Source organism: Delftia deserti, from assembly GCF_042653485.1.
Taxonomy (GTDB): domain Bacteria; phylum Pseudomonadota; class Gammaproteobacteria; order Burkholderiales; family Burkholderiaceae_C; genus Comamonas; species Comamonas acidovorans.
In genome coordinates this window covers 5,960,650-6,016,058 of sequence record NZ_JBHSIH010000001.1, presented here as the reverse complement: position 1 = coordinate 6,016,058, position 55,409 = coordinate 5,960,650, and the positions used below count along the sequence as shown (strand labels likewise).

The 55,409-nt window shown below is 66.5% G+C and carries 53 protein-coding genes, 2 tRNA genes and 1 other RNA gene (1 of these 56 running past the window's edge); 28 read left to right on the top strand and 28 right to left on the bottom strand.

What is annotated here, in order from left to right:
* A tRNA-Asn gene (locus ACFPFG_RS28445) sits at nt 1-17 on the top strand (it extends 59 nt beyond the left edge of the window).
* Nucleotides 18-62: 45 nt separating this feature from the next.
* Nucleotides 63-138: transfer RNA gene (locus ACFPFG_RS28440), tRNA-Asn, on the top strand.
* Between the two features lie 44 nt (nt 139-182).
* On the opposite strand, the gene ACFPFG_RS28435 is transcribed toward ACFPFG_RS28440, so the two are convergent.
* Entirely contained in the window at nt 183-509 is a 327-nt protein-coding gene (locus ACFPFG_RS28435; protein WP_374622604.1) for a hypothetical protein, read from the bottom strand.
* 235 nt (nt 510-744) lie between these two features.
* Between ACFPFG_RS28435 and aat the strand changes: the two genes are divergently transcribed.
* From aat to ACFPFG_RS28420, 3 genes are all read left to right on the top strand, one after another.
* On the top strand, nt 745-1,530 hold the full coding sequence (gene aat, locus ACFPFG_RS28430; protein ID WP_183021723.1) for a leucyl/phenylalanyl-tRNA--protein transferase: 786 nt from the start codon (nt 745-747) through the stop codon (nt 1,528-1,530).
* Nucleotides 1,527-2,276, top strand: a complete 750-nt coding sequence (locus ACFPFG_RS28425; protein ID WP_380109272.1) for an arginyltransferase — start codon at nt 1,527-1,529, stop codon at nt 2,274-2,276. Before aat ends, ACFPFG_RS28425 begins: the two co-directional genes overlap by 4 nt.
* Nucleotides 2,277-2,404: 128 nt before the next feature.
* A complete protein-coding gene (locus tag ACFPFG_RS28420) occupies nt 2,405-3,229 on the top strand; it encodes an IclR family transcriptional regulator (RefSeq protein ID WP_013801509.1) in 825 nt (274 codons plus the stop codon).
* Nucleotides 3,230-3,321: 92 nt separating this feature from the next.
* Here the strand turns inward: ACFPFG_RS28420 and ACFPFG_RS28415 are convergent, their stop codons facing one another.
* The 7 genes from ACFPFG_RS28415 to ACFPFG_RS28385 all read right to left on the bottom strand — a co-directional run bounded on the left by ACFPFG_RS28415 (nt 3,322) and on the right by ACFPFG_RS28385 (nt 12,659).
* Entirely contained in the window at nt 3,322-4,419 is a 1,098-nt protein-coding gene (locus ACFPFG_RS28415) for a serine hydrolase (RefSeq protein ID WP_183021725.1), read from the bottom strand.
* 119 nt (nt 4,420-4,538) lie between these two features.
* Entirely contained in the window at nt 4,539-6,077 is a 1,539-nt protein-coding gene (locus tag ACFPFG_RS28410) for a 2-isopropylmalate synthase (RefSeq protein WP_197955712.1), read from the bottom strand.
* Nucleotides 6,078-6,176: 99 nt separating this feature from the next.
* A complete protein-coding gene (leuA, locus tag ACFPFG_RS28405) occupies nt 6,177-7,868 on the bottom strand; it encodes a 2-isopropylmalate synthase (protein WP_197955710.1) in 1,692 nt (563 codons plus the stop codon).
* 226 nt (nt 7,869-8,094) lie between these two features.
* Nucleotides 8,095-8,928 (bottom strand): CDP-diacylglycerol--serine O-phosphatidyltransferase, encoded by an 834-nt coding sequence (gene pssA, locus ACFPFG_RS28400; protein ID WP_012206663.1) that lies wholly within the window; start codon nt 8,926-8,928, stop codon nt 8,095-8,097.
* A 209-nt stretch (nt 8,929-9,137) separates the two neighbouring features.
* Entirely contained in the window at nt 9,138-10,154 is a 1,017-nt protein-coding gene (ilvC, locus tag ACFPFG_RS28395; protein WP_183021728.1) for a ketol-acid reductoisomerase, read from the bottom strand.
* Nucleotides 10,155-10,231: 77 nt separating this feature from the next.
* Nucleotides 10,232-10,723 carry an acetolactate synthase small subunit gene (gene ilvN, locus ACFPFG_RS28390; RefSeq protein ID WP_012206665.1) on the bottom strand — a complete coding sequence of 164 codons (492 nt, stop codon included), beginning with the start codon at nt 10,721-10,723 and terminating at the stop codon, nt 10,232-10,234.
* 154 nt (nt 10,724-10,877) lie between these two features.
* Complete coding sequence (locus ACFPFG_RS28385) at nt 10,878-12,659, bottom strand: acetolactate synthase 3 catalytic subunit (RefSeq protein WP_013801506.1); 1,782 nt, start codon at nt 12,657-12,659, stop codon at nt 10,878-10,880.
* Nucleotides 12,660-12,936: 277 nt separating this feature from the next.
* Between ACFPFG_RS28385 and ACFPFG_RS28380 the strand changes: the two genes are divergently transcribed.
* The 6 genes from ACFPFG_RS28380 to ACFPFG_RS28355 are packed head-to-tail and all read left to right on the top strand — an operon-like array spanning nt 12,937 to nt 16,449.
* Nucleotides 12,937-13,509, top strand: coding sequence for an RNA polymerase sigma factor (locus tag ACFPFG_RS28380; protein ID WP_374622593.1), 573 nt, complete (start codon nt 12,937-12,939; stop codon nt 13,507-13,509).
* Nucleotides 13,506-13,958: a DUF3619 family protein gene (locus ACFPFG_RS28375; RefSeq protein ID WP_380109267.1), complete on the top strand. Its 453-nt coding sequence runs from the start codon at nt 13,506-13,508 to the stop codon at nt 13,956-13,958. Before ACFPFG_RS28380 ends, ACFPFG_RS28375 begins: the two co-directional genes overlap by 4 nt.
* Nucleotides 13,959-13,978: 20 nt before the next feature.
* Entirely contained in the window at nt 13,979-14,830 is an 852-nt protein-coding gene (locus ACFPFG_RS28370) for a DUF3106 domain-containing protein (protein ID WP_380109265.1), read from the top strand.
* Between the two features lie 29 nt (nt 14,831-14,859).
* On the top strand, nt 14,860-15,405 hold the full coding sequence (locus ACFPFG_RS28365; protein ID WP_380109263.1) for an RDD family protein: 546 nt from the start codon (nt 14,860-14,862) through the stop codon (nt 15,403-15,405).
* Nucleotides 15,406-15,445: 40 nt separating this feature from the next.
* The gene (locus ACFPFG_RS28360) at nt 15,446-15,859 is read left to right on the top strand and encodes a diacylglycerol kinase (RefSeq protein WP_183021733.1); all 414 of its coding nucleotides are present in this window, start codon (nt 15,446-15,448) and stop codon (nt 15,857-15,859) included.
* A complete protein-coding gene (locus ACFPFG_RS28355) occupies nt 15,856-16,449 on the top strand; it encodes an LOG family protein (RefSeq protein WP_012206672.1) in 594 nt (197 codons plus the stop codon). The genes ACFPFG_RS28360 and ACFPFG_RS28355 overlap by 4 nt, the downstream gene beginning before the upstream one ends.
* A 101-nt stretch (nt 16,450-16,550) precedes the next feature.
* On the opposite strand, the gene ACFPFG_RS28350 is transcribed toward ACFPFG_RS28355, so the two are convergent.
* Together ACFPFG_RS28350 and ACFPFG_RS28345 are read right to left on the bottom strand one after the other, a co-directional pair.
* On the bottom strand, nt 16,551-16,889 hold the full coding sequence (locus ACFPFG_RS28350) for a P-II family nitrogen regulator (RefSeq protein ID WP_012206673.1): 339 nt from the start codon (nt 16,887-16,889) through the stop codon (nt 16,551-16,553).
* Between the two features lie 71 nt (nt 16,890-16,960).
* Nucleotides 16,961-18,616 (bottom strand): NAD+ synthase, encoded by a 1,656-nt coding sequence (locus tag ACFPFG_RS28345; RefSeq protein WP_374622583.1) that lies wholly within the window; start codon nt 18,614-18,616, stop codon nt 16,961-16,963.
* Nucleotides 18,617-18,702: 86 nt separating this feature from the next.
* Between ACFPFG_RS28345 and ACFPFG_RS28340 the strand changes: the two genes are divergently transcribed.
* Nucleotides 18,703-19,926, top strand: a complete 1,224-nt coding sequence (locus tag ACFPFG_RS28340) for a GNAT family N-acetyltransferase (RefSeq protein ID WP_312376005.1) — start codon at nt 18,703-18,705, stop codon at nt 19,924-19,926.
* A gap of 3 nt (nt 19,927-19,929) precedes the next feature.
* Here ACFPFG_RS28340 and ACFPFG_RS28335 read toward each other — a convergent pair whose 3' ends face one another.
* The 4 genes from ACFPFG_RS28335 to ACFPFG_RS28320 all read right to left on the bottom strand — a co-directional run bounded on the left by ACFPFG_RS28335 (nt 19,930) and on the right by ACFPFG_RS28320 (nt 25,434).
* Nucleotides 19,930-21,759, bottom strand: coding sequence for a methyl-accepting chemotaxis protein (locus tag ACFPFG_RS28335; protein WP_380109259.1), 1,830 nt, complete (start codon nt 21,757-21,759; stop codon nt 19,930-19,932).
* 501 nt (nt 21,760-22,260) lie between these two features.
* Nucleotides 22,261-24,030, bottom strand: a complete 1,770-nt coding sequence (locus ACFPFG_RS28330) for a methyl-accepting chemotaxis protein (protein ID WP_183021737.1) — start codon at nt 24,028-24,030, stop codon at nt 22,261-22,263.
* 180 nt (nt 24,031-24,210) lie between these two features.
* Complete coding sequence (gene ppa / locus ACFPFG_RS28325) at nt 24,211-24,738, bottom strand: inorganic diphosphatase (protein WP_183021738.1); 528 nt, start codon at nt 24,736-24,738, stop codon at nt 24,211-24,213.
* A 153-nt stretch (nt 24,739-24,891) separates the two neighbouring features.
* Nucleotides 24,892-25,434 carry an Mpo1 family 2-hydroxy fatty acid dioxygenase gene (locus tag ACFPFG_RS28320; protein WP_183021739.1) on the bottom strand — a complete coding sequence of 181 codons (543 nt, stop codon included), beginning with the start codon at nt 25,432-25,434 and terminating at the stop codon, nt 24,892-24,894.
* Nucleotides 25,435-25,496: 62 nt separating this feature from the next.
* On the opposite strand from ACFPFG_RS28320, the gene ACFPFG_RS28315 reads away from it, so the two are divergent.
* From ACFPFG_RS28315 to ACFPFG_RS28275, 9 genes are all read left to right on the top strand, one after another.
* Complete coding sequence (locus ACFPFG_RS28315) at nt 25,497-26,333, top strand: Crp/Fnr family transcriptional regulator (protein WP_380109257.1); 837 nt, start codon at nt 25,497-25,499, stop codon at nt 26,331-26,333.
* 86 nt (nt 26,334-26,419) lie between these two features.
* Nucleotides 26,420-27,853, top strand: coding sequence for an aldehyde dehydrogenase family protein (locus ACFPFG_RS28310; RefSeq protein ID WP_096913645.1), 1,434 nt, complete (start codon nt 26,420-26,422; stop codon nt 27,851-27,853).
* A gap of 74 nt (nt 27,854-27,927) precedes the next feature.
* The gene (locus ACFPFG_RS28305) at nt 27,928-28,527 is read left to right on the top strand and encodes a DUF2889 domain-containing protein (protein WP_197955704.1); all 600 of its coding nucleotides are present in this window, start codon (nt 27,928-27,930) and stop codon (nt 28,525-28,527) included.
* A 24-nt stretch (nt 28,528-28,551) separates the two neighbouring features.
* A complete protein-coding gene (locus ACFPFG_RS28300) occupies nt 28,552-29,337 on the top strand; it encodes an SDR family oxidoreductase (protein WP_088164124.1) in 786 nt (261 codons plus the stop codon).
* 65 nt (nt 29,338-29,402) lie between these two features.
* Nucleotides 29,403-30,539 carry a GTP 3',8-cyclase MoaA gene (gene moaA, locus ACFPFG_RS28295; RefSeq protein WP_183021743.1) on the top strand — a complete coding sequence of 379 codons (1,137 nt, stop codon included), beginning with the start codon at nt 29,403-29,405 and terminating at the stop codon, nt 30,537-30,539.
* 85 nt (nt 30,540-30,624) lie between these two features.
* Nucleotides 30,625-31,320 (top strand): molybdenum cofactor guanylyltransferase MobA, encoded by a 696-nt coding sequence (gene mobA, locus ACFPFG_RS28290; protein ID WP_380109253.1) that lies wholly within the window; start codon nt 30,625-30,627, stop codon nt 31,318-31,320.
* Between the two features lie 52 nt (nt 31,321-31,372).
* Nucleotides 31,373-32,716: a molybdopterin molybdotransferase MoeA gene (gene moeA, locus ACFPFG_RS28285; protein ID WP_380109251.1), complete on the top strand. Its 1,344-nt coding sequence runs from the start codon at nt 31,373-31,375 to the stop codon at nt 32,714-32,716.
* A gap of 13 nt (nt 32,717-32,729) precedes the next feature.
* Nucleotides 32,730-33,062, top strand: coding sequence for a thioredoxin family protein (locus ACFPFG_RS28280; RefSeq protein ID WP_380109249.1), 333 nt, complete (start codon nt 32,730-32,732; stop codon nt 33,060-33,062).
* Between the two features lie 46 nt (nt 33,063-33,108).
* Nucleotides 33,109-33,840, top strand: coding sequence for a TetR/AcrR family transcriptional regulator (locus tag ACFPFG_RS28275; RefSeq protein ID WP_232245746.1), 732 nt, complete (start codon nt 33,109-33,111; stop codon nt 33,838-33,840).
* A gap of 53 nt (nt 33,841-33,893) precedes the next feature.
* On the opposite strand, the gene ACFPFG_RS28270 is transcribed toward ACFPFG_RS28275, so the two are convergent.
* The 7 genes from ACFPFG_RS28270 to ACFPFG_RS28240 all read right to left on the bottom strand — a co-directional run bounded on the left by ACFPFG_RS28270 (nt 33,894) and on the right by ACFPFG_RS28240 (nt 41,095).
* Nucleotides 33,894-34,871, bottom strand: a complete 978-nt coding sequence (locus tag ACFPFG_RS28270; RefSeq protein ID WP_380109247.1) for a Bug family tripartite tricarboxylate transporter substrate binding protein — start codon at nt 34,869-34,871, stop codon at nt 33,894-33,896.
* 54 nt (nt 34,872-34,925) lie between these two features.
* Nucleotides 34,926-35,747, bottom strand: a complete 822-nt coding sequence (locus tag ACFPFG_RS28265; RefSeq protein ID WP_279211074.1) for a TauD/TfdA dioxygenase family protein — start codon at nt 35,745-35,747, stop codon at nt 34,926-34,928.
* A 38-nt stretch (nt 35,748-35,785) separates the two neighbouring features.
* The gene (locus tag ACFPFG_RS28260; RefSeq protein ID WP_380109245.1) at nt 35,786-38,035 is read right to left on the bottom strand and encodes a xanthine dehydrogenase family protein molybdopterin-binding subunit; all 2,250 of its coding nucleotides are present in this window, start codon (nt 38,033-38,035) and stop codon (nt 35,786-35,788) included.
* Nucleotides 38,013-38,459 carry a (2Fe-2S)-binding protein gene (locus ACFPFG_RS28255; RefSeq protein ID WP_183021523.1) on the bottom strand — a complete coding sequence of 149 codons (447 nt, stop codon included), beginning with the start codon at nt 38,457-38,459 and terminating at the stop codon, nt 38,013-38,015. The genes ACFPFG_RS28260 and ACFPFG_RS28255 overlap by 23 nt, the downstream gene beginning before the upstream one ends.
* Before the next feature lie 51 nt (nt 38,460-38,510).
* A complete protein-coding gene (locus ACFPFG_RS28250) occupies nt 38,511-39,596 on the bottom strand; it encodes a porin (RefSeq protein WP_197955694.1) in 1,086 nt (361 codons plus the stop codon).
* A 225-nt stretch (nt 39,597-39,821) separates the two neighbouring features.
* Nucleotides 39,822-40,268, bottom strand: a complete 447-nt coding sequence (gene rnhA / locus ACFPFG_RS28245; protein ID WP_013801482.1) for a ribonuclease HI — start codon at nt 40,266-40,268, stop codon at nt 39,822-39,824.
* Nucleotides 40,265-41,095: a class I SAM-dependent methyltransferase gene (locus ACFPFG_RS28240; protein WP_312376048.1), complete on the bottom strand. Its 831-nt coding sequence runs from the start codon at nt 41,093-41,095 to the stop codon at nt 40,265-40,267. The genes rnhA and ACFPFG_RS28240 overlap by 4 nt, the downstream gene beginning before the upstream one ends.
* Between ACFPFG_RS28240 and gloB the strand changes: the two genes are divergently transcribed.
* Nucleotides 41,094-41,867 carry a hydroxyacylglutathione hydrolase gene (gene gloB, locus ACFPFG_RS28235; RefSeq protein WP_380109242.1) on the top strand — a complete coding sequence of 258 codons (774 nt, stop codon included), beginning with the start codon at nt 41,094-41,096 and terminating at the stop codon, nt 41,865-41,867. The two genes, ACFPFG_RS28240 and gloB, sit on opposite strands and share 2 nt — an antisense overlap.
* Entirely contained in the window at nt 41,867-43,402 is a 1,536-nt protein-coding gene (locus ACFPFG_RS28230; RefSeq protein ID WP_197955692.1) for a transglycosylase SLT domain-containing protein, read from the top strand. Before gloB ends, ACFPFG_RS28230 begins: the two co-directional genes overlap by 1 nt.
* Before the next feature lie 94 nt (nt 43,403-43,496).
* On the opposite strand, the gene ACFPFG_RS28225 is transcribed toward ACFPFG_RS28230, so the two are convergent.
* The 5 genes from ACFPFG_RS28225 to dnaX form a co-directional block, all read right to left on the bottom strand.
* On the bottom strand, nt 43,497-44,582 hold the full coding sequence (locus ACFPFG_RS28225; protein WP_183021527.1) for an ABC transporter substrate-binding protein: 1,086 nt from the start codon (nt 44,580-44,582) through the stop codon (nt 43,497-43,499).
* A gap of 83 nt (nt 44,583-44,665) precedes the next feature.
* The gene (locus ACFPFG_RS28220; protein ID WP_012206699.1) at nt 44,666-45,097 is read right to left on the bottom strand and encodes an MAPEG family protein; all 432 of its coding nucleotides are present in this window, start codon (nt 45,095-45,097) and stop codon (nt 44,666-44,668) included.
* A 45-nt stretch (nt 45,098-45,142) separates the two neighbouring features.
* Nucleotides 45,143-45,733, bottom strand: coding sequence for a recombination mediator RecR (gene recR / locus ACFPFG_RS28215; RefSeq protein ID WP_380109239.1), 591 nt, complete (start codon nt 45,731-45,733; stop codon nt 45,143-45,145).
* Nucleotides 45,734-45,878: 145 nt separating this feature from the next.
* A complete protein-coding gene (locus tag ACFPFG_RS28210) occupies nt 45,879-46,211 on the bottom strand; it encodes a YbaB/EbfC family nucleoid-associated protein (protein WP_012206701.1) in 333 nt (110 codons plus the stop codon).
* A 47-nt stretch (nt 46,212-46,258) separates the two neighbouring features.
* Nucleotides 46,259-48,433 carry a DNA polymerase III subunit gamma/tau gene (dnaX, locus tag ACFPFG_RS28205; RefSeq protein ID WP_380109236.1) on the bottom strand — a complete coding sequence of 725 codons (2,175 nt, stop codon included), beginning with the start codon at nt 48,431-48,433 and terminating at the stop codon, nt 46,259-46,261.
* Nucleotides 48,434-48,533: 100 nt separating this feature from the next.
* Between dnaX and ffs the strand changes: the two genes are divergently transcribed.
* Nucleotides 48,534-48,630, top strand: an RNA gene (gene ffs, locus ACFPFG_RS28200) — signal recognition particle sRNA small type.
* A 65-nt stretch (nt 48,631-48,695) separates the two neighbouring features.
* Here the strand turns inward: ffs and ACFPFG_RS28195 are convergent.
* Complete coding sequence (locus ACFPFG_RS28195; protein ID WP_380109234.1) at nt 48,696-50,072, bottom strand: TIGR03862 family flavoprotein; 1,377 nt, start codon at nt 50,070-50,072, stop codon at nt 48,696-48,698.
* Between the two features lie 271 nt (nt 50,073-50,343).
* Between ACFPFG_RS28195 and trxA the strand changes: the two genes are divergently transcribed.
* Both trxA and rho read left to right on the top strand, forming a co-directional pair.
* Entirely contained in the window at nt 50,344-50,676 is a 333-nt protein-coding gene (trxA, locus tag ACFPFG_RS28190) for a thioredoxin TrxA (RefSeq protein ID WP_012206704.1), read from the top strand.
* Nucleotides 50,677-50,942: 266 nt separating this feature from the next.
* Nucleotides 50,943-52,205, top strand: a complete 1,263-nt coding sequence (rho, locus tag ACFPFG_RS28185; RefSeq protein ID WP_012206705.1) for a transcription termination factor Rho — start codon at nt 50,943-50,945, stop codon at nt 52,203-52,205.
* A 73-nt stretch (nt 52,206-52,278) separates the two neighbouring features.
* Here the strand turns inward: rho and ACFPFG_RS28180 are convergent, their stop codons facing one another.
* Nucleotides 52,279-53,688 (bottom strand): CoA transferase, encoded by a 1,410-nt coding sequence (locus ACFPFG_RS28180; RefSeq protein WP_380109232.1) that lies wholly within the window; start codon nt 53,686-53,688, stop codon nt 52,279-52,281.
* 101 nt (nt 53,689-53,789) lie between these two features.
* Between ACFPFG_RS28180 and ACFPFG_RS28175 the strand changes: the two genes are divergently transcribed.
* Both ACFPFG_RS28175 and ACFPFG_RS28170 read left to right on the top strand, forming a co-directional pair.
* Nucleotides 53,790-54,983, top strand: coding sequence for a citrate/2-methylcitrate synthase (locus tag ACFPFG_RS28175; protein ID WP_380109230.1), 1,194 nt, complete (start codon nt 53,790-53,792; stop codon nt 54,981-54,983).
* A gap of 114 nt (nt 54,984-55,097) precedes the next feature.
* Nucleotides 55,098-55,343 carry a type B 50S ribosomal protein L31 gene (locus tag ACFPFG_RS28170; protein ID WP_013801474.1) on the top strand — a complete coding sequence of 82 codons (246 nt, stop codon included), beginning with the start codon at nt 55,098-55,100 and terminating at the stop codon, nt 55,341-55,343.
* Nucleotides 55,344-55,409 lie beyond the last annotated feature (66 nt).

Below are 55,409 nucleotides of genomic sequence, written 5' to 3'. Positions count from 1 at the left end.
CCCAGGTTGAGGAGCCAAATTTCAGTGGCCTTGCAATCGCACAAGACCCAACGCCAACATATTCCTCAATAGCTCAGTTGGTAGAGCGCCGGACTGTTAATCCGTAGGTCCCTGGTTCGAGCCCAGGTTGAGGAGCCAGATGAAAAGCCCGCATGCCGACGCATGCGGGCTTTTTTGTTGGGTCAGGCTGCACGCACCATGCCCACGGTGGGCGTGTTCGGCGGCGACGCAGTGGCGGCGGGCTCCACGGTGACGGGCTTGCTGTGCCTGGCATGGGCGCGGCGCGAGACATGGGCGGCACGGGATTGCTCGACACCCTCTTCCCATGCGCGCAGCTCCTCTTCCAGCCGCGCGGCGCGTTCCGCATACATGTCGGCGGAGGACTTGTAGTACTCCGCGGCAATGGTGTGCTCCAGCATCGCCATGCGGGCTTCCTGCAGGTAGGCCCGGGTGCGACGGATATAGCGCGGCTCGGCAAGGCTTGCGCCAAAGATTTTGCTGAAAAACATCGCTCATCCTCCTTCGATGCCTTCACAGCGAAAGCCAAGCATCCGCAAGAAGACGGAACCAGCATAGCCCAAGCCTGCCATGCGGCACTGTCCCCTGGCGCGACAAGGCCGCGTAGGAGGTTCACCTACCCCGGCCAGGCGATTCCCCCGCATCCACGCCGCCCTCTTCAGCATGGTTTGTGCAAGACTGCGGCTGCAGAGAATACGAAACCATCTCCTCCGTCCGCACCCGATCATGTCCCATCCCCTCCCATGGCTCATCCCCCACCAGGCCTTCCCTCCTGTGGAGACGGCATGGGGACCCAACGACCCCATCCCGGGCCTACTGGCCGCAGGCGGCACTCTGGATGCGGCGCACCTGCGCATCGCCTACAGCCAGGGGATTTTTCCCTGGTTCAGCGAAGGCCAGCCCACACTGTGGTGGTCGCCCGATCCACGCATGGTGCTGCAGACATCGCAGTTCCGGCTGCACCGCAGCCTGCGCAAGACATTGCAGCGCTTTCGCACCACGCCGGGCTGCGAGATCCGCATCGACAGCGCGTTCGAGACCGTGATGCAGCACTGCGCCCAGACGGTGCGCCATGACCAGGATGGCACCTGGATCGTGCAGGAAATTCTTGACGCCTATGCCGACCTGCACCACCAGGGTGCAGCCCACAGCGTGGAGACCTGGGTGGATGGACGCCTGGTGGGCGGCCTGTATTGCGTGGCACTGGGCCGCGCCGTGTTTGGCGAATCCATGTTTGCGCATGCCACCGACGCATCCAAGATCGCGCTGGCAGCCCTGGTTGCGCTGTGCAGACACCAAGGCGCCGCGCAGATCGATTGCCAGCAGGCGACGCAGCATCTGGCCTCGCTGGGCGCACGCGAAATGCCGCGCGCCCGGTTCCTGCAGACCGTGGCCGAGCAAAGCCAGCTGCCGCCCATGCGCTGGCAGTTCGAAAACGTATACTGGGACGCGTTGCTGCCACCGTCCGGTGAGGCCGGCGACACATCACCGGCTGCCGCCAGAACACCATGACGCACCCGAACGATCTTCCGCTGCAGGCCCTGCAGTTCTATGCCACCGCCGCTTACCCTTGCAGCTACCTGGATGGCCGGCTGGCGCGTTCGCAAGTGGCCACGCCCAGCCATCTGATCCAGAACAGCGCCTATTCGGAGCTGGTTTCACTGGGTTTTCGCCGCAGCGGAATGTTCACCTACCGGCCGTATTGCGACGGCTGCCGCGCCTGCGTGCCGATGCGCATCCTGGTCCACGACTTCCGCCCCGACCGCAGCCAGCGCCGCGCCGCCGTGCGCCACGCCGATCTCACGGCATCGATCCAGCGCCTGCACTACTCGAACGAGCACTACCAGTTGTACCTGCGCTACCAGCAAAGCCGCCACAGCGGCGGAGGCATGGACCATGACAGCGTGGACCAGTACACCCAGTTCCTGCTGCAAAGCCGCGTCAACTCGCGCCTTGTGGAGTTTCGCGCGCCCGCGGCCGATGGCGGCATCGGCACGCTGAAGATGGTCTCCATCCTCGATGTACTGGAAGACGGGCTGTCTGCCGTCTACACCTTCTACGAGCCCAACGACCCCGCCAGCTACGGCACCTTCAATGTGCTGTGGCAGATCGACCAGGCCCGGGCCATGAGCCTGCCCTATGTCTACCTGGGCTACTGGATCGCCGACAGCCAGAAGATGAATTACAAGGCGCGCTTCCTGCCCCATGAGGTGCGCGTTGCCGAGCGCTGGCAGCGCGTGGATCAGCTGCCGCGCTGATACAGCGTCACTCCCTCCCTTTTCAGCGACATTTCTTATGCGCATAGCCGCTGTTTGCTGGCGGCACATATGCCGCCATGCCATGGTCGCCGCTAGAATGACCGAATGCCGAAACCCCACTCCGCCTCATGAAAAAAAACGATAACGCGGCCTCCCCCAAGCCCAGCGTCCAGGTTCTGGAACGCATGTTCACGTTGATCGACGTGTTGGCCTCGCGCGAGGAAGCGGTATCGCTCAAGGAGATCAGCGAGCGCACCGGCCTGCACCCCTCCACCACGCACCGCATCCTCAACGATCTGGCCATCGGCCGCTTTGTCGATCGTCCCGAATCGGGCAGCTACCGCCTGGGCATGCGCTTCCTGGAACTGGGAAATCTGGTCAAGGCCCGCCTGAGCGTGCGCGAAGCGGCCCTGATTCCCATGCGCCAGCTGCACAAGCAGATCCAGCAACCGGTCAGCCTCAGCGTGCGCCAGGGCGATGAAATCGTCTATGTGGAACGCGCCTACAGCGAGCGCTCCGGCATGCAGGTGGTGCGCGCCATCGGCGGCCATGCGCCGCTGCACCTGACATCCAACGGCAAGCTGTTCCTGGCGGCGGACGACGCGCAGCAGGTCCGCGCCTACGCCACGCGCACCGGCCTGCCCGGCAAGACGCATTTCAGCATCACGCGGCTGGCCGACATGGAAAACGAACTGGACAAGGTGCGCCACCATGGCGTGGCCCGCGACAACGAAGAGCTGGAGCTGGGCGTGCGCTGCATGGCCGCCGGCATCTACGACGACCAGGGCAAGCTGGTGGCCGGCCTGTCCATCTCCGCCCCCGCCGACCGGCTGGACGAAAGCTGGATGTCCAAGCTCCAGTCCACCGCACAGGAGATCTCGGGCGCCCTGGGCTTCAACGCAACCCGCCCGGCAGCACCGCCACCCAACCCCTACGCGCGCAGCAGCCACTGATCAGGGCGCTGCAATCAGCAAGCGGCAAGACGACCAGCGATCAAAAACAACAAAGGCGCCCAAGGCGCCTTTGTTGTTGAGGGCAAAGAAACTCAGCCCTTGACCTTGTGGATCATGGAATCGCCAGCCACCTGACCCATGGACTCCACCCAGTGGCGCACGCGCTCGGCATCGCCGAGGCGGCTGAACTTTCCGGCCGAATCCAGGAAGACCATGATGATCTTGCGGCCAGCCACCTGCGCCTGCATCACCAGGCAGCGACCCGCCTCGGAGATGTAGCCGGTCTTTTGCAGGCCGATGTCCCAGGTGGGGCTCATCACCAGGCGATTGGTGTTGTTGTACTGCAGCGTGCGACGGCCCACGGCCACTTCGTAGCCGGGCGAGGTGGTGTACTCGCGCACCAGCGGATCGCTGTGCGCCACATTCACAAGCACAGCCAGATCACGGGCGCTGGACTGGTTGCGGCTGGACAGGCCGGTAGGCTCCACGTAGCGGGTATCGGTCATGCCAAGCAGGCGCGCCTTGGCATTCATCTGCTGCACGAAGGCATCCAGGCCACCCGGGAAAGTGCGACCCAGGGCATGGGCAGCACGGTTTTCACTGGACATCAGGGCCAGGTGCAGCATCTCGGCGCGCGTGAGCGTGGTGCCCACGGCCAGGCGAGAGCTGCTGCCCTTTTCGGTATCCACGTCGTCCTGCGTGATGGTGATGGTCTCATCCATCGGCAGATGGGCCTGGGAAATCAACAGGCCCGTCATCAGTTTGGTCAACGAGGCGATGGGCAAGACGGCATGGTCGTTCTTGCTCAGCAGCACCTCATGGGTGTCCTGGTCCAGGACCAGGGCCACGCTGCTCTTGAGATCCAGAGGATCGGCCACCGCATGCAGGCCGGCCATCTGGCCGAAGGACAGGCGCGGCTCGTAGGCAACGGCGCGAATGGGGCTGGCAACGCTGCGTGCAGCGATGCGGCTGGGCTGGCGCGCGCTCTTGGCAACGCGCTTGCCCTGAGGAGCGGCCGTGGCGCGCTCCTTCACCGCCTTCTTCTTGACAGGGGCCACGGCCACCTGTTTCTTGGCAACTTTCTTGGCGGGCGCGGCATGCGCGCCCGGGGCAGCAAGAGCACAACTCAGGGCAAGAAAAGACATGACCTGAGCAAATCGACCGAGGCGGGCACGGCGTAGGGTGGGCATGAGAAATGCTCCAAGCAGCAAGAATTTGTGACTAGACCTTACATTAATCGAAAAAGTCGCACTGTGACAATAACTTGTGCGACTTTTCGATAATTTAAATGAAATTATAAGGCGAGTGCTTACCCCTGCGCAGCCACGATCTCTGCATTGCTGTGTAATTTGTTCAGCGCGCTCAGATAGGCCTTGGCCGAGGCCACGACGATGTCCGGGTCCGCGCCCACGCCGTTGACCACGCGCCCGCTGCGCTGCAGGCGAACGGTCACTTCGCCTTGGCTCTCGGTGGAGCCGCTGATGGCGTTGACCGAGTACAGCAGCATCTCGGCTCCGCTCTTCACCTCGGACTCGATGGCCTTGAACGAGGCATCGACCGGGCCGTTTCCATCCGATTGCGCCTTGATCTCACGGCCGTCGCGGCTGAACACCACCGAAGCGTGTGGACGCTCACCCGTTTCGCTTTGCTGGGCCAGCGAGATGAACTGGAAGGGATCGGCCTGCTGATGGGCATCCTGCTCCGTCACCAGGGCCAGGATGTCCTCGTCGAAGATCTCGCTCTTGCGGTCGGCCAGCTCCTTGAAGGCAGCAAAGGCCGTATTGATCGCGGCTTCGCTGTCGAGCTCCACGCCCAGCTCCTGCAGGCGCTGCTTGAAGGCATTGCGGCCACTGAGCTTGCCCAGCACGATCTTGTTGGCGCTCCATCCCACATCCTCGGCACGCATGATCTCGTAGGTGTCGCGCGCCTTGAGCACGCCATCCTGATGGATGCCCGAGGCGTGGGCGAAGGCGTTGGCGCCCACGACGGCCTTGTTGGGCTGCACGACGAAGCCCGTGGTCTGGCTGACCATGCGGCTGGCGGCCACGATGTGCTGGGCATCGATGTTGACGTCCAGGCCGAAGTAGTCCCTGCGCGTCTTGATGGCCATCACCACCTCTTCGAGCGAGCAGTTGCCGGCGCGCTCACCCAGGCCGTTGATGGTGCACTCGATCTGGCGCGCGCCGCCGAGCTTGACGCCGGCCAGCGAGTTGGCCACGGCCATGCCCAGGTCGTTGTGGCAGTGCACGCTCCAGACCGCCTTGTCGCTGTTGGGCACGCGCTCGCGCAGGTTCTTGATGAAGGCGCCATACAGCTCGGGGATGGCGTAGCCCACGGTATCGGGCACGTTGATGGTGGTCGCGCCTTCGGCAATCACCGTCTCGATGACGCGGCACAGAAAGTCCGGGTCGCTGCGGTAGCCGTCCTCGGGGCTGAACTCGATGTCGGCGATCAGGTTGCGCGCAAAGCGCACCGACTGGCGCGCCTGCTCCAGCACCTGGTCGGGCGTCATGCGCAGCTTTTTCTCCATGTGCAGCGCACTGGTGGCGATGAAGGTGTGGATGCGCGCGCGGTTGGCGTCCTTCAGAGCCTCGGCCGCACGGGCGATGTCGCGGTCATTGGCACGGGCCAGCGAGCAGATGGTGGAGTCCTTGATGGCGCGCGCAATGGCCTGCACCGACTCGAAGTCGCCATTGGAACTGGCCGCAAAACCGGCCTCGATCACATCGACCTTCAGCCGCTCGAGCTGACGCGCGATGCGCAGCTTTTCGTCACGGGTCATGGAGGCACCGGGCGACTGCTCGCCGTCACGCAAGGTGGTGTCGAAAATGATCAATTGTTCGGTCATGGGGAGTCTCGTCTTTCTTGTGGATGCGAAGCTCCTGCCCACGGGCAGGCGATGAAAAAAGCCGGTGCGCTTGTGGCTGCACCGGCTAGGGAACGGAATTTAAGCGGCAACCGCCTCCTGCGCCGCCGCCTTCTTGGCAGAAGGCACGCGCTGCAAGCCGGACATGATGGCCCGGAACGAAGCGGAGACGATATTCGCATCAACCCCGACGCCATAGCACACATGCGACTCGTCAACGCGCAGCTCCACGTAGGCGATGGCCTTGGCGTTGGCGCCCTCGCCGATGGCATGCTCGTTGTAGTCCAGCACGCGCACGGCCCGGCCGCAGTGCTCGCTCAGCGCCTGCACGAAGGCGTCGATCGGGCCCGTGCCCTCGGCCTCGACCGTGCGCTTGCCGCCCTCGACGGCCAGGTCGGCCGACAGGCTGACCACACCATCGTTCTCGCTCAGCCGGTAGTGCGGCGCCTGCATGGATTGCAGGCCGTATTCGCGCTGGAACAGATTCCACAGGTCGGCCGCAGCCAATTCCTTGCCGCTGGCATCCATCTCGCGCTGCACGACCTGGCTGAACTCGATCTGCAGGCGGCGCGGCAACTGGAGGCCATATTCGCTTTCAAGCAAATAGGCGATGCCGCCCTTGCCCGACTGGCTGTTGACGCGGATCACGGCCTCATAGCTGCGGCCCAGGTCCTTGGGATCGATGGGCAGATAGGGCATGTCCCAGACGTCGCCTTCCTTGCGGTCGGCGAAGGCCTTCTTGATCGCATCCTGGTGCGAGCCAGAGAAGGAGGTGTAGACCAGATCGCCCACGTAGGGATGGCGCGGGTGCACGGGCAACTGGTTGCAATGCTCGACCGTGCTGCGGATGCCGTCGATATCGGAGAAATCCAGCCCGGGCGACACGCCCTGGATGTACATGTTCAGCGCCACGTTGACCACGTCGAGGTTGCCCGTGCGCTCGCCGTTGCCGAACAGGCAGCCTTCGAGGCGGTCGGCACCGGCCATCAGCGCGAGCTCGGCCGTGGCCGTGCCCGTGCCGCGATCGTTGTGGGGATGGACGGACAGCACGATGGAATCACGGCGCTGGATGTGGCGGTGCGTCCACTCCACCATGTCGGCAAACAGATTGGGCGTGGAATGCTCCACCGTGGTGGGCAGGTTGATGATGCACTTGCGTTCGGGCGTGGGCTGCCATACCTCGGTGACGGCATCGATGACGCGCTTGGAAAACTCCAGCTCGGTGTCCGAATACATCTCGGGCGAGTACTGGAAGGTCCATTGCGTCTGGGGATAGCCGGCAGCGATCTCGTTGAACATGCGGGCATTGGTGGTGGCCAGCTCGACGATCTCGTCTTCGCTCATGTTCAACACCACGCGGCGCATCACGGGCGCGGTGGCGTTGTAGAGATGGACGATGGCACGGGGCACGCCTTCGAGCGCCTCGAAGGTACGGCGGATGAGGTGCTCGCGTGCCTGGGTCAGCACCTGGATGGTCACGTCATCGGGAATGCGGTTTTCCTCGATGAGCTTGCGCATGAAGTCGAACTCCACCTGCGAAGCGGAGGGGAAGCCGACCTCGATCTCCTTGAAGCCGATCTTCACCAGTTGCTCGAACATGCGCATTTTGCGATCGATGTCCATGGGCTCGATCAACGCCTGGTTGCCATCGCGCAGGTCCACGCTGCACCAGATCGGAGCCTTGGTAATCGTCGCGTCGGGCCAGCTGCGATTTTGCAGACGCACGGGAGCGAAAGCGAACGGACGGTACTTGGTCGAAGGGTTTTGCAACATGGCTGAAGTGCTTTCTATCGTCTAGGTAAAAACAAGACCCACCTGCTCCAGCGACCCCACAAATGCAAAACGGCCCGTCGCTGGTGCAAACGGGCCGTGAAAGTAGGTATGTACGCGCGCGCTACTGTCTCTGCCCGTTGGACATCAGTAGTAGAGCTAGCGACAGGTATTGCATTCGGATGACTTTAGCACAGGTTCACAAAGGCTGTGAAGATGCTGCACCGCATCACTTGTGCAGGCCGCGCTCCTCGGGCTCGTCGGTCGAAGTGCTGATGACGCTGGTGCGCTGGCCCTTGGCCTTGCGCCAGGCGTAGACGCCATAGCCCGAGAAACCGTAGAGCAGGAACACGCCGAACAGCACGATGGGTGGGTGGATGTTGATGATGGCGATGCCCAGGGCGATCAGCACGATGGCGGCAAACGGCACGCTCTTCTTGAAGTGCACGTCCTTGAAGCTGTAGAACGGCACATTGGTGACCATGGTCAGGCCCGCGTACAGCGTCAGGAAGAACATGATCCAGGTGATCTGCGTCCAGCTCAGCCAGGCATCCTGGCCGCGCAGCAGGCCCGCTTCGTCCAGCAGCCAGATGAAGCCCGTGACCAGCGCCGCAGCAGCAGGCGAAGGCAGGCCCTGGAACCAGCGCTTGTCCACCGTGCCGGTATTCACGTTGAAACGCGCCAGCCGCAGTGCGGCGCAGGCGCAATAGACAAAGGCGGCAATCCAGCCCCAGCGGCCAATGCCCTTGAGCGCCCATTCATAGGCGATCAAGGCCGGAGCGGCACCGAAGGACACCATGTCCGACAGCGAGTCCATCTGTTCGCCAAAGGCGCTTTGCGTATTGGTCATGCGTGCCACGCGGCCGTCAAGACTGTCCAGCACCATGGCGCAGAACACGCCTGCGGCAGCCAGTTCAAAGCGGCCATTCATGGCCATCACGATGGCGTAGAAGCCACCGAACAGCGCGGCCAGCGTGAACAGGTTGGGCAGGATGTAGATACCCTTGCGGCGCTTGCGCACCACCACGCCCTCAATCTCGTTGGACTCATTGTGGTTTTGCATCAATCCAGCCTCCAGCACAGCGCCTACGGGCGCGGGCAGCTATTAAAACGATAGTATTCTAAGGGAGCGGACCGCGCCGCCCCGAAAGAGTCAGTGTACCTTCGCGCTGCCCCCTTCCCTGCACGAAAAAGGCCACCCGTCGGGGTGGCCTTGTCCTGCACCTTGCGTAGGCCGCTTGCGCGACCCAGGCAAGATGGAATGCAGCAATCTCAGTTGCGGCTCTGGTCAACCAGCTTGTTCTTGGAGATCCAGGGCATCATGGCGCGCAGCTGGCCACCGACCTTCTCGATGGCGTGGTCGGCGTTCATGCGGCGGCGGGCCGTCATGCTCGGGTAGTTGGTGCGACCTTCCTGGATGAACATCTTGGCGTATTCGCCCGTCTGGATGCGCTTCAGGGCAGCACGCATGGCTTCGCGCGACTTGTCGTTGATGACTTCGGTACCCGTCACGTACTCGCCGTATTCGGCGTTGTTCGAGATCGAGTAGTTCATGTTGGCGATGCCGCCTTCGTACATCAGGTCCACGATGAGCTTGAGCTCATGCAGGCACTCGAAGTAGGCCATTTCGGGAGCGTAGCCGGCTTCTGTCAGGGTCTCGAAGCCCATCTTCACCAGTTCCACCGCGCCGCCGCACAGGACGGCTTGCTCGCCGAACAGGTCGGTCTCGGTTTCTTCCTTGAAGTTGGTCTCGATGATGCCGCCCTTGCCGCCACCGTTGGCCATGGCATAGGACAAGGCCAGGTCACGCGCCTTGCCGGACTTGTCCTGGTACACGGCGATCAGCGAAGGCACGCCGCCGCCCTTGAGGTATTCGGAGCGCACGGTGTGGCCAGGACCCTTGGGGGCGACCATGATCACGTCCAGATCGGCGCGGGGCACGACCTGGTTGTAGTGGATGTTGAAGCCGTGGGCAAAGGCCAGCGTGGCGCCCTGCTTGATGTTGGGGGCCACGTTGTTGGTGTAGACCTCGGGGATGTTCTCATCCGGCAGCAGGATCATGACCAGGTCGGCGGCCTTCACGGCGTCGTCGACTTCCGCGACGGTCAGGCCAGCCTTGGCGACCTTGTCCCAGGAAGCGCCGCCCTTGCGCAGGCCGACCACGACCTTCACGCCGCTTTCGTTCAGGTTTTGAGCATGTGCGTGGCCCTGGCTGCCGTAGCCGATGATGGCAACGGTCTTGCCCTTGATCAGGCTCAGGTCACAGTCCTTGTCGTAGAAAACTTTCATGTTGGCTCCAGGCTTCGTGTGTGTAGGGGTTGAAAGGGGAAGGGGACAGGTTTCAGGTTCAGATGCGTCGCAGCGCATCAAACGCGCAGGATGCGTTCGCCGCGGCCGATGCCGCAGGAGCCGGTGCGCACGGTTTCCAGAATGGCCGTGCGGTCCAGCGCCTGCAGGAAGGCGTCGTTCTTGGATTGGTCGCCGGTCAGCTCGACCGTGTAGCTCTTTTCGGTCACGTCGATGATGCGGCCGCGGAAGATGTCCGCCATGCGCTTCATCTCCTCGCGTTCCTTGCCCACGGCGCGGACCTTGACCATCATGAGCTCGCGCTCGGTATAGGAGCCTTCGGTCAGGTCCACGACCTTGACGACCTCGATCAGGCGATTCAGGTGTTTGGTGATCTGCTCGATCACGTCTTCGGAGCCATTCGTCTGAATGGTCATGCGCGACAGCGATGCGTCTTCCGTGGGGGCCACGGTCAGCGATTCGATGTTGTAGCCGCGGGCCGAGAACAGGCCCACCACGCGCGACAAGGCTCCCGGCTCGTTTTCGAGCAGCACGGCAATGATGTGTTTCATGAAAGAAAGATTCCTCTTTTCGCTGCCCTCCCCCGGCGCCGGTAAACGTCGGGCTTGGCAGGCAATAGATTCGTCAAAGGGGCCGCCTCGAGGACGGCTCACTGGAACGGATGCGGCAGGAATGAACCCGGGCAGATCCCGCAAGGGACCATGCTCAGAGGTCGTCAGCTCCCAGCAGCATCTCGGTGATCCCACGGCCGGCCTGCACCATGGGGAACACATTCTCGGTGGGATCGGTACGGAAGTCCATGAACACCGTGCGGTCCTTGAGCTTGCGTGCCTCGCGCAGGGCGGGCTCCACGTCCTCGGGGCGCTCGATCAGCATGCCCACGTGGCCATAGGCCTCGGCCAGCTTCACGAAGTTGGGCAGCGAGTCCATGTAGCTGCTGCTGTAGCGGCCCGAGTACTCGATCTCCTGCCACTGGCGCACCATGCCCAGGTAGCGGTTGTTCAGCGACACCACCTTGACCGGCGTGTTGTACTGCAGGCAGGTGGCCAGCTCCTGGATGTTCATCTGGATGGAGCCTTCACCCGTGATGCAGAACACCTCGGACTCGGGCTTGGCCAGCTTGATGCCCATGGCGTAGGGCAGGCCCACGCCCATGGTGCCCAGGCCGCCGGAGTTGATCCAGCGGCGCGGCTCGTCGAAGCGGTAGTACTGCGCGGCCCACATCTGGTGCTGGCCCACGTCGGACGTGATGTAGGCATCGGCGTCGCGGGTCATGTTCCACAGCGTCTCCACCACGTACTGCGGCTTGATGACCGAGCCATCGCCACGGCTGTACTGCAGGCAGTCGCGGCTGCGCCAGCCTTCGATGGTCTCCCACCATTGGCCCAGGGCCGCTGCGTCGGGACGGGCACTTGCCTCGCGGATCATGGAGATCAGCTCGGTCAGCACCTCCTTGACGTCGCCCACGATGGGCACGTCCACCTTCACGCGCTTGGAGATGGAAGAGGGATCGATGTCGATGTGGATGATCTTGCGCTCCACCGACATGAAATGCTTGGGGTTGCCGATCACGCGGTCATCGAAGCGTGCACCCACCGCCAGCAGCACGTCGCAGTTCTGCATGGCATTGTTGGCTTCGATGGTGCCGTGCATGCCCAGCATGCCCAGGAACTTGCGGTCGCTGGCCGGATAGGCACCCAGGCCCAGCAGCGTATGCGTGACCGGGTAGCCCAGCATGTCCACCAGCGTGCGCAGCTCGTTGCAGGCATTGCCCAGCAGAACGCCGCCGCCCGTGTAGATATAGGGTCGCTTGGCGGCCAGCAGCAACTGCAGCGCCTTGCGGATCTGGCCGGCATGGCCCTTGCGCACCGGGTTGTAGGAGCGCATCTCCACCTTGTCGGGGTAGCCGGCGTAGAGCGCCTTCTTGAAGGACACGTCCTTGGGAATGTCCACCACCACGGGGCCGGGACGGCCGGTGCGCGCGATGTGGAAGGCCTTCTTCATCGTGTCCGCCAGCTCGCGCACATCCTTCACCAGGAAGTTGTGCTTGACGATGGGGCGGGTGATGCCGACGGTGTCGCATTCCTGGAACGCATCGGTGCCGATGTAGGCCGTCGAGGTCTGGCCGCTGATCACGACCAGGGGAATGGAATCGGTATAGGCGGTGGCAATGCCGGTCACGGCGTTGGTCAGGCCGGGACCCGAGGTCACCAGGGCCACGCCGACTTCACCCGTGGCACGGGCAAAACCGTCTGCCGCATGCACGGCCGCCTGTTCGTGGCGCACCAGCACATGCTGAATGGAATCTTGTTTGTAGAGGGCGTCGTAGATGTACAGAACCGCACCGCCCGGATAGCCCCAAAGCTGCTTGACACCTTCGGCCTGCAGGGACTTGACGAGGATCTCGGAGCCCATCAGCTCCTGGGATGCATGGGACTGCGACGCCGCTGCTGCCGCGCTGGAGTACTCGGCTTTGGAAATTTCCATGATCAACCTTTGTGAATTTCTCTAACGAAAAACCTTGGGTGCCCCTTGCCTGAAGCCCTTGTGAGGCCGGTGCGGGACTTAGGACCAACAGACATGGGCGAGTGAGTAAACGCCGGACCGTGACCCGTTTGCCTTTTTGAATTGCAGCAGACATTATCGCACTGCAACAAGCCTGCGCGCCATCCTGCGAAAAAAATTGACAGTGCGGTGCGATAATCAGGCCCCGCACCCGTTCAGCCCCTCATCAACGAGCCCCTCATCCGGGCCTGCGTTCCTTTTGGCAACCGAGCAAGAACTATCCGACTTCCTCAAAAGCGTAGAAAAGCGAGCCTTCAAGCGCAGCTTTTTCCACGTCCGGGATGAGGAGGCGGCGCTGGACATCGTGCAGGACAGCATGCTCAAGCTGGCGCAGCACTATGGCGACAAGCCCATCACCGAGCTGCCCATGCTGTTCCAGCGCATCCTGTCCAACAGCACGCTGGACTGGTTTCGCAGGCAAAAAACGCAGAACGCCCTCTTCACCCGCATGAGCGACCTGGAGGCATCGGCCGGCGACGATGCGGACTTCGACTGGCTCGAAACCTATGCCGACTCCGCCCAGAACGGTGAAACCGCCCGCAGCGCCGAGGATCTGACCGAGCGGGCCCAGACTTTGCAAAGCATTGAAAAAGAGATACAGGAGCTTCCAGCACGTCAACGCGAAGCTTTCCTGATGCGTTATTGGGAAGAGATGGACGTCGCGGAGACCGCTGCCGCGATGGGGTGTTCCGAAGGAAGTGTAAAAACACATTGTTTCCGCGCCATCCAGACATTGAGCAAGGCACTGAAGGCCAAAGGAATCGAGCTATGAAGACTGCGCCCACTCTCCACAGCGAAATGGCGGCCGACCGCATCGCACGCCGGATCACCGCGCGCCTGGGCGACGGCGAGGCGTTGCTGCCATACGACATCACCGAACGGCTGCGGGCCGCGCGCGAGCGTGCCCTGTCCGTTCGCCGGCGCGAGCTGCGCGCTGCGCCGCTGCAGACCGCCAACGCAATCCAGGCCCAGGGCGGCACGCTGACGCTGGGCTCGGGCGACGAAGGCGGCACCTGGTGGCGCGCCCTGATCTCGGCCGTGCCGGTGCTGGCGTTGATCGTTGGCCTGGTGGTCGTCAACGTGCAGACGGACCAGACAGGTCTGACCGAGGTTGCCGAGGTGGATACCGCCCTGCTGACCGATGATCTGCCGCCCGCCGCCTACGCCGACCCCGGCTTCATCCAGTACCTGAAGACTTCGGCCACCAACACGGAACGCTGATCCCCGCCTTGCCTGCCTGCATGCCCACTGATTCACGCGCCGCGTTCCACCGCTCAGCCGCCGCCATCCTGGCGGCGGTGCTGTTGATGGCGCTGGCCTGGACCGGCTGGCGCGTCGTGCAGCAGGTAAGGCTGGCACCCAGCACCGTCTCGCCGGCCACGATCGCAGCCTCCAAGACCCTGCACGGTGATGCGGCCACGCGCCAGCGCGCCACGGACCTGGCCTCCGGCCCGCGCTGGGCAGAGCTGACACCGGCGCAGAGCAGCGTGCTTGAACCCCTGTCCGAGCGCTGGTCCATGATGGACGCGCTGCAAAAGCGCCGCTGGATGGCGCTGGCCGAGGGCTGGGACAAGCTCAGTGAAAAAGAGCAGGAAAAGCTGCGCGATCGCATGCAGACCTGGTCCAGCCTCAGCGCCCAGCAGCGCAGCCAGGCCCGCCTGAATTTCGCCCTGACCAACCGCCTGGCCACGGACAAGCGCGCCCAGTGGGAGGCCTACCAGGCGCTCAGCGACGAGGAAAAACGCCTGCTGGCCGCGCGCGCCGCGCCCAAGGCCAAGGGCGCCGCCACTGCCATAGAACCTGTTGCGCCCAAGCGGCTGGCGCGGATTCCGGCAGCCTCGGTGGCTCCGGCCACCATTCCGAATCCGCCGAAGATTCCGCCCGCCACCATCTACAACCCGCCGCTTCCCGTGCCCCAGGCCCCATCGCCTGCGGCCGTGGAAACCCATCCCGTGCGCCCGCCGGCGCTGGTGGAGACGGCGCCTGTCGAGGTGCCCTCGGCCACGCCCATGCCTTTGCCGCCCATGGAACTGCATGACAGCCCCGATGCTGCATCCCAGCCATCGCACGGCGAAGCGCCCCCCTCGCATTGACGCACTGACGCACCGATCTCCCCGTCCGCATGACGAACGCCACATCCCCCGCCTCCACCACGGCAGCCGCAACCGCAGCCTCCCCACAGATGGCCCCGCGACTGGCGCGGCGCATGGCCTGCTGGCTCTACGAGGGCATGCTGCTGTTCGGCGTGGTCTTCATTGCAGGCTATCTGTTCGGCACCCTGTCGCAGACGCGCAATGCCATGGACAACCGCCATGGGCTGCAGGCCTTCATGTTCGTGGTGCTGGGCATCTATTTCGTCTGGTTCTGGTCCAAGGGCCAGACGCTGGCCATGAAGACCTGGCACATCCGCCTGGTGGATGCGGCAGGCCAGCCCGTCAGCCAGTTGCGCGCGCTGCGGCGCTATGTGTTCAGCTGGATCTGGCTGCTGCCGCCGCTGGCGGCCTATTCGACCGGCGTGCCTGCACTGACCACGCTGATGCTGCTGGTGCTGTGGGTGGCGCTCTGGGCACTTCTGAGCCGCTTGCATCCGCGCCGCCAGTTCTGGCATGACGCATGGGCTGGCACCCAGTTGATCCACCAGGCACCGGCACCCAGGAAAAAGCGCTGACAGGCCCAGAGGCAGCGTCGCATCTCCTACACTCGCAAGCATGCCCGCCGCATCTCCCGACCCGACCGACAGTGCACCTGTCAATCCCCAGAAAAGCCGCACAGGCCTGACGCGTGTCTGGCACGCGGCGGGCTATTCGCTGTCAGGCCTTCGCGCCGGATGGAATGAAAAAGCCTTCCGCCAGGAAGCGCTGGCTGCCATCGTGCTGATCCCTGCCGCCTTCTGGCTGGCAAGCAGCTGGATCGAGGTCGCACTGCTGGCGGGCACGGTCTTGCTGGTGCTGATCGTGGAGCTGCTCAACAGCGGCATCGAGGCCGTGGTCGATCGCATAGGCCCCGAATGGCACGTTCTGTCCAAGCAGGCCAAGGACATGGGCAGCGCGGCCGTGATGCTGGCGCTGCTGCTGTGCGCCGGCGTCTGGCTGGCCGCCCTCTATCAACGGTTCATTGCATGACAAATCCCACGTTTTCCATTTGTGTGTATTGCGGCTCGCGTCCCGGCGACCAGCCCGGATTCATCGAGGCGGCCCGCGCCACCGGCCGCTGGATCGGCGAGCACGGCGGCCAGCTGGTCTATGGAGGCGGCCGCAGCGGCCTGATGGGCGAGGTGGCCGAGGCCACGCGGCAGGCCGGCGGCCGCGTCGTGGGCGTGATTCCGCAGGCGCTGGTGGACAAGGAATTGGCCAACCATGCCTGCGACGAGCTGCATATCGTCCAGACCATGCACGAGCGCAAGGCCATGATGGCCGAGCGCAGCGATGCCTTCGTCGCCCTGCCCGGCGGCATAGGCACCTTCGAGGAATTGTTCGAGGTCTGGACCTGGCGCCAGCTGCGCTACCACGACAAGCCCATCGGCCTGCTCAATGTGGATGGCTACTACGACAGCATGCTGCAGTTCCTGCAGACCTGCGTGGGCCACGGCTTCATGGGCGAGTGGCAGATGGGATTGATCGAAAGCGGCAGCGACATCCCCACGCTGCTGCAATCCCTGGTGCAGAACGCCGGCACGGGCCTGGAGACGGCCCCCTTGCGCGCCGTGATCTGAACCGAAGCGGAAACGAAAGCGGCCACCCTGCAGAGGATGGCCGCCAGCGTCGAGATATCAGGAATGCAGGGCGCCGAATGCGCCCTGCCCTGCTCCCGGACTCAAATGGCTCCGTCGTCGAGCTCGCCGGTACGAATGCGCACCACGCGCTCCACGGCAGTGACGAAGATCTTGCCGTCACCGATCTTGCCCGTGCGCGCCACGTTGACGATGGCGTCCACGCAGCGGTCCACGTCCTCGGTGCGGACCACGACCTCGATCTTCACCTTGGGCAGGAAGTCCACCACGTACTCAGCGCCGCGGTAAAGCTCGGTATGGCCCTTCTGGCGGCCAAAGCCCTTGACCTCGGTGACGGTCAGGCCGTTGACGCCGCAGTCGGCCAGTGCCTCGCGGACCTCTTCCAGCTTGAACGGCTTGATGATGGCGGTGATCATTTTCATGGGGTGAACTCCTCAGTGCATGCAATACGGGGCAAGACGGCTGGCCGGGAAACCCCGCCGCCTCAGGTGCTTCAAGCGCGAAAGCGGTTGGTGATGGGGTAGCGCCAATCCTTGCCGAAGCTGCGGCGCGTCAGTCGCGGCCCCACGGGCGCCTGCCGGCGTTTGTACTCGTTGATCTGGATCAGGCGCGTCACTCGCTCCACATCGGCGCTGGCGTATCCGTCGGCCACGATGGAGGCGATGCTTTCGTTATTTTCCATGTAACGGCGCACGATGGCATCGAGCACCTCATAAGCGGGCAGGCTGTCCTGGTCTTTCTGGTCCGGGCGCAGTTCGGCGCTGGGCGGGCGCGTGATGATGCGATCCGGGATGGGGTCCAGCCCCGTGCCGAACGGATCGTTGGCATTGCGCCAGCGCGCCAGCGCAAAGACCTCGGTCTTGAGCACGTCCTTGATCACGGCAAAGCCGCCGGCCATGTCGCCATAGAGCGTGCAGTAGCCGGTGGACATCTCGCTCTTGTTGCCCGTGGTCAGGACCACGGAGCCGAATTTGTTGGACAGGCCCATCAGCAAGGTGCCACGGATGCGGGCCTGCAGGTTTTCTTCGGTCGTGTCCTCGGCGCGGCCTGCAAAGGCCGGGGCCAGCGCGGCCTTGAAGGCCTCGAACTGCGGTGCGATGGAGATTTCGTCGTAGCGCACGCCCACGCGCTCGGCCATGTCACGCGCGTCGATCCAGCTGATGTCGGCCGTATAGGGCGAAGGCATCATCACCGTATGCACCTTGTCCGCGCCCAGTGCATCGACTGCAATCGCCAGCACCAGGGCCGAGTCGATACCGCCCGACAGGCCCAGCAGGGCGCCGGGGAAACGGTTCTTGCCCACGTAGTCGCGCACGGCCAGCACCAGGGCGGACCACAGCGCCGGCAGGTGCCCTGGCTGCGCAACCACCTCGCCTGCCAGCACCAGCCCCTGCCCCTGCCCGCCCGTGCGGACCTCCACCCGCGGCAAGGCCTCGGCAAATGCCGGTGCACGCGCGGCAATGGAGCCGTCCGCCTGCACGGCAAAGGAGCTGCCATCAAAGACGATTTCATCCTGGCCACCGACCAGATGTGCGTAGACCAGGGGCAGGCCCATCTCGCACGCACGCGCGGCCAGCGTGGCTTCGCGTTCGGCCTGCTTGCCCTCATGGAAGGGCGAGGCATTGATCACGGCCAGCAATTGCGCACCGGCCTGGGCAGCTGTGCGCGCGGGTTCGGGATGCCAGGCGTCCTCGCAGATCAGCAAGCCCACGCGCACGCCCTGCACTTCGATCACGCAGGGCGATTGGCCGGCCACAAAGTACCGCTGCTCGTCGAACACGCCGTAGTTGGGCAGGCACTGCTTGGCATGGCTGCATTCCACGCGCCCGTCGCGCAGCACGCTGGCCGCATTGCGCAACGCGCCACCGGCGCCCGGGTCGCGCCAGGGATGGCCCAGCACCAGCGCCAGGCCCGGCCACTGCACGGTCTCCCGCGCGAGCTGCTGCACGGCCTGATCGCAGGCATCCAGAAAGGCGGGGCGCAGATACAGGTCTTCGGCTGCATAGCCGCACAGGGCAAGCTCGGGAGTCAGCAGCAAGCGTGCTCCCGTGGCATAAGCTTCACGGGCTGCGGCAATGATTTTCTGGACATTGCCGGGCAGGTCGCCCACGACAAAGTTGAGCTGGGCAGTGCAGATGGAGAGCGTCATGGAATGCAATGGAGCCAACAGGGCCGACAAGGCCACCCCACAGCGAAAGGCGGCAGCGCGCGTCACACCGGCCCGCAAGGAATGGCATGGCTGAAACCGCAATTATCACCCGCGTGCTGGACAGCGTGCAGCAGCTCGATGCCCAGGCCTGGAATGCGCTGCTGGCATCGCAGGCCGCGCCCACGCCCTTCATGCGCCACGAGTACCTGAGCGCTCTGGAATCCAGCGGCAGCGCCGTGCCGCAAACCGGCTGGGCCGGCCGCGTGGTCACGCTCTGGCAGGGCGGCGAGCTGGTTGCCGCCTGCCCGGTCTACGCCAAGGCGCACTCCTATGGCGAGTACGTGTTCGACTTTGCCTGGGCACGTGCCTACGCACAGCACGGGCTGGACTACTACCCCAAGGGCGTGCTGGCCGTGCCTTTCACGCCCGTGCCGGGCAGCCGCCTGCTGGCGCGCACGCCCTTGCTGCGTGCAGCCCTGGTGCGCGCGGTGCGCGAATGGGCCCAGGCGCAGCAGCTGTCCTCGCTGCACCTGCTGTTCAGCGATGCCGAGGATCTGGCAGCCTGCGATGCCGACGGCTGGATGCAGCGCAGCACCGTGCAGTTCCATTGGAGCAACCAGGGCGCCGATGGCGCCGGGCACGGCGATTTCGACCACTTCCTGGCGACGCTGAACCAGGAAAAGCGCAAGAAGATACGCCAGGAAAGGCGCAAGGTGCATGAGGCCGGCGTGCGCTTTCGCGCCCTGCACGGGCCGGACATGGGCGCACAGGACTGGGCCTTTTTCTACCGCTGCCACGAGCGAACCTACCTGGAGCATGGCAACGCCCCGTACCTCGAACCGGCCTTCTTCGAGGCCATGGCGCGCCAGATGCCCGAGGCCTGGCTGATGTTCATCGCCGAGCGCGACGGCCAGCCCATTGCCTGCAGCCTGATCGCGCTGGATGCTGCGGCCGCAAGGCTGTCAGCGGGCCATCCGGACGGGCGCGCCCACGCACCGCAGACCCCGCAGGGAACGGCCTACGGCCGCTACTGGGGCGCACTGGAGCGCGTGGATTGCCTGCATTTCGAGGCCTGCTACTACCAGCCCATCGCCTGGTGCATAGAACGCGGCATTGCGCACTTCGAGGGAGGCGCCCAGGGCGAGCACAAGATGGCGCGGGCACTGCTGCCCGTGGTCACCCCCAGCGCCCACTGGATTGCCCACCCGTCCTTTGCCGATGCCATCTCGCGCTTTCTGGACCGCGAGGGCGAGGGCATGGCCGGCTATCTGCAGGAGCTGCAGGCCCACAGCCCGCTGCGCCAGGGGTAGGGCTCAGAAGGTTTCCCAGTCGTCATCGCCCTGCCCGGGCTGGCCGGGCTGGCGTGGTGCCGGCTTGCCGGCCTGCGTGGGTCCGGCGCGCGGCCGGATGGGGGGTATGGCATCGCGCTCAAGCCGGCGGGCCAGCGTCTCGCCACCTGCAGCCGCACCGCCGCCGCCCAGGGCCGCGGGCCGCGCAGGGCTGGCGGGCGGAGCGGGCCGGACAGGCGGGGCTGCGGGGCGCGCTGCGGTGCTGGCCGGTGCCGCCACCCTGTGCGGCACATGCGCATGGCTGTCCGTGGCGCCACGGGGCAACTGGAAGACGGCCACGGCCTCGACCAGGTCCTGCGCCTGCTTGCGCAGCGCGGCAGCGGCGGCCGCGCTTTCCTCGACCAGGGCCGCGTTCTGCTGCGTGGTCTGGTCCATCTGCGTGACGGCTTCGCCGACCTGTGCCACGCCGGAGCTCTGCTCGGTGCTGGCCGAGCTGATCTCGCCCATGATGTCGGTGACCTGGCCGATGGCGGCCACCACCTCGCTCATGGTCGTGCCCGCGCGGTCCACCAGTTGCGAGCCCTGCTCGACACGCTCCACGCTGGCCGTGATCAGCGCCTTGATTTCCTTGGCGGCCTCGGCGCTGCGCTGGGCCAGTGATCGCACCTCGCCCGCCACCACGGCGAAGCCCCGGCCCTGCTCTCCCGCGCGCGCCGCTTCCACGGCGGCATTCAGCGCCAGGATGTTGGTCTGGAAGGCAATGGGGTCGATCACGCCGATGATGTCGCCGATGCGCCGGCTGCTGTCGTTGATGCCCTTCATGGTCTCCACGGCCTCGGCCACCACTTCGCCGCCACGGCGCGCAACGCTGGATGCATTGAGCGCCAGCTGATTGGCCTGGCGTGCGTTGTCGGCGTTCTGGCGCACGGTGGAGCCCAGCTCCTCCATGGAGGCTGCCGTCTGCTCCAGGGCGCTGGCCTGCTCTTCCGTGCGGCTGGACAGGTCGGCATTGCCGGAGGCAATCTGCGCGCTGGCCGAGGCCACGCCTTCGGCGTTCTGGCGCACGCTGCGCACAGTCTGCACCAGGCTGGACTGCATGCGCTGCAGTGCGCCCAGCAGCAGGCCGGTTTCGTCATGGCGGTCGATGCGGATGGTCCCGCCCAGGTCGCCGTTGGCCACGCGGTCTGCGGCATCGACCGCATGCGCCAGCGGCGCGCGGATGGAGCGCGTCAGCCACAGGCCGGCCAGCACGGCCAGCAGCACGGCGGCCAGCGCCGCCACGCTGAGGACGACGACCGAGCGCCCGTACACGGCTTCGGCATTGCGGCTTTCCTGCAAGGCGGCATCGCTGTTGAGCTTGACCAGCAGATCCAGCGTGTTCGACGATTCGTTGTAGAGCTTCAGCGACTCGCCGCCCAGCACGGCCTGGGCCTTTTCCTTCTCGCCCTGGCGCGACAGCGCCAGCACCTGCTGGCTCAGCTGCTGGTAGCGATCGCGTTCCTGGAGCAGTTGCGCGTAGAGCCTGCGCTCTTCGTCGGAGGACAGCAGCGGCTCGTAGGCCTTCTTGCGCTCGGCCAGGCGGCGCTGCAGCTGCTCCAGCTGCTTTTCCGAATCGGTCTTGTAGGCGGCATCGTCGTTGTTGACATGGCGTACCTCCAGCAAACGGGTACGCACGACATCGGTGCCTATCTGGTTGATCACTTCCACGCTGGGCATGGCGTTGCCCGTGATGACTTCCATGCTGGCGCGCATGGAACGCAGTTGCACCAGGGCTGCGGCCACCACGGCCAGCAGCAGCACCACCAGCAGGCCGAAGGTGCCCAGCATGCGCGTTGAGATCTTGAGGTTTTTCACATTCGTCTTTCTTGTCGAAGTCCTGCCATCTTGTTGTTGTGCCCGGCTTTGTGTTGCGCCATGTACAGGCGTCAACCAGGCCCGGCACGGACTTCGCAAAAACAGATCTGCCGCAACCGCGCAAGTCGGATAGTTGGCAGGAATCGGAGAGGAAGAGCCACCGCGGTGGCGCGGTCTGCTGGGAGACTGGTGGCCGCCAGGCCTGGCGGCCATGAGAACAAGGTGATCACGGGATATCCCTTCGTTCCTAGGGAGCGGCGCCAGAAGCCGCCGTTGTTCACGCTGTAAGAATAGGACTACATCCACTTACATTCTGCCAGTATCCAGGCATTGTTCAGGACAAGTTCAGGTACGGGTAGTAGGCAGAAACCTTCACTGGCAGATTTGTGCCACAGCCTCTCGCACCCTACCTGCGCCAGCTCAGCACCAAAAGCAAAAAGAAAGCGGCCCCATGCAAAGCATGGCGCCGCCAGAAAATGGAGCTGAACTGCGCGTGAGGCCTCAGAACGCGGCCCACTCCTCATCGTCGGCGGTGGTCGCCTTGGTGTTCTTGGTGGCCTTGGCCGGGGTGGCCGCAGCGATCTGTTGCGCCGGCCCGGCGGCCATGGGAGCCAGGGCCGGACGCGATGCCAAGGAGGCAACAACCGTTGCGCGCGATGCTGCGGCAGTCGCCACGGTGACAGCCGGCGCATCGGCAGCCGCCGTGCGGAATACCGAGACCGAGGCCACCATGGCCTGTGCCTGCTGCTGCAGCGACTGGGCGGCGGCCGCGCTTTGCTCCACCAGGGCCGCGTTCTGCTGCGTGGCCTGGTCCATCTGCGTGATGGCATCGCCCACCTGGGCCACGCCCGCGCTCTGCTCGCTGCTGGCCGCGCTGATCTCGCCCATGATGTCCGTCACGCGCCGGATGGCGGTGACGATTTCCGACATGGTCTCGCCCGCCTTGTCCACCAGTTGCGTGCCCTGCTCCACGCGCTGCTCGCTGGCCTGGATCAGCGCCTTGATCTCCTTGGCCGCCTCGGCGCTGCGCTGGGCCAGCGAACGGACCTCGCCCGCCACCACGGCAAAGCCCCGGCCCTGCTCGCCTGCGCGGGCCGCTTCCACGGCGGCGTTCAGCGCCAGGATATTGGTCTGGAAGGCAATGCCGTCGATCACGCCGATGATGTCCGCGATCTGGCGGCTGCTGTCGTTGATGCCCTTCATGGTGTCCACCACCCGGGCCACGACTTCGCCGCCACGCGCGGCAATGCCCGATGCGGAGGCGGCCATCTGGTTGGCCTGGCGCGCGCTGTCGGCGTTCTGCCGCACGGTGGCGCCCAGCTGCTCCATGGAGGCCGCCGTTTCCTCCAGCGCGCTGGCCTGGCTTTCGGTGCGCGCCGACAGATCGGCATTGCCCTGGGCGATCTCGCCCGCGGCCAGTGCCACGCCCTGCGCGTTGCCGCGCACCTCGCCCACCAGCTCGGCGAGCTTGCGGCGCATGTCTTCCTGCGCGTTGATGAGCTGGCCCATTTCGTCGCGGCGGCGGCTGGTGACCGGCGTCTCCAGATGGCCGGCCGCCACGTTGCGCGCCACATGGACGGCCTGGGCGACGGGGCCGGTCACGGCACGCGTGATGGCCCAGCCCACCAGGGCGGCAATGGCCACCACCACGGCCAGCGTGCCCAGCACCCAGATGCGGGCGAGGTCAAAGCCGGCCTGCGCCTGCTGGCGTGCCTGCTCGCCCGCCTCGCGCTGCAGGGTCAGCAGGCGGCCGGCGCTTTCGGCCAGCTTGCCGAACTGCGCCTCGGATTCGCCGGCGAACATCAGCCCCATCTCGTCGGCCATGAAGGCCTGCTCCTCGGTGGTCGAGTAGTTGCCGGCACGCGCGCGCTCCAGCAGGCGCGCATGCATGGCCAGGAACTGCTGCTTGAAGCCGAGGTAGTCGTCAAAGGCTGTGCGCAGGCCCTCCTGGTCGATCAGCGCGCGCAGGGCCGTCTCATGCTCGCCAATGGTTTTCAGTCGGTCCTGCACCTGCTTGGCAAAGCCATCGACCTCGCCCAGGCTGCGCGCCGAGGCAATGCCGGCCTCATGGCGGCGCAGGCGGTTGTACTCGGAGCGCATGGCGCCCGCATGGAACATGCTGGGCAGGGCCACATCCGACAAATGCAATGCGTTGCGGTGCATCTGCGCCAGCTGCAACCAGGCCACCGCTCCCAGAACAGCCGAGAACAGGACCATGACGAGGAATCCCATGCCCAGCTTCGTGCCCATGCGCCAATCTGCCACCTTCATTTGCTCGCTCCCGGGCCGATGTCCCCATCAGCGCTTGATTGATCTGTCCAAACCCTGATCCACGACAAAACAAAAAACGCACCCGGCGCCTAGGCACCGGGTGCGTTTCAAATTGTATCAACTGCGAAGCGGGCATTTACCTCAGCGCAGTTGAGACTCCCTCGACGGGAGTGAAAGGGATCAGCCCTTGTAGTTGGCGATGCCGTCCACGACTTCCTTCTTGGCCTCGTCCACGCCCTTCCAGCCCAGCACCTTGACCCACTTGCCCTTTTCCAGGTCCTTGTAGTGCTCGAAGAAATGCTGGATCTGCTTGAGGGTGATCTCGTGGATGTCCTCCAGCGAGTTGATCTTGTCGTAGGCGGGCAGCAGCTTTTGCGTGGGCACGGCCAGGACCTTGCCATCCACGCCGGACTCGTCTTCCATCAGCAGGATGCCGATGGGGCGGCAGGCCACCACCACGCCCGGGGGCAGCGGGAAGGGCGTCATCACCAGCACGTCCACCGGATCGCCGTCGCCGGACAGCGTCTGGGGCACATAGCCGTAGTTGGCCGGGTAGTGCATGGCCGTGCCCATGAAGCGGTCCACGAAGACGGCGCCGCTTTCCTTGTCCACTTCGTACTTGATAGGATCGGAGTTGGCCGAGATCTCGATCACGACGTTGAAGGTTTCAGGAGCGTTCTTGCCCGGTGTGACTTTGTCGAAAGACATGATGGATGAGGAGAGTTGAAACAAAAAAGCCCCCGCAGGGGGATAGCAGCGTGATTTTAGGCGCAGGCACACGCCCCCACGGATGGCTCCGCAGGAACGCCTGCCATGCTACGGCGCCAAGCCTGCGCCAAGCTTGCAGCGCCCGGGCCGTTTTCAGGCGTGTGCGCCGCCCGCGCGCCGTTGCACGGGACCGCTGCGCTGCTCCACCGCCTGCTGCACTTCGCGGCGCAGGCCCAGGGCAAAGCCCAGCTCGGCCAGCACGAACAGCGGCCCTATGACCAGGCCCACGATGTCATCCAGGAAAGCCGGCTTGCGGCCTTCGTAGTAATGGCCCACGAACTGGATCACCCAGCCCACGGCGAAGATGCCCAGGCCCCAGCCCAGCCAAGCCCCCATCGGCAGCATGGCGATGGGCTGGGCCAGCGCCAGCATCAGGGCAAGCACCAGGGCCATGGCGATGCCGTAGCGCAGGTCCAGCAGACAGTAGTAGATGCCTGCCGCCAGTGCCGCCAGCAGGGCCAGGCTCAATGGCAGCTCGGGCAGGCCGTCGCCCAAGGGGGCGGCCCACTGCAGGCGGGCCAGCAAAATCACCACCGCCCACATGATCAGCGGCACGCCGACGAAGTGCGTGAGGATGTTGCGCGGATCACGGTGATAGTCCGCGTACTGGGACAGTTGGTCGATGAGGGTTTTCATAGGCTGCACCTGCGGTGGATGTTGCGCAACCATGGTGGTGTCATCAAGGATTGGCGTCTGTCATGGATCCGACACAAGCCTCATCGCGCACCTCGGGCTTACCCGCACCCGCCCCGGCAGCTCCGGCAGCCCACGCCGCCCCGCGCGGCGTACGGCGCCGCGCGGCGGCCGGCCCGCCGGGCATGGCCGACCTCTGGGCCACCATCGAGGCAGGCCGCTGGTTCCACGCCCTGCCGCCAGAGCTGGCCGCGCAGCTCAAGGCACTGGCCCAGCCCCGCACGCTGGCCGCAGGCGACTGGCTGTTCCGCCGGGGCGACCCGCCCTGCGGCCTGTACGCGGTGGCGCGTGGTGCGCTCAGCATCTCGGGAACGGCCGCCTGTGGCGAGCAGGCCCGCACAGCACTGCTGACCCTGGTGGAGCCTCCCATGTGGCTGGGGGAAATCGCGCTGTTCGATGGAGCCGAGCGCACCCACGACGCCCAGGCAGCCACGGCCTGCACCGTGCTGCACGTGCCCCAGGCCCCGTTGCAGGCATGGCTGGCAGCCCATCCCGAACACTGGCAGGCGCTGGCCTTGCTGTTGACCGACAAGCTGCGCGTGTGCCTGATGGCGCTGGAGGAGCACACGCTGCTGCCTGCGCCGCAGCGCCTGGCGCGGCGCCTGGTGCGCATGGCCGAAGGCTTTGACCAGTGGCAGCCGGACGGCCTGGGCCGCCAGCGCTGGCGCCGCGAGCTGGATGTTTCCCAGGAACAGCTGGCGCGCATGCTGGGCCTGTCGCGCCAGACCACCAACCAGATCCTGCAGGAGCTGCAGCAGGCCGGCTGCCTGCAACTGCGGCGCGGCAAGATGGAGGTCCTGGACCGGCAGGGCCTGCGCGACGCGGGCTGGCCCGAGGACTGAAGCCGCTGGAGTCGCCAAGGCGAGCGAGGGGGCGGAACAACGCCCGGGACTGGACAAGCGGCGCGGGCACCCCACAATCGGGCTCCATGCAATACCACTACATCGGCAATGCGTCCGTGCCCACGGAATCGGGGCGCACGATCCCCGTGCTGGACCCGTCGGACGGGCAGGCTTTCGACGAGCTGCAGCGCGGCTCGCCCCAGGACATCGACCTGGCCGTGCGCTCTGCGCGCGAGTGCCAGGACAGCGTCTGGAGCAAGCTTTCTGCCGCAGAGCGCGGGCGCCTGCTGATGCGCCTGTCGGGCAGCGTGCTCCAGCATGCCGATGAACTCACGGCCATCGAGCAGCGCGATTGCGGCAAGCCCACGCGCCAGGCCCGTGCCGATGTGCTGGCGCTGGCGCGCTACTTCGAGTTCTATGCAGGCGCCTGCGACAAGCTGCACGGAGAGACCCTGCCCTACCAGCAGGGCTACAGCGCCCTGACCTGGCGCGAGCCCCACGGCGTGACCGGCCACATCGTGCCCTGGAACTATCCCATGCAGATCCTGGGCCGCAGCGTGGGCGCGGCGCTGGCCGCGGGCAATACCTGTGTGGTCAAGCCCTCGGAAGACGCCTGCCTGTCCGTGCTGCGCGTGGCGCGGCTGGCCACCGAGGCAGGCTTTCCGGCCGGCGCCTTCAACGTGGTCACCGGCCTGGGTCACGAGGTGGGCGAGGCGCTGGCGCGCCATCCCGGCGTGGACCACCTGAGCTTCACGGGCAGCCCCGGCGTGGGCACGCTGATCCAGCAGGCGGCTGCCGAGCGCCACTGCCCCGTCACGCTGGAGCTGGGCGGCAAGAGCCCGCAGATCGTGTTTGCAGACGCGGACCTCGATGCGGCCGTGCCCGCCATCGTCAACGCCATCGTGCAGAACGCGGGCCAGACCTGCTCGGCAGGTTCGCGCGTGCTGATCGACTCGCTGATCTACGAGCCGCTGCTCGAACGCCTGGGCCAGGCCTTCGAGGCGCTGCGCGTGGGCCCGGCCGCCATGGACCTGGACCTGGGGCCGCTGATCCGCGCCAGCCAGCAGCAGCGCGTCTGGGATTTCCTGTCCGACGCCCAGGTGGCCGGCATTGCCGTGGTGGCGCAGGGCCAGATCGTGGAGGATGCGCCCGACAGCGGCTTTTACCAGGCACCCACCCTGCTGCGCGACGTGCCGCCCGAGCACCGGCTGGCGCAGGAAGAGATTTTCGGCCCCGTGCTCTGCGCCATGCCCTTCCATGACGAGGACCATGCCGTGCAACTGGCCAACGGCACGGCCTACGGCCTGGTGGCCGGCCTGTGGACGCGCGACGGTGCGCGCCAGCTGCGCATGGCGCGGCGCCTGCGCTGCGGCCAGGTCTTCATCAACAACTACGGCGCCGGCGGCGGCGTGGAGCTGCCCTTCGGCGGCGTCAAGTCCAGCGGCCATGGCCGCGAAAAGGGCTTCGAGGCGCTCTACGGCTTTACCACGCTGAAGACCGTCGCCATACGGCATGGCTGATCTTCGCGCATGACGGAAAATCGCGGGATGCCCGGCGCCAGCCGGCGGCCCGCGACAGAAAGAACAGCGTCCCCATGCCCTTGTCCCCCATTCCCGACCGCACGCCCCAGCATGAACGCGACGTGCGTTACCGCAGCTACGCCCGCGCCGACGGCCTCTGGGATATCGAAGGCGAGCTGCGCGACAGCAAGACCCATGACATCGAACTGAGCGGCGGCCGCCACATGCCCGCCGGCACGGCCATACACCACATGTGGATACGCACCACGGTCGATGCCCGTCTGGCGGTGCAGGCCATCGAGGTCGTCATGGACTCCCACCCGCTGGGCCACTGCCCCGAGGCCACGCGGGCCATGCAGAAAATGGTCGGCTGCAGCATGGCGCGCGGCTGGCGCAAGGCCATCAACGAGAACCTGGGCGGCGTGGCCAGCTGCACGCATCTGCGCGAGTTGCTGTTCAACATGGCCACGGCCGCCTTCCAGTCCGTTCCAGGCGTCTTTGGCGATGCCGATCCCAGCCAGCCGCCACGCCACCTGGGCCAGTGCCTTGGCTGGGACTTCAACGGCCCCGGCGTGGCGCGCTATTACCCGCAATTCGTGGGCTGGCAGCCCAGTACAGGCGACGCCACCCCGATCCCGGCGTCCACAGCAACCACCGAAGCCCAGGGGGCCTGAACCCCGACCGAGGAGCAAAGCCCGATGCGTGTCCAGGACAAATCCATCATCGTCACAGGCGCCGGCAGCGGTATCGGGGCCGGCATCGCGCAGCGGCTGGCCGCCGAAGGTGCCCGCGTCATCGTCAACGACATCGACCGCGAGGCCGGCACGCGCGTGGCGCAGTCCATCACCGCCGAAGGCGGCCGGGCACTTTTCGTGCAGGCGGACATGACAAGCAGCGAACAGGTCAAGGCCCTGGTGGAGGCCACGCTGCAGGCGCATGGCCGGCTCGATGCCTTCGTCAACAACGCGGGCTGGACGCACCGCAACCGCCCCATGCTCGAAGTCAGCGAGGCAGAGTTCGACCGTGTCTACGCCATCAACGTCAAGAGCATCTACCTCTCTGCCGTGCACGGCGTGCCCGCCATGCGCGCCAACCCGGCGCTGGCCGATGGCCGCCCTGGCGGCGGCAGCTTCATCAACATCGCCTCCACGGCCGGCCTGCGCCCGCGCCCGGGGCTGACCTGGTACAACGGCTCCAAGGGAGCCGTCATCATCACCAGCAAGTCCATGGCGGCCGAGCTCGGGCCCGAGAACATCCGCGTCAACTGCATCAACCCCGTGTTCAATCCGGACACCGGCCTGGCCGCCGAGTTCGCCGGCGGCCCGGTGGACGAAGCGCGCCGCGCACGCTTTCTGGCGACCATTCCGCTGGGCCGCTTCTCCACCGCAGGGGACGTGGCCAATGCCGCGCTGTATCTGGCCAGCGACGAGGCCGCCTTCATCAGCGGCACCTGCATCGAGGTGGACGGGGCACGCTGCGTCTAGACACAGATCAAGAACTGCAGGCTTGCGCAGTGCCTGGACATAGGCATTCGGGCAAAATCGCAGGCATGGCAGAACGAGTGATCCCCCTGGTCGACGAGCGCGCCCCCACGCGCCCGGCCGCCGTGCCAAGTCTGCTGCAGACGCCCACCGGCGATCTGCAGGACAGGCTTGGCCGGTCGCTGCGCGACCTGCGCATCAGCATCACCGACCGCTGCAACTTCCGCTGCAGCTACTGCATGCCCAAGGAAGTCTTCGACAAGAACTACCGCTACCTGCCGCACGGCTCGCTGCTGAGTTTCGAGGAAATCACGCGCACGGCGCGCCTGTTCGTGCAGCACGGCGTGCAGAAGATCCGGCTGACGGGTGGCGAGCCGCTGCTGCGCAAGAACGTGGAAACGCTGGTGGAGCAGCTCTCCGCCCTGCGCACGCCCGGCGGCCAGCCGCTGGACCTGACGCTGACCACCAACGGCTCCCTGCTGGCCCGCAAGGCCCGCGCGCTCAAGGACGCCGGCCTGAACCGCGTCACCGTGAGCCTGGACGGGCTGGACGACGCGGTGTTCCGCAGCATGAACGACGTGGACTTCCCGGTCTCCGACGTGCTGGCCGGCATCGAGGCGGCCCAGGCCGCGGGCCTGACTAACATCAAGGTCAACATGGTGGTCAAGCGCGGCACCAACGAAGACCAGATCCTGCCCATGGCGCGCCACTTCCAGGGCACGGGCGTGACCTTGCGCTTCATCGAATACATGGATGTGGGCGCGACCAACGGCTGGCGCATGGACGAGGTCCTGCCCTCCGACGAGGTCATCGCCCGGCTGCGCGCCGAGCTGCCCCTGGTGCCGCTGCAGGCCAGCGCCACCGGCGAGACGGCCGTGCGCTGGGGCTATGCCGACGCGCGCGGCCTGCACGACCCATCGCTGGGCGAGGTCGGCGTGATCAGCAGCGTCACCCATGCCTTTTGCGGCGACTGCAACCGCGCGCGCCTGTCCACTGAAGGCCGGCTGTACCTGTGCCTGTTCGCCTCCGAAGGCTGGGACCTGCGCAGCCTGCTGCGCAGCGGCGCCAGCGATGCCGAGGTCGCCGCCGCGCTGGCCCCCATCTGGCAGCAGCGCAGCGACCGCTATTCCGAACTGCGCGCCAGCCTGCCGGCCAGTAACGGCACGCAGCGCAGGCGCATCGAGATGAGCTACATCGGCGGCTGATCCGCGCGGCGCGCGCGGGGCGTCGGCGCCCTGCCATCGCCGCCTCGCCCCCTACTCCTTTTCCCGCTGCTCCCTCCCGCCCCACATGCCTCCTTCTTCCCAGCCCGCTGTCCAGCCCGCCCCCCTGCCCCTGAACGACATCACGGGCTGCGTGCTGGCAGGCGGGCGCGGCATGCGCATGGGCGGCATCGACAAGGGGCTGCAGCCCTTTCTGGGTCAGCCGCTGGCAGCCCATGCGCTGGACCGCCTGGCTCCCCAGGTCGGGCATCTGCTGATCAATGCCAATCGCCATGCCGAGGCCTATGCGCAACTGGGCGCGGCCTACGGTGCGCCGGTCTGGCCCGATGCCGAACCCGACTATCCCGGCCCGCTGGCCGGCTTCCTGAGCGGCCTGATGCACTGCCGGACGCCCTGGCTGGTCTGCGTGCCCTGCGATACGCCGCTGTTCCCGCTGGACCTTGTGGAGCGGCTTGTGCAGGCGGCGCTGTCGCAGCAGCCTGCGGCCGACATCGTCGTCGCCCATGGCTGGGAGCGCTCGCTTGACGCAGATCAATCCCTGCTGCGGGCCCAGCCCGTGTTCTGCCTGATGCGGTCATCGCTGCGTGATAGTCTGCAATCGTTCATACGTTCGGGCGGCCGCAAGATCGATGCATGGACGGGCCAGCACCGCTGCGCCACGGCCCTCTTCGACCGCGCGGGCGACAGCCCGCTGGCCTTTGCCAACGCCAACACGCAGCAGGAGCTGCAGGCGCTGGCGCGCGCCGCAGCCACCCCGTTGTAGTGCCCCGCGCCGCCGGCCCGCACGCCGCCTTGCCCAACCGGATTCCGTTCTGATGACCGCATCCTTCCAGCCCGCATCCCCCACCACCGCATCCCCCCAGGACCTGAGGGTCGATCAGGCCCTGTCACAGCTGGCCAGCCTGCTGCAGCCCCTGGGCCCGGTGGCAGAGGTGGAGACGCTGGCGCTGCCCGATGCACTGGACCGCGTGCTGGCCGAAGACATCGTCTCCCCCGTCGATGTGCCAGCGCATGACAACGCCGCCATGGATGGCTATGCCTTCGATGGCTGCCAGCTGCAGGCTGCTCACGCCGGTTCGCCCGCTGCACCGCTGGCGCTGCGCGTGGTCGGCCAGGCCCTGGCCGGCAAGCCCTGGCACGGCACCGTGCAGGCCGGCGAGTGCATCAAGATCATGACCGGCGCCGTGTTGCCGAGCGGGCTGGACACGGTGGTCGCGCATGAACGCACCGTGTCCGCAGGCACTGACCACATCGGCATTCCGGCAGGCAGCGTGCGTGCCGGGGACAACCGGCGCCTGCGCGGCGAGGACCTGAGCCTGGGCCGCGTGGCCCTGGCGGCGGGCCAGCGCCTGCATCCTGCGGCCCTGGGCCTGATCGCCAGCCTGGGCCAGCCCCAGGTGCGCGTGCGCAGGCGGCTGCGCGTGGCCTATTTCTCCACGGGCGATGAAATCCTGCACCCCGGCACGGCGCCGCGCGAGGGGGCGGTCTACGACAGCAACCGCTTCAGCCTCATCGGCCTGCTGCAGCGCATGGGCGTGCAGGTGCTGGACCTGGGCGTGGTGGCCGATGAGCCCGAGGCCCTGCAGGAGCGCCTGCGCGAAGCCGCCTCCCTGGCCGACGTGGTGCTGACCAGCGGCGGCATCAGCGCAGGCGAGGCCGACCATACGCGCGCCATGCTGCAGCGCATGGGCTGCGTTCATTTCTGGCGCCTGGCCATGCGGCCGGGCCGGCCGCTGGCCGTGGGCCTGCTGCAGCCCGATGCGGGCACGCCATTTGCCGCGAGCCGGCCACCGGCACGCACCACGGTGCTGATCGGACTGCCCGGCAATCCCGTGGCTGCCATGGTGAGTTTTCTGGTCTTTGTGCGCCCGGCGCTGCTGCAGCTCATGGGAGCCGCCCGTGACGGTGAACCGGCCGCCCTGCCCCAGGCTGTGGCTGCGCAGGCCCTGTCCAAGCGGCCGGGCCGCACCGAGTACCAGCGCGGCATTCTGTCCATGGGCGCCGATGGTCGCTGCCTGGTGCGCACCACCGGGCCGCAGGGTTCGGGCGTGCTGCGCTCCATGGCCGAGGCCGACTGCCTCATCGTGCTCGAACATGAGCGCGGTGCCGTGCAAGCCGGCGAAACCGTGTCCATCCTGCCGCTGCAGGCCTTTCCCTGACAGGAGATTGCACATGCCCTTCCAGTCCAAGCACCTGACCGACGCCCCCGATCGCAGCACCGTCGACACGCTGCCCGGCGCTACCTTGCTGGAGTTCGGAACCGCCTGGTGCGGCCACTGCCAGGGCGCGCAACCGCTGATTGCCCAGGCGCTGGAGGCCACCCCGCAGGTGGCCCACATCAAGGTGGAAGACGGCCCCGGCCGGGCCCTGGGCCGCAGCTACCGCGTCAAGCTCTGGCCCACCCTGATCTTTTTGCGTGACGGGCAGGAGGTGGAAAGGCTGGTGCGGCCACAGCAGGCCCGCGAGATCGAGGACGCGCTGGCCCGCATCACCGCCCGGCACTGACGCTTGCGGCGCGGTCGCTGCCTGTGTATCGCCGACAATGGCCCGCATGCCGCCTCAAAAGAAGCCAACCGAATCCACGCCCAAGAAGCCCCGCCGCAACAGCGGCCGCCCGCTGGCCGACGATGCCGTGGGACGGGACATCATCCTGCAGACCACGGTCAACCTGCTCAAGACCCGCACGCCGGAGCAGCTGAGCATTCTGGAAATCGCGGCGGCAGCCGGTGTCACGCGCGCCCTGGTGCGCTACTACTTCAGCAGCCTCAAGGGCTTGCTGCAGGAGGTGACGGAGTCCCTGATGCGCGAGTTGCAAAACCGCATGGAAGTGGCGCTCAGGACGCAGGGCACGGTGGAAGAGCGTGTCTACCAGCGCCTGCTGCTGCGGCTGGACTTCATGCGCGAGCACCCGCAGTTCGAGCGGCTGGCGCTCTCCGAGATCTACCACTACGAAAGCGAAGAAGAGCCACCGCCCTCGGGCACGCCGCTGCAGCGCATCACGCGGCGCGGGCTGGAGCTGACCTCGACCATGCTGATGGACGGAGCGCAGGCCAGCCACCCGGCACAGGTGGACCCGCGCTTCATCCACCTGGCCATCCTCAGCATTTCGGCCTTCCTGCCCACGGCACGGCCGCTGCTGGCCGAGCTGTTCGGTGAGGGACCCGAGGCAGACCAGCAGATCGAGCGCTACCTGCGCTTCATGTCCCATCTGCTGGCCGAGCGCATCAGGCAGGATGCGCCGGCGCAAGACCACCCTCCGTCCCCGGGCCACCACCCGGGATGACTTGCGCCGGCGCCCGCTGCTTCCTCCCTCCTTTCGTTCAGCGCCTGTTCAATCTAGTCCGGCTGTATGCCCAGCTCCTTTACCAGCCGCCCGAAGCGCTCGAAATCGCCGGCATTGGTCTTGCCCAGGCGCTGGGGCGGGCCGCCCACAGGGACGGTTCCCAGCGTGGCCATGCGCGCCACCACGTCGGGCATCCTGAGGATCTCGTTGAGGTGGGTGTTCAGCAGCCTGACCACCTCGACGGGCATGTTCCGGGGGCCGAACAGGCCGTACCAGGCGGTCAGCTCCACGTCCTTGTAGCCCAGCTCGGCCAGCGTGGGCACGTCGGGCGCCAGCGGTGAGCGCTGGGCGTCGGCCACGGCCAGCGCCACCAGCTTGCCGCCGGGCAGGTAGGGAGCGATGGAGCCCAGCGTGCTGTAGGTGAAGGGCACATGGCCGCCCACCACATCGGTGACGGCCGGCGCCACGCCCTTGTAGGGAATGGCCTCGAAGCGGGCGCCCGTGGCGCGCCGGACCATCTCGCCGAGGAAGTGCATGGGCGAGCCATTGCCCGGCGTGGCATAGCCCAGCGAGCGGCCTTGGCTGGAGGAGATGGCCTCCTTGAAGCTGCGCACGCCTGCACCGGGCCCGGCGACGAGGAACAGCGAAGTGGAGCCGACCTCGATCACGGGCGTGAAGCCATTGAGCACGTCGTAGCCGTGGCCCGCGCCCAGCTTGAGCACCAGTTGGGCCATGGCAAAGGTATTGGGCGCCAGCAGCAGCGTGTAGCCATCGGCCGGCGCCTTGGCCACGAAACTGCTGCCTATGGTGCCGCTGGCGCCCGCGCGGTTGTCCACGAGCACGGACTGGCCGATGCGGGCCGACAGCTTCTCGCCCAGCAGCCGCGCCAGCGCGTCGGTATCGCCGCCAGCGGGGTAGGCCACGACGATGGTGACGGGCTTGTGGGGATAGGCCTGCGCCTGGGCAGGACCGGCCAGCAGGGCCATGGCCAGGGCCATGCCTAGAGCAAGCGTTTTGCGTTTCGCTTTCATGGGTTGGGCTTTCATCGTGGGTTTTGTCATTTTCAGCAAAGGCCGGGGCCGGGCTCAAGCCTGGCGTATCGCCACACGGTGCATCCGCCGCGCTGCGGGGTGGTAGTCATTGACCGCGTAGTGCTGCGTGGCCAGGTTGTCCCAGATGGCCACCGAGCCCTTGCGCCAGCGAAAGCGCACCTGCCATTCAGGCACCTTGGCCAGCCCGCTGAGCATGGCGATCAGGGCCGCGCTCTCGTCGCTGGTCACGCCTTCTATGTGCGTGGTGTAGAGCGAGTTCACAAAGGCCACGGGCAACCCGGTGACCGGGTGCTCCAGGACCACGGGCTGCTCCAGCGGCGGATGCTTGAGGCGGGTGGCGCGATAGGCCTCGCCAGACGGATCTCGGCGCATCAGGCTTTGCCTGAGCGCTGGCGCCTCCCAGTTGTGGGTGGCGCGCAGCTTGCGCAGATAGGCCTGCAGCTCGGGCGCCAGCGAGGCAAAGGCCGTGGTCATGCTGGCCCACATGGTGTCGCCGCCTGTGGGCGGCACGTCCACGGCGTAGAGGCAGGCACCGGCGGGCGGCCTGGTCTGCCAGGTCAGGTCGGCATGCCAGATGTCGGTGCCGGTGCGCGTGCCCTGGCTGATCAGCAGCTCGACATGGGGATCGTCCGGGTGCGAGGGAAAGGTGGAGGACACGGGCTCGACCTTGCCGAACACCTGGGCCACGCGCACCTGCTGCGCAGGGTCCAGCGTCTGGTCGCGGAAGAAGATGACCTGGCGCTCGGCCAGCAGCCGGCGCAGCGCGTCCGCATGGTCATGCACCTGCGCCGGGTCCGAGAGATCGATGCCGTAGATCTCCGATCCTATGCACGGGGTGATGTGTTCGACTTGCATGAAATTCCTTTTCTCGAAAAAAGCGGGTTGGGGGGTGATCAGGTGGACGCGATGTCCTGCGGCAGCGGCATGGAGCGGAACCGGCGGCCGGTGGCATGGAACAGGGCCGTGGCCACGGCAGGCGCCGTGGGGCCCAGGGCCACTTCGCCGCAGCCCTGGGGCGGCCGGTCGCTTTCGACCAGGACCACCTCCACGCGGGGCATTTCGGACAGTTGCAGCAGCGGGTAGTCGTGGAAATTGCTTTGCTGCACCACGCCCTTGTCAAAGCCCAGCCGGCTCTTGAAGGTGTTGGTCAGCGCAAAGCCGATGCCGCCTTCCACATTGGCCTTGACCAGTCCCGGGTTGACCACGCGGCCCGCGTCGATGGCGCAGATGGCGCGCTCCAGCCGCACGCGGCCTTCCACAACACGCAATTCCATGACCAGCGCGACAAAGGTCTGGAAGCTCTCGCCCCGCCCCGTGTAGACGTTGAAGGTCATGGCGCGGTGCAGGCCTGCCGGTGCGGGCTGCTCCCAGCGCGCGGCCTTGGCCGCCGCATCCAGCACGCCCAGCGCCAGCGGCTGGCCGGCCAGCAGGCGGCGCCGGTACTGGTAGTCGTCCACGCCTGCGGTGTGGGCCAGCTCGCTGATGAAGCTCTCCAGGAAGAACACGCTGGACGTGGTGCCCACGCTGCGCAGATAGCTCAGCGGTATGGGCTGCTGCACGTCCACGGCATCCACCAGCAGGTTGGGCACGCCGTAGATCAGGTCGTAGATGGACTCGACCATGGTCTCGTCCCAGCCGCCTGCATCGGCCATCTTCTTGGGGTTGATGGCCCCGTACAGCGACTGGCCCGAGATGCGCGCATGCAGCGCGGCCGGCATGCCGTCGGCGCCCAGCACGGCACTCAGCCGCCCCGAGGCACCGGGCCGGTAGTAGGAATGCCGTATGTCGTCCTCGCGCGAGCGGATGACCTTGACGGGCCGGCCCACGGCCTTGGATGCCGCTGCCGCATGCAAGGCGAAGTCGGGCATGTACTTGCGCCCGAAGCTGCCTCCGAGGAAGGTGGTGTGCACGATGACCTTGTCCGCAGGCACGCCGCAGGCCTTGCCGAGTTCGCCACGCAGGAAGTCCTGGCCCTGGTAGGGCCCCCAGGTCTCGACCTCGCCGTCGCGCACATGGACAGTGGCGGCCAGCGGCTCCATGGTGGCGTGCGTGATGTAGGGCGAGTGGTAGTCGGCCGTGATCGGCTTGCCCGCCGCCAGCATTTCGCGCGGCTTGCCCAGGCTGCGGGCAACGACGGCCTTGTCGCTGGCCAGGCCTGCGACGAACTGCGCATGGATGCGCTCGCTGTGCACGCCGGCCGCCGCGCCGGCGTCGAATTCGATGTCCAGCGCGTCGGCGGCCTGCTTGGCGATCCAGTATGAATCGGCCACCACGACCACGGTGCAGGGCTCGGGGTCGGGCCACTGCGTGGTGCGCACGACGGCATGCACGCCGGGGCGCGCGCGCACCTCTGCCTCGTTGCGGATGCGCACGATGCGCCCCGTCACGCTGGGCGCCATGCGCACGGCGCCGATCAGCATGCCGGGCACCTCGACATCGATGCCGAAGACCGCACTGCCATCGACCTTGGCCGGGGTGTCCACCCGCCGCAGGTTGCGGCCGATCAGGCCCTGCTCGGAAGCCGACTTCATGCGCGGGCGCGCGGCGATGGACAGCCTGGAGGCCTCGGCCACGATCTCGCCGTAGCCCACGCTGCGGCCCGTCGCGGAGTGCAGCACGCGGCCGGCGCGCGTGCTGCACTGGGATGGCCGCACGCCCAGCCGGGCCGCGCCGGCACGCAGCAGCACATCACGGGCCTGGGCACCGGCCAGGCGCATGCGCTCGTAGAAATAGTTCATCGACATCGACGCGCCCACGAACTGCTGGAACGGCATCTCGCCCGCATCGTTGCGATAGGCGTCGCGCCCCGTGACGAAGCGCACGGTCACGCTGGCCCAGTCGGCATCGAGCTCGTCGGCCAGCACCTGGGGCAGACCCGTGTAGATGCCCTGGCCCACCTCGCACTGCGACACGCCGATCACCACCTGGCCCGAAGGCTCGATCCAGAGCCAGTCGCCGATGGAAGAGGCCGTTGCTGCCGCTGCACCGGCCCCCGCTGGCGCGGCCTGCGCCAGCGGAACCAGCAGGCTGCCGGCAGCAGGGGCCACCAGCAGCGCGGCAGCGCCCTGGAGCAGATGCCTGCGCCGCAGCGAGATGGCAGAGCCGGCCGTGCGGCCCCGTTCATTGCTTGGACGCTGCGGCATGGATGGCCTCCCGGATGCGGTGGTAGGTGGCGCAGCGGCACAGATTGGTCATGGCCTCGTCGATCTGCGCATCGGTGGGCTGTGGATGGGTCTTGAGCAGCGCGGCAGCGGCCATGACCATGCCGGACTGGCAGTAGCCGCACTGCGGCACGTCCTTGTCCATCCAGGCCTTCTGGATGGGATGGGAACGGTTGCTGGACAGCCCTTCGATGGTCGTGACCGCCTTGCCGCCCACCGTCGAGACGGGCAGCACGCAGGAGCGCATCGGCTCGCCATCGACATGGACCGTGCAGGCCCCGCACATGCTGATGCCGCAGCCGAACTTGGTGCCGGGCAGCTTGAAGTGATCGCGCAGCACCCACAGCAACGGGGTCTGCCCGTCGCCGTCAAAGGCCACGCTTCGGGAATTGAGGGTGAATTTCATCGTGGGGTCTCCAATGCGCCCGCGTTGCCGGGGCTGCATGTCTCATGCCTCTCAGAACGAGTGGTGTATGCCTGCCGCAATCACGGTCTGCGTGCGCCCGCTGGCAACGCCCACGGAATTCATCGCCGCCACGCCATCCGAGGCGCGCTGGTGCGTGACCGAGGCATGCAGCTGCGTGCGTTTGGAGAAGGAGTAGCGCGCGCCCAGGTGGACCTGGTTCCACTTCGTCTGCTCGAAGCGGCTGAAGGAGTAGCCCGTGTTGATGGTCACGGCCTGGCTGGTCTGCCAGGCCAGGCCCAGGTCGAGCGCACTCATGTTGCTGGAGGCCCCGCCGTACTTGAGCGTGGAGCGCGTCAGCAGCGCGTTGAGCCGGACCGGAAGCGCATCGAGCTGATAGCCGCCGCCGATGCCCAGCACCTGGAAGGTATCGAGCACCAGGGGCCGGCCCGCCACCAGGTCCTGGCCCAGCGCGTTCGCCATGCCCGTGCGCCCGGCGATATCGAAGGCACGTCCACGCGCATCGGTATAGGCCACGGCCAGATTGAGCTTGGCACTGGAATAGCTGCCCATGACGCTGTAGGTGCGGTTGGCCTGCGAGCGGCCCGGCACCTCGCCAAAGCCGTACTGCGCGCCGAACTGCATGCCGCCCATGCCGGGCGTCAGGTAGACCACGGAGTTGTCCACCGGAAACTGGCTGGACAGGCCGTCCAGGTTGCCGGGGTGGTAGAGATAGAAGTTGTAGAGCTGGTAGCCGTTGCCCCACTGGCTCAGCGTGCCGGCCGTGAAATCGACCTGGCGACCCAGCCGCACCGAGCCCATCGACGCGCTGTCCAGACCCACCCAGGAAGCCCGGTTGAAGTAGCTGGTCGGCGAGATCGGCGAGCCGATGTCCGTGAGGAATCCGTTCTCCAGCTGGAACGAGGCCTTCATGCCACCGCCCAGATCCTCCGATCCGCGCAGACCCCAGAGGTCAGGCTGGGAAATGGCCGAATCCATGCGCGTCAGCCGGCTCCCGCGCACATCGCTGATCCAGGGCATGGTCAAGTCCATGCTGCCGTACAGCGTCACCGAACTCTGGGCCAGCGCCGCTCCCGCGCCGCCCAGCATCGCCAATGCGGCAATTGCTTTGTATTTCATCGCAAGGCTCTTTCATCGTGAGATGGGTAAAAAAATTCCATAAGTGGCAATTTTGAACACCACGCCACGGAAGATGCCTGGCAAGGCGCGAACTAATTTCCACTTATGGAAATATTAGCTGCGCCGACCGAATCCTGGTTCTGGGGTTTTCATCTACCGCGTTGGAGGTAGGTCTCGGGACGTGGAAACAAGGGACGGGCATTGCACCCGCCCCGCACCAGGCGCTCAGCGCCCCAGTGCCTGGTCCACGCCCTTGTTGGCCAGGGCGTCTGCCCGCTCGTTGCCAGGGTCGCCTGCATGGCCCTTGACCCAGCGCCAGTCGATGCGGTGGCCGCCGCCCTGGACCAGGGCGTCCAGCCGCTGCCACAGCTCGACGTTCTTGACCGGCTCCTTGGAGGCCGTCTTCCAGCCCTTGGCCTTCCAGCCATGGATCCATTCGGTGATGCCCTTGAGCACGTACTGGCTGTCGATGTAGAGCACCACATCGCAGGGCCGCCTGAGCGCGGACAGCGCCTCGATCACGGCCATCATCTCCATGCGGTTGTTGGTGGTGTTCAGCTCGCCGCCGAACAGCTCTTTCCTGGCGCTGCCGGCCTCCAGCACCACGCCCCAGCCGCCGGGACCCGGATTGCCCTTGCAGGCGCCGTCCGTGTAGATAACAACTTGATTCAAAAAATTTCCTTGGGTTGAATGGCCCGGCCTTCAGGCCGGTTGGAATGCGGATCGCTGCCCTGCACCGCCTGCGCCGGCATGCGGTGGGCCACAGGCACGGAGGCGCCCGACACGGCTGCGCGGCCACGCCAGGCAGGCTCCAGCATGCGTGCACCCGGCACGCGCTTGACGGCCACCACGCAGTACACGCCGCCCAGCATGGGCCAGCCCAGCCGCCCCACGCGGTCCATGAACTGCCAGCGCCGCAGCCAGCGATCCGTCTGCACGGCAGGACGATAGCAGCCGAACTGCACGGCCTCGATCTCGAAGGCCAGCAATCGCAGCCAGTCGCGCAGCCGCCAGTAGCCCACGCCCCAGCCCACATCGGGCAGATACACGCCGCGCTCGGCACGGCGCTGCACGCCCAGCAGACTGGCGGGGTTGAGCCCGCACACGACGATACGGCCCTCGGGCATCAGCACCCTGGCCGCCTCGCGCAACACGGCATGCGGGTCCGGCGAGGTCTCCAGCGTATGGGGCATCACGACCAGGTCGAGGCTGGCCTCGGGAAATGGCAGCGCGGCCGGATCGGCCAGCAGCGCCACGGGAACCTCCAGCGGCGGCACGCCCTCGGCTGGCACCGCATCCTGCAAGGAATCCAGGGCCAGCCAGCGGTGCGGCATGCGATTGGCGCGCAGCCCCTGGAGCATGGGCATGCCCAACTGCAGGCTGTGATAGCCGAAAATATCGGCCACCGCCTCGTCGCAGCGCTGCTGCTCCCATTCCAGCAGGTAGTGGCCGAGGGCAGATTGCGTCCAGTGATGCGTCCCTATAATTTTGCTGCTCATGAACCTGTTGCCCATCCCCGCTTTTTCCGACAACTACATCTGGCTGCTGTACGACGCAGGGCAGGCCCTGGTCGTCGATCCCGGCGATGCAGCGCCCGTGCTGGCCAGCCTGCGCCAGCTGGACTTGCAGTTGCAGGGCATTTTAGTCACCCACCACCATGCCGATCATGTCGGCGGCGTGGCGCAGCTGCGCCAGGCCACGGGCGCCCAGGTCTGGGGCCCCGCCTACGAGCAGTTGCCCGAACCCGTGCAGCGCGTGCAGGGTGGCGATACCGTGCAGGCCCTGGGCGGCCCCTGGCAGGTCATTGACGTGCCCGGCCATACCAGCGGCCACATCGCCTTCTACAGCACGGCGGCGCAGGCGCAGCCCGTGCTGTTCTGCGGCGATACGCTGTTTTCAGGGGGATGCGGGCGCCTGTTCGAAGGCACGCCGCAGCAGATGCAGCAATCGCTGGACGATCTGGCCGCGCTGCCGGACAACACCCTGGTCTGCTGCGCACATGAGTACACAATGTCCAACCTGCGCTTTGCGCAGGCCGTGGAACCAAACAACCAGGCCCTGGCTCACTACCAGAGGCATTGTCAGGCGTTGCGCGAGGCCGGCCGGCCCACGCTGCCTTCCCTGATGGAGACCGAGCGCTCCGTCAATCCCTTTCTTAGAACGCGCGAATCCGCAGTGGCCGCCGCCGCCGCAGGCTTCGACGCACAGGTAAGACAGCAGGACCCCGCCAGCGTGCTGGCCGGCCTGCGCCAATGGAAAAACGTCTTCTGATGAAACTGCTACACACCCTGCTGCTGGGCAGCCTGCTGGTTCTTGCGGGCTGCGCCACCACCAGCAGCCCGGACCTGGCCAGCACGGCCCCCGCCCCCAGCACCGCACCACACTCCCCGATGTACCCCAACGGACCGCTGAGCCCGCTGGGCACAGGCAGCGCCGGCAACGGCGGCGTGGCCTCGCTGGAGACCACGGGCGATCTGTGGGTACGTATTCGCCAGGGCTTCGCCATGCCCGATCTGGACCAGGATCTGGTCAAGGACCGCGAGCAGTGGTATGCCAGCCGGCCCGACTACATACAGCGCATGACCGAGCGCTCCAGCAAGTACCTGTTCCACATCGTCGAGGAGCTGGAGCGGCGCAACATGCCCACCGAGCTGGCGCTGCTGCCCTACATCGAGAGCGCCTTCAACCCGCAGGCCGTCTCCACCGCCAAGGCGGCCGGCATGTGGCAGTTCATGCCGGCCACCGGCACCTATTTCGACCTCAAGCAGAACGCATTCCGCGATGACCGCCGCGATGTGCTGGCCTCCACGCGTGCCGCGCTGGACTACCTGCAAAAGCTCCATGACATGTTCGGCGACTGGCACCTGGCCCTGGCCGCCTACAACTGGGGCGAAGGCAGCGTGGGCCGCGCCATCAAGCGCAACGAGAAGCTGGGCCTGCCCACGGGCTATACCGACCTGCAGATGCCGGCCGAGACCCGCATGTACGTGCCCAAGCTGCAGGCCGTCAAGAACATCGTGGCCAACCCCGATGCGTTCAACACCGAGCTGCCGCTGATCGAGAACCACCCCTACTTCCAGACCGTCACCATCACCCGCGACATCGACGTGGAACTGGTGGCCAAGCTGGCCGACGTGTCGACCGATGACTTCAAGGCGCTCAATCCCAGCTTCCGCAAGCCGGTGATCTTTGCGGCCGGCACGCCGGAGATCCTGCTGCCCTGGGACAACGCCAAGGTTTTCCGCCGCAACATGCAGGCCTTCGACGAAGGCCAGTACGCGAGCTGGACCGTGTGGACCGTGCCCTCCACCATCAGCGTGGCCGAGGCGGCCCAGCGCGTGGGCCTGGGCGAGTCCGACCTGCGCGCCCTCAACAACATCCCCCCGCGCATGCTGATCAAGGCCGGCTCCGCGCTCATGGTGCCGCGCGGCGCCAACGTGCGAGCCGACGTGGCAGGGCACGTGGCCGACAACGGCCAGATCAGCTTTGCCCCCGAGATCGTCACGCGCCGCACCACCATCAAGGCACGCAAGCGCGACACGCTGATCAGCGTGGCCAACCGCTACGGCGTCAGCGCGTCCAATCTGGCGGACTGGAATGACCTGAAATCCTCCGCCACCCTGCATGCCGGCCAATCACTGGTGGCCTACCTGCCGGTGCGCGCCAGCGGCGGCGGCAATGCCAGGGCAGCCAAGCCCACCGGGGCCGCGCGCAAGGTAGCCGTGCAGCCGCAAAACCGCAACGCCAAGGTGTCGGTCACCACGGCGCCGCGTGGCGGCAAGCCATCCAAGGTGAAAAAGCGCTGAAGGCGCTGAAGGCGCGGAAGGAGCTAAAGGCACCGTCACTGCCCCACTCCAAAGAGCCCGCTTTCGCGGGCTCTTTTGCGTGCGGCCCGGGGGCTCAGGTATGGAAACGCTGGCGGGACTGCCGCACGAATTCGTTGGTGAACGAGCGCTCCAGGTCGATACCGCTGCGCGCCAGCGCAGGGTTGAGACGGACCAGGGCACGCAGGGCCGTGGCAGGCCCGTCATCGGGCATCAGGCCATCCGGCGAGATGGTGGTGCGCATGTGCTCGAAGGCCGACAGATAGGCGCGCCGCGAGCCCAGCAGATAGGGTGCAGGCACGGCCCTGAGCACATCCATGGGCGCGGCGGTCTGCAGCCACTTGAGTGATCGGACCATGGCATTGCTCAGCGCCTGGGCCTTGGCCGGGTTCTTGCGCAAAAAGGCCTGGGTCGCGTACAGCGTGCCCGAGGGCATGGATCCGCCGTACAGCTGCGCGCTGCTGCGCAGGTCACGCAGGTCTCTGACGATGCGCACGGCACCCTTGTCCTCCAGCACGCTCATCAGCGGGTCCGCATGGCACAGCGCATGCACGCGCCCGGTGCGCAGCGCCTCCATGGCGTCGGGCCCCGAGCCCACACCCACCAGTTGCACCAGATCGGCCTCCAGCCCTTCGCCCAGCAACATCAGTTGCACGGCCCGGGCCGTGGATGCACCCAGCGAGGACACGCCCACGCGCCGCCCGCGCAGATCGGCCAGCGCCTGGTAGCGCGGCATCCAGCGCGAGGACACGCCCAGCGCAATCTGCGGCGCACGCCCCTGCACCACAAAGGCACGCAGCAGACTGCCGCGCTGCTGGGCGACAAGCGTGTGTTCATAGGCACCCGCGCACACATCGGCGGCGCCCGATTCCAGCGCCTGCAGCGACTGCGACCCGCCCGGATAGTCATCGATGCGCACGGTCAGGCCCTCGGCCTCGAAGTACCCCAGTTGCTGGGCAATCACCAGCGGCAGGTAATACAGCAGGCCCTGACCGCCCACGGAAATCGTCACCAGCTCGGCCGAACCGAGGGAAGGGAACGACCAAAGGGAACCCAGCCCCATGAGGCTCAGCAAGGTTCGGCGATCAAGCACGTGGGAAGACATGATGGTTATTTTGCTGCAGTGCAACACGATCATGCCCAGAGCCCGCATGCACAGCATCGGTGCTTGCCCGTATGTGAAACACCGTAGGCCTCAGGGCCGTCCTGCGCATGATGGACACGCGCCCGGCCCTCACGCAGGCCTCAGCGGTAGCCTGCGAAAAACAGCAGCAGATTCACCACCAGCGCCAGCGCCCAGGCCAGACTGCGCAGCGTGGCACGGTCCGTCACATAGAAGGCGATGTAGGCAATGCGCAACACAACAAAGGCCACGGCCAGGCCATCGACACGCGCGGACGGTGCGCCCAATTGCCAGGCAACCAGCAGGGCGCCAATAAAGAAAGGCAGGCACTCGAAGCTATTGGCCTGCGCCGCGTTGGCCCGTGCCTGGTAGCCCGTCTGCTGCGCCAGCCAGGCCCGGGGTTCGTGGTTGTCGAAACCGCGCTGCCCCGGCCGGTGCTTCATGCCGGGCGCCTTGGCGATGTAGGCGCAGGCCAGCGGCAGCAGGGCCGCCACCAGCAGGCACCAATGCGCTATGGAGAAACCGCCGGGCGGCAGGATGACGGAGGTCGGCATACAGGCTCCTGATGAAAAGACAAGAAACGCCAGCCGCCTCGGCCACTACCGGCGGTCCACCAGCGCATGGGCGATCGTACCCAGGTCCACGTATTCGAGTTCGCTGCCTATGGGCACGCCGCGCGCCAGCCGCGTCACATGGATGCCGCGCGCCTTCAGGGCCTCGCTGATCGCATGGGCCGTGGCCTCGCCTTCGGCCGTGAAGCTGGTGGCCAGGATCACCTCCTGCACCTTGCCGTCGCCGGCACGCTCCAGCAGGGATGACAGGTTCAGATCGCGCGGACCTATGCCGTCGAGTGGCGACAGCCGCCCCATCAGCACGTAGTAATAGCCATGGTAGGCACCCGTGCGCTCCATGGCCGCCATATCGGCGGGCGCCTCCACCACGCACAGCCGGGCCGCGTCACGCCCTTCATCCTGGCAGATGGAGCAGATGCGGCCTTCGGTGAAGGTATGGCAGCGCTCGCAGTGGGTGACCGACTCCACGGCCGTGGTCAGGGCACGGGCCAGCTGCCGCGCGCCGTCCTGGTCGCGCTGCAGCAGGTGGAAGGCCATGCGCTGCGCCGACTTGATGCCCACACCCGGGAGCCTGCGCAAGGCCTCGATCAGGCCATCGAGCGATTGCACGTCCGACATGGCAGCTTCCTTTCAATGGAGAAGGTTCTCAGAAAAAAAGCGATCTGCAGGGGCAGATCGCTCGATGGCCACTCCACACGAGTGGGCAGCTGGAGAAGCCGGCATGGCCTCTCCAGGCTGTTCGGCACAACCGCTGGGGCCTGCCTCAGAACGGGAACTTCATGCCGCCCGGCAGGCCGGGCATGCCGGCCGTGAGCTTGCCCATCTTCTCGTTGGAAGTCTCTTCGGCCTTGCGCACGGCGGCGTTGAAGGCGGCAGCCACCAGGTCTTCCAGCATGTCCTTGTCTTCGGCCAGCAGGCTGGGGTCGATGGTGATGCGCTTGACGTCGTGCTTGCAGGTCATGACCACCTTCACGAGGCCCGCGCCCGATTCACCTTCCACCTCGATGTTGCCCAGTTCATCCTGGGCCTTCTTGAGGTTGTCCTGCATGGCCTGGGCTTGCTTCATCAGGCCGGCCAGTTGTCCTTTGTTGAACATGTGAGTTCCTTCTTCTGTAGGGTAAAAACGAAACGCTCTAGAGCGTGTCAGGGCTGAATGGATACGGGCTTGATACTGCCGGGCACGATTTTCGCGCCATGGCTGCGAATCAGGGTCTGCACCAGAGAATGATTTATCACGATGTCTTCTGCAATGCGCTGGCGCTCATGGCTGGCCACCGCATTGCGCCGCGCGGGGCTGTCTGCCACGGCGCCTTGCTCGACATGCAGTTGCCGCGCCAGGCCAGCGGCCTCCAGCGCCGCACGCAGGCGCTCGCGCGTGGCGGGCTGGGCCAGCGAGCTGCTTTCCACGCGCAGCGTCCATGCATCGCCATCGCGCGCCACCAGTTGCGACTGCAGCGCCAGCTGCCGCGCCAGCGCAGTGACGGCCTCGGCCTGCACCAGTTGCTGGACGGCAGCGTGCCAAACATCGCCGTCGGGCGTGCGCTCCACGGTCGGTGCGGGAGGCGCACCGGGGGACTGGCGGCCACGTTCGGGAGCGAAGTCCTGCACATCGATCTGAGCGTCGATCTGCGGTTCGGCCTGCCGTGCCACGGCAGCGGCAGGCGGCTCCAGGGCCAGATCTCCGTCATCGCTCCAGCGGCCTTCGTCGGCCCAGCCTTCATCGGGCATCCCGGCCCAGGCACCCTCGTCGGGCGCATCGGCATCCTGCGCCTGCGGCGCCTCATCGGCAGAAGAGTCTTCGTCTTCCTGCACATCGTCCACAGGCTCGTCCAGGGGCTCCTGGGCGACACCGGCGGCCGGCTTCACCTCTGGAGCAGCGGAAGGCCTGGCCTCCTGGACAGGCGCAAGCACAGGTTCCGGCCGGGCAACTGCCGCCACGGCCACGGGCGCCTGAACAGGCGCTGGAGCCGCAACGGCTTGCACCACGGGAGCGACCACGGCGGGCGCAGCGGTCACGGAAGATGCGGCAGGCGCGACAGGAGCAGGAGGCGCGACCGGGACGGGCATGGCCGCCTTGGCCGGCACAGCAGGAGACTCGGGCACAGCGGGCTGTGCGGGCCGCGTCTGCGCAACGGGCGCGGGAGATTCAGGCTTCGCCGTGGAGGGGGTCAGCGCTGGAGTTTTTTTTTCAGCCACGCCCGGGGCGGGCTCTGCAGATTGCGGCTTGAACGCCAGCAGCCGCAGCAGCGCCATGGTCAGCGCCGCGTACTCGTCGGGTGCCAGCCCCAGTTCGGCCCGGCCATGCAGGCAGATGCTGTAGAGCAGCTGGGTTTCGTCGCGCGGCATCAGCACCGCAAGGCGGGCGATCTCCGCGGCCTCCGGATCGCTGGCATCGGTGGCCATCTGCGGCACGGCCTGTGCCACGGCCATGCGTTGCAGCACGGCGCACATTTCCTCCAGCGTGGAGGCGGCGGACAGGCCATTGCGGCGCAGCGCTTCGGAGGTTTCCACCACCACCTGGCCATCGGCCTGGGCCAGTGCCTCGATCAGGCGGAACACATGGCTGCGGTCCACGCTGCCCAGCATCTGGCGCACCGTGGCCTCCTGCAGCTGTCCGCTGCCAAAGGCAATGGCCTGGTCGGTCAGCGACAGCGCATCGCGCATGGAGCCACGCGCGGCGCGCGACAGCAGGCGCAGGGCCTGGGGCTCGGAGGCCACGCCTTCCTGCCCCAGCACCTGGCCCAGATGCTCCAGCACGGTCTCGGGCGCCATGGGCCGCAGGTTGAACTGCAGGCAGCGGCTGAGCACGGTCACGGGAACCTTCTGCGGATCGGTGGTGGCCAGCACGAACTTCAGGTACTCGGGCGGCTCCTCCAGCGTCTTGAGCATGGCGTTGAAAGCCGTGTTCGTGAGCATGTGCACTTCGTCGATCATGAAGACCTTGAAGCGTCCCTGCACCGGCTTGTAGACAGCCTGCTCCAGCAGGCTCTGCACCTCGTCCACGCCACGGTTGGAGGCAGCGTCCAGCTCCGTGTAGTCGGGAAAGCGCCCGCTGTCGATTTCGGTACAGGCCGCACAGACGCCGCAGGGCGTTGCCGTGATGCCGCCCTGGCCATCGGCGCCCTGGCAGTTGAGCGACTTGGCCAGAATGCGCGAGACCGTGGTCTTGCCCACGCCGCGCGTGCCGGTGAACAGATAGGCATGGTGCAGGCGCTGCTGCGTCAGGGCATTGGTGAGCGCCTGAACGACATGCTCCTGCCCCACCATTTCAGAGAAATTGCGGGGGCGGTATTTGCGGGCCAGCACAAGATAAGACATCCCGCGATTCTACGGGGCTGGGCGCCCTTGCCCGAGGCGACCCGGGTTTGGCCGGCCATGTCGTCCGGGCGGCCCGGTGTTTGCCCCTATAATCGAGAGTGACGGGCCTCCTCGCATGGGGAAGCGGCCAACCGGGTCAGGTGGGGAACCAAGCAGCCCTAACCGTGAAACCAGTGCCGAGGGCAAGGCTCGTCACCTTCATTGAACAGCAGGCCCTGCGGGCGCCTGCCCCGTCCAGGCCCGCTGCGGCACCCACTCCTCCTTAACGCTCCGCGCCATCCACCTTGAGATAGCGGGCAACGCCTTGCGCGGCCTGCAGGCCGCTGGCCATGCATGCCGTCAGCAGGTAGCCGCCTGTGGGAGCCTCCCAGTCCAGCATCTCGCCGGCGCAGAAAACGCCAGGTGCGGCTGCGCACATGCCGTTGGCGTCCAGCGCCTGCAGCCGCACTCCGCCCGCCGTGCTGATGGCCTCGTCAATGGGACGGGCAGCCACCACGGTGATGGGCAGGGCCTTGATGGCATGGGCCAGCCGCACAGGGTCGGCCACACCTTCCTTGCCCAGCACCTCATGCAGCACGGCGGCCTTGATGCCGTCCAGGCCCAGGCGCCCCTTCAGATGGCTGGCCAGGCTGCGCGAGCCGCGCGGATGGCGCACTTCCACCAGCACGCGCTCGGGTGTCAACTGGGGCAGCAGGTCGAGATGGAAGGTGGCCCGCCCATCGCGCGCAATGGCTTCGCGCAACGCGGCCGAGACGGCATAGATCAGGCTGCCTTCCACGCCCGTGGTCGTGGCGATGAATTCACCCTTGCGCGAGAAAACATGGCCCTTGCCATCATCAAAGGACAGCGCCACAGACTTGAAGGGCTGGCCCGCAAAGCGCTCGGTGAAATAAGGACTCCAGCCGCGCGCAGGCTGGGGGCTGGCGCCCAGCAGCTCGGCCATGAACTCCCGGCGATCGATCTGTCCGCCCGAAGCCACGCCGTCCAGACCCACATCGAACCCGCAGTTGGAAGGCTTCAACGCAGCGACTTCAACACCACGCTGCTCCAGCAAGGGCAGCCAGGCGCCATCCGAGCCCAGGCGCGCCCAGCTGCCACCGCCCAATGCCAGCACCACGGCCCTTGCCCGCACCTGCAGCCGCCCTTCGGGTGTATCAAAGCCCAGCGCATCGCCGTCTTGCCAGCCCACCCAGCGATGGCGCGTGTGCAGCACCACGCCCTGGGTCTGCAGACGCACCAGCCAGGCTCGCAGCAAGGGGGCAGCCTTCATGTCCTTGGGAAATACACGACCCGAGCTGCCCACAAAGGTTTCCACGCCCAGCTCGCCGGCCCAGGCACGCAGTTGATCCGGGGACAGCAGTTCCAGCCAGCGCGACACCTCGGCACTGCGCTCGCCGTAGCGGGAGACAAAGGCGGGCAGGTTTTCGGAATGGGTCAGGTTGAGCCCGCCCTTGCCTGCCATGAGGAACTTGCGCCCAGCGGAGGACTTGGCCTCGAACACATGGACATCCAGCCCCTTGCCGGCCAGCCCTTCGGCCGCCATCAGGCCCGCAGGCCCCGCACCGATCACCGCCACATCGCAGTTCATCGTGCGCGCTGCCGCACCGGGTTCAAAAGCATCCATCACATCAGTTTCCATTCCATGCTCGCATTCAACTTGGCGCTGCCGGCCGGCACATATGCCTGCAGCGCGGGCGCGCAGAATACCCTGCCGCAGGCCGGTCTGCGCGCAGACGCCACTAATTCCCGGAGTCCCGGCAACCCTGTCGCCACCCCATAAACAGCTATGACAGTCATAGCATTGAGCTACCGCCCATACGGTGCAGCAGGTGATAGGTTTCTGTCACAATCTTTTTGCGGTGCGGATTTTCCTGCGCCTTCCTCATTGCGAAAAATCAAGGACTCCACCCATGGCCAGCGAACTGATCAAACATATCTCCGACGCAAGCTTTGAAGCCGACGTCTTGCAGCCTGGCACCACGGTGCTGGTCGATTACTGGGCCGAATGGTGCGGCCCCTGCAAGATGATCGCCCCCATCCTCGACGAAGCAGCGCAGACCTACAAGGAAAAGCTGTCCATCGCCAAGATGAATGTGGACGAGAACCGCGAGATCCCCGCCAAGTTCGGCATCCGCGGCATCCCCACGCTGATGCTGTTCAAGGATGGCCAGCTGGCCGCCACCAAGGTGGGCGCCCTCAACAAGGCACAGCTGTCCGCTTTCCTGGAACAGCACCTGGCCTGATTCCCCCGACGGCCCCGCACACGGGGCCGTCACAGATGCGGGCCGGCGTTGACCGCCGCTCCGCATCGCACTGGCGCACAAACGAGGCGCCAGCGCAAATTTCCCTGTGACCTTCGGATTTTTTCCTGTCATAATGCCCTTCATCACCGGCCTTATGCATTGAAGGCCGCGCTGAGACCCTCAGGCAAGCCAGCCCACTTCCACAGTGTTTCGCTTGGCTCAACGCCTTCCCCTGGTTTCTTTCCACTCCGTTCTGGAGTCACTCCATGCACCTTAATGAACTCAAGGCACTGCACGTGTCTGAAGTCCTGAAGCAGGCCGAAGCGCTTGAGATCGAAAACGTCGGTCGCATGCGCAAGCAAGAGTTGATGTTCGCCATCATCAAAAAGCGAGCCAAGGCAGGCGAACAAGTGTTCGCCGACGGCGTGCTGGAAATCCTGCCGGACGGTTTCGGCTTTCTGCGCAGCCCCGACACCAGCTATACGGCCAGCACCGACGACATCTACATCTCGCCCAGCCAGGTCCGCCGCTTCAACCTGCACACCGGCGACATGATCGAAGGTGAAGTGCGCACGCCCAAGGATGGCGAGCGCTATTTCGCACTGACCAAGCTCGACTCCGTCAACGGCGGCTCGCCCGAGCAGAACAAGCACAAGGTGCTGTTCGAGAATCTGACCCCGCTGTTCCCCACCCAGCAGCTGCGCCTGGAGCGCGAGATCAAGGGCGAGGAGAACATCACCGGCCGCATCATCGACATCATCGCCCCCATCGGCCGCGGCCAGCGCGCGCTGATCGTCGCACCGCCCAAGAGCGGCAAGACCATGATGATGCAGAGCATCGCCCATTCCATCACGGCCAACCATCCCGACGTGCACCTGATGGTGCTGCTGGTCGATGAGCGCCCCGAAGAAGTGACCGAGATGCAGCGCTCGGTCAAGGGCGAAATCATCGCCTCCACCTTCGACGAGCCCGCCACGCGCCACGTGCACGTGGCCGAGATGGTGATCGAGCGCGCCAAGCGCCTGGTCGAGCTCAAGAAGGACGTGGTCATCCTGCTGGACTCCATCACCCGCCTGGCCCGCGCCTACAACAACGTCGTGCCCTCGTCGGGCAAGGTGCTGTCGGGCGGCGTGGACTCCAACGCCCTGCAGCGTCCCAAGCGCTTCTTCGGCGCGGCACGCAATGTGGAAGAAGGCGGCTCGCTGACCATCATCGCCACGGCCCTGGTCGATACCGGCAGCCGCATGGACGAAGTGATCTTCGAAGAGTTCAAGGGCACGGGCAACAGCGAACTGGCCCTGAACCGCCGCCTCTACGAAAAGCGCGTGTTCCCCGCCATCGAACTCAACAAGAGCGGCACACGCCGCGAAGAACTGCTGCTGGCTCCCGAGATCCTGCAAAAGACCCGCATCCTGCGCCAGTTCATGTACAACATGGACGAGATCGAGGCCATGGAGCTGATGATCAAGAACATGCGGGCCACCAAGACCAACGTGGACTTCTTCGACATGATGCGCCGCGGCGGCTGATCGCAGCGATCCAGCCCACGGCCCCTACAGACGCCTCGCTCACGCGGGGCGTTTTGCATTCCAGCCGCCCGTCTCACCAAGCTGCGACAGACGTGCCCAGCGCACAGGCCGCGCGCTCCCAATGCATGGGCGCACCCGTCACCTCCACCGGCGCCCGCAGGCGCCGCGCCGCGCCCCAGGAGGTCGCCTCGATCGCCGCGCTGAAATCCTCGGCACCGTTCACCGGCGCCAGCAGGCAGGCATCCGGGTCGCCCACGCCATGCCCCGCCAGAAGATGGGCCGTGCGCGCCAACGAGGCGCGCACCGTGCTGCCGCCCTGCCCCTGCATGCGCCGCACCAGCGCCATCACCACGGCGGCAGCCATCAGATAGCCGGTGGCGTGGTCCAGCGCCTGCAGCGGCAGCGGCGTGGGTCGGTGCCGGCCCAGCCGGTGCATGCCTGCATCGGCGATGCCGGCGCTCATCTGCACCAGGCTGTCGAAGCCGCGCCGCTGCTGCCAGGGCCCGCTCCAGCCATAGGCATTGAGCGACACATCGATGAGCCAGGGATTCAGCCGACGGCGCCACGCGGCCCCGAATCCCAGCCCCGCCAGCGCACCGTCCCGGTAACCGTGGACCAGCACGTCGGCACCGGCCAGCAGTTGCTCGAACACGGCACGATCCTGCGGCGCCCGCAGGTCCAGCCGGGCACAGCGCTTGCCCAGCGTGACTTCCGGCACCGTGCCGGGCTCCTCCCAGCCCGGTGGATCGATACGCAACACCTCGGCGCCGTGGCCCGCCAGCCATCGCGTGGCAGCGGGGCCGGCCAGAATGCGCGTCAGGTCTAGCACGCGCAGCCCCTGCAGCGGCCGCTGCGCCGATGGTTGCCACGCACCAGTACTGAAACTGAAGGGCTGGCCCGGCTGCGGATGCGCCTGCCACGCCAGCAAAGGCTCCTGCTGCACGGCCTGCCCCTGCGGATGCGCAGCCCAGGCAGCCAGCCCGCGCATGGCGGCGGCACAGCCTCCCTGCGCGACAACGGCCGACTCCAACTCATGCGCCGTCCAGCGGCTCACCGCCGTCGCCACAGCCTCCCGGTCAGCCGGTGCGCCGAGCACGGCCAGCGCCGCTGCGCGGTGGTGGGGCGCATTGGTATGCAGGCGGATCCAGCCATCGGCCGTGCGGTAGTCACCGGCCACGGCGTCCCACAGCGCGGGCATCTCCCAGCCCAGTGGATACAGGCTGCTGCCAAACCACAGGGACGCGAGCCTGCGGTCCACAACCACCTGCGGCGCGGCAGCGCCGCATTGGGCCACCAACTCGGAGATGGCAAGGCCTGCCACACCCAGGCTGGCTGCCGCCAGATCGGAGACCGGGAACACCGAGGCCAAGGCGCCTTGCCCGCGCATCTCCAGACGGTGCAGCGCGCCGTGGGCACCTCCCAATGCCGCCCAGATCTGGGCGGCGCAGTGATCAAAAGCGGAAGAGGTCGGAAGACTGGACATGGAGCACTCCTGGCAACGGAAACAAGGGTTGGAACCCGCACCATAGATTTCCAGAAAATATTGTCAATATTGATTAAATAAATCAACATATCATCACACCCATGCCCGACTACCTGAACTCGACCGAAGCCACCGCACTGCTGGGCGTGAGCCGCGCCACGCTGTATGCCTATGTCAGCCGAGGACTGCTGCACGCCCACGCGGCAGACACACCGCGCCAAAGCCGCTACCTGCGCGAGGAGGTCGAGCAGCTCGCACGCCAGCGCGGCCAGGGCCGCAAGCCGCGCGAAGTGGCCCAGGCCGCGCTCAGCTGGGGCCTGCCGGTGCTGGAGTCATCGATCACATTGATAGAACAGGGTCGCCTGTACTACCGAGGCGAGGATGCCGTGGACTGGGCGCGAACCCGCACGCTGGAGGAGACGGCCGCCCTCCTCTGGCAATGCCCGACCACGGAGGCCTTCGCGGCAAACGCCGTGGAGGCCGCGCCTTTGCTGTCCGACCTTCAGCAGCGCATGGCCGGCCAACCGTGCGAAAACACATTGCTGCCCCTGTTCACCGTCGCCAGCGATGACGCGGCCACTGCCGCATGGCAGCAATCGCCAGAACGGCTGGCGGCTGGCTGCGGAGCGCTCCTGCGCCTGCTGGCGGCCTGCCTGCTGGGCACGGCGCCGGACAAGACCCCCATCCACCTGCAATGCGCCCAGGCCTGGGCGCTGGACGCACAAGGCGCCGACCTGGTGCGCATGGCCCTGGTGCTGTGCGCCGACCATGAACTCAACGCCTCCGGCTTCACGGCGCGCTGCGTGGCATCCACGGGCGCCAGCCTGCGGGCGGCCGTGGTGGGAGGCCTTGCCGCCCTGACGGGCGGGCGCCACGGCGGCACGACCGCGCGTGTCGAGGCGCTCTGGGACGAGCTGGGCGAGGCGCAGGCCCCGGCACGCCTGCGCCAGCGCCTGGCGCGCGGCGAGACCCTGCCCGGCTTCGGCCACCACCTCTACCCCGAAGGCGATGTGCGCGCCGCCCTGCTGCTGGAAATGCTGCCCAGGCATGGACCGGCGGCGGCCCTGGTGGCCGAAGCGATGGCACTCACTGGCCTTGCCCCTTCGGTCGATTTCGCATTGGTGGCCCTGCGGCGCCACCTGCAGCTGCCGCCGGGCAGCGCCTTCGGGCTGTTCGCTCTGGGCCGCTGCGCAGGCTGGCTGGCGCAGGCGCTGGAGCAGCGCGCCACCCGGCAGATCATTCGGCCGCGCGCGGCGTACACGGGCCCCAGGCCCGGCGGCTTGGCACGCAACTGAGCACTATGCGATAATGCAGGGCTTTTTCTTGCGGAAAGTACGCTTGATTTGAACCGCTACAAAGGTTGCAGCGGGTCAGGCACGGCTACCGCACTTGCATCAGAAGGAAAGATCATGAAAGAAGGCATCCACCCCAACTACCGCGAAGTTCTGTTCGTGGACCTGTCCAACGGCTTCAAGTTCGTGACCCGCTCCTGCGTGAACACGAAGGAAACCGACACCTTCGAAGGCAAGGACTACCCCCTGTTCAAGCTGGACACCTCGTCCGAGTCGCACCCCTTCTACACCGGCACGCAAAAGTCGGTGGACAACATGGGCGGCCGTGTGGAGCGCTTCCGCAACCGTTTCGGCAAGAAGTAAATCCTGCTTCTCCGGCCAGAAGGGCAGCACGGGCAACCGCGCTGCCCTTTTGTTTTTCGCAGTCCG

Bases quoted from the DNA above. Each gene is read 5' to 3' on its own strand.
- ACFPFG_RS28435 (WP_374622604.1), bottom strand. From the start codon at position 509: ATGTTTTTCAGCAAAATCTTTGGCGCAAGCCTTGCCGAGCCGCGCTAT.
- aat (WP_183021723.1), top strand. From the start codon at position 745: ATGTCCCATCCCCTCCCATGGCTCATCCCCCACCAGGCCTTCCCTCCT.
- ACFPFG_RS28425 (WP_380109272.1), top strand. From the start codon at position 1,527: ATGACGCACCCGAACGATCTTCCGCTGCAGGCCCTGCAGTTCTATGCC.
- ACFPFG_RS28420 (WP_013801509.1), top strand. From the start codon at position 2,405: ATGAAAAAAAACGATAACGCGGCCTCCCCCAAGCCCAGCGTCCAGGTT.
- ACFPFG_RS28415 (WP_183021725.1), bottom strand. From the start codon at position 4,419: ATGCCCACCCTACGCCGTGCCCGCCTCGGTCGATTTGCTCAGGTCATG.
- ACFPFG_RS28410 (WP_197955712.1), bottom strand. From the start codon at position 6,077: ATGACCGAACAATTGATCATTTTCGACACCACCTTGCGTGACGGCGAG.
- leuA (WP_197955710.1), bottom strand. From the start codon at position 7,868: ATGTTGCAAAACCCTTCGACCAAGTACCGTCCGTTCGCTTTCGCTCCC.
- pssA (WP_012206663.1), bottom strand. From the start codon at position 8,928: ATGCAAAACCACAATGAGTCCAACGAGATTGAGGGCGTGGTGGTGCGC.
- ilvC (WP_183021728.1), bottom strand. From the start codon at position 10,154: ATGAAAGTTTTCTACGACAAGGACTGTGACCTGAGCCTGATCAAGGGC.
- ilvN (WP_012206665.1), bottom strand. From the start codon at position 10,723: ATGAAACACATCATTGCCGTGCTGCTCGAAAACGAGCCGGGAGCCTTG.
- ACFPFG_RS28385 (WP_013801506.1), bottom strand. From the start codon at position 12,659: ATGGAAATTTCCAAAGCCGAGTACTCCAGCGCGGCAGCAGCGGCGTCG.
- ACFPFG_RS28375 (WP_380109267.1), top strand. From the start codon at position 13,506: ATGAAGACTGCGCCCACTCTCCACAGCGAAATGGCGGCCGACCGCATC.
- ACFPFG_RS28370 (WP_380109265.1), top strand. From the start codon at position 13,979: ATGCCCACTGATTCACGCGCCGCGTTCCACCGCTCAGCCGCCGCCATC.
- ACFPFG_RS28365 (WP_380109263.1), top strand. From the start codon at position 14,860: ATGACGAACGCCACATCCCCCGCCTCCACCACGGCAGCCGCAACCGCA.
- ACFPFG_RS28360 (WP_183021733.1), top strand. From the start codon at position 15,446: ATGCCCGCCGCATCTCCCGACCCGACCGACAGTGCACCTGTCAATCCC.
- ACFPFG_RS28355 (WP_012206672.1), top strand. From the start codon at position 15,856: ATGACAAATCCCACGTTTTCCATTTGTGTGTATTGCGGCTCGCGTCCC.
- ACFPFG_RS28350 (WP_012206673.1), bottom strand. From the start codon at position 16,889: ATGAAAATGATCACCGCCATCATCAAGCCGTTCAAGCTGGAAGAGGTC.
- ACFPFG_RS28345 (WP_374622583.1), bottom strand. From the start codon at position 18,616: ATGACGCTCTCCATCTGCACTGCCCAGCTCAACTTTGTCGTGGGCGAC.
- ACFPFG_RS28340 (WP_312376005.1), top strand. From the start codon at position 18,703: ATGGCTGAAACCGCAATTATCACCCGCGTGCTGGACAGCGTGCAGCAG.
- ACFPFG_RS28330 (WP_183021737.1), bottom strand. From the start codon at position 24,030: ATGAAGGTGGCAGATTGGCGCATGGGCACGAAGCTGGGCATGGGATTC.
- ppa (WP_183021738.1), bottom strand. From the start codon at position 24,738: ATGTCTTTCGACAAAGTCACACCGGGCAAGAACGCTCCTGAAACCTTC.
- ACFPFG_RS28320 (WP_183021739.1), bottom strand. From the start codon at position 25,434: ATGAAAACCCTCATCGACCAACTGTCCCAGTACGCGGACTATCACCGT.
- ACFPFG_RS28315 (WP_380109257.1), top strand. From the start codon at position 25,497: ATGGATCCGACACAAGCCTCATCGCGCACCTCGGGCTTACCCGCACCC.
- ACFPFG_RS28310 (WP_096913645.1), top strand. From the start codon at position 26,420: ATGCAATACCACTACATCGGCAATGCGTCCGTGCCCACGGAATCGGGG.
- ACFPFG_RS28305 (WP_197955704.1), top strand. From the start codon at position 27,928: ATGCCCTTGTCCCCCATTCCCGACCGCACGCCCCAGCATGAACGCGAC.
- ACFPFG_RS28300 (WP_088164124.1), top strand. From the start codon at position 28,552: ATGCGTGTCCAGGACAAATCCATCATCGTCACAGGCGCCGGCAGCGGT.
- moaA (WP_183021743.1), top strand. From the start codon at position 29,403: ATGGCAGAACGAGTGATCCCCCTGGTCGACGAGCGCGCCCCCACGCGC.
- mobA (WP_380109253.1), top strand. From the start codon at position 30,625: ATGCCTCCTTCTTCCCAGCCCGCTGTCCAGCCCGCCCCCCTGCCCCTG.
- moeA (WP_380109251.1), top strand. From the start codon at position 31,373: ATGACCGCATCCTTCCAGCCCGCATCCCCCACCACCGCATCCCCCCAG.
- ACFPFG_RS28280 (WP_380109249.1), top strand. From the start codon at position 32,730: ATGCCCTTCCAGTCCAAGCACCTGACCGACGCCCCCGATCGCAGCACC.
- ACFPFG_RS28275 (WP_232245746.1), top strand. From the start codon at position 33,109: ATGCCGCCTCAAAAGAAGCCAACCGAATCCACGCCCAAGAAGCCCCGC.
- ACFPFG_RS28270 (WP_380109247.1), bottom strand. From the start codon at position 34,871: ATGAAAGCGAAACGCAAAACGCTTGCTCTAGGCATGGCCCTGGCCATG.
- ACFPFG_RS28265 (WP_279211074.1), bottom strand. From the start codon at position 35,747: ATGCAAGTCGAACACATCACCCCGTGCATAGGATCGGAGATCTACGGC.
- ACFPFG_RS28260 (WP_380109245.1), bottom strand. From the start codon at position 38,035: ATGCCGCAGCGTCCAAGCAATGAACGGGGCCGCACGGCCGGCTCTGCC.
- ACFPFG_RS28255 (WP_183021523.1), bottom strand. From the start codon at position 38,459: ATGAAATTCACCCTCAATTCCCGAAGCGTGGCCTTTGACGGCGACGGG.
- ACFPFG_RS28250 (WP_197955694.1), bottom strand. From the start codon at position 39,596: ATGAAATACAAAGCAATTGCCGCATTGGCGATGCTGGGCGGCGCGGGA.
- gloB (WP_380109242.1), top strand. From the start codon at position 41,094: ATGAACCTGTTGCCCATCCCCGCTTTTTCCGACAACTACATCTGGCTG.
- ACFPFG_RS28240 (WP_312376048.1), bottom strand. From the start codon at position 41,095: ATGAGCAGCAAAATTATAGGGACGCATCACTGGACGCAATCTGCCCTC.
- ACFPFG_RS28230 (WP_197955692.1), top strand. From the start codon at position 41,867: ATGAAACTGCTACACACCCTGCTGCTGGGCAGCCTGCTGGTTCTTGCG.
- ACFPFG_RS28225 (WP_183021527.1), bottom strand. From the start codon at position 44,582: ATGCTGTGCATGCGGGCTCTGGGCATGATCGTGTTGCACTGCAGCAAA.
- ACFPFG_RS28220 (WP_012206699.1), bottom strand. From the start codon at position 45,097: ATGCCGACCTCCGTCATCCTGCCGCCCGGCGGTTTCTCCATAGCGCAT.
- recR (WP_380109239.1), bottom strand. From the start codon at position 45,733: ATGTCGGACGTGCAATCGCTCGATGGCCTGATCGAGGCCTTGCGCAGG.
- ACFPFG_RS28210 (WP_012206701.1), bottom strand. From the start codon at position 46,211: ATGTTCAACAAAGGACAACTGGCCGGCCTGATGAAGCAAGCCCAGGCC.
- dnaX (WP_380109236.1), bottom strand. From the start codon at position 48,433: ATGTCTTATCTTGTGCTGGCCCGCAAATACCGCCCCCGCAATTTCTCT.
- ACFPFG_RS28195 (WP_380109234.1), bottom strand. From the start codon at position 50,072: ATGGAAACTGATGTGATGGATGCTTTTGAACCCGGTGCGGCAGCGCGC.
- trxA (WP_012206704.1), top strand. From the start codon at position 50,344: ATGGCCAGCGAACTGATCAAACATATCTCCGACGCAAGCTTTGAAGCC.
- rho (WP_012206705.1), top strand. From the start codon at position 50,943: ATGCACCTTAATGAACTCAAGGCACTGCACGTGTCTGAAGTCCTGAAG.
- ACFPFG_RS28180 (WP_380109232.1), bottom strand. From the start codon at position 53,688: ATGTCCAGTCTTCCGACCTCTTCCGCTTTTGATCACTGCGCCGCCCAG.
- ACFPFG_RS28175 (WP_380109230.1), top strand. From the start codon at position 53,790: ATGCCCGACTACCTGAACTCGACCGAAGCCACCGCACTGCTGGGCGTG.
- ACFPFG_RS28170 (WP_013801474.1), top strand. From the start codon at position 55,098: ATGAAAGAAGGCATCCACCCCAACTACCGCGAAGTTCTGTTCGTGGAC.